The following is a 43,677-nucleotide window of genomic DNA, read 5'->3' as shown; positions in this document are numbered from 1 at the left end:
TCCTGAGCCAGGATCAAACTCTCCAAAGAATTTGATATAGCTCTTTAAAAATGACGAAGCTTGCGCTTCATTCAAAAATTGTAAAACTTATTTTTGCCTCATCGTTCAGTTTTCAAAGTTCGTCTGTCGCTCATTGGCGACTCTTAAAATAATACAAGTCATCGACACAGTTGTCAACCACTTTTTTTATTCTTTTCCGCTGCCATCAGCGGCAACGTTTATTACTTTACCGCATCCCTAAATAGAACGCAAGAGTTTTTGCAAAAGTTTTTCTAAAAAAGTTTTTAGCCTCTTTAAACCGGCAACATTCTCCATAGAAAAACCTCTCGCACGTAAGAGCGAGAGGTTAAAACGATTCTTTACTGTTGGTGTCTCATCGTCGGGAACAATAGAACATCACGAATCGATGGTGCATTCGTCAACAACATGACGAGGCGATCGATTCCGATTCCAAGACCACCCGTTGGTGGCATTCCGTATTCGAGCGCCTCAAGGAAATCGTTGTCCAATTCATGGGCTTCGTCATTCCCTGCTTCTTTCTCAAGAAGTTGAGCTTCGAAACGCTCACGCTGATCAATCGGATCATTCAATTCCGTGAAGGCGTTCGCATGTTCACGACGAACGATGAACAATTCAAATCGATCCGTGAAGCGTGGATCTGTATCGTTCTTTTTCGCCAATGGCGATACTTCGACAGGGTGACCTGTGACAAACGTCGGTTGTAACAATGTTTCTTCGACTTTCTGCTCAAAGAATTCATTGACGATGTGACCGAACGTCATATGGTCTTGAATCTCGACACCGTGCTCTTTTGCAAGCGCACGTGCATCTTCATCAGACATCTGTTGCCAGAAATCGACGCCTGTTTCTTCTTTAACCAAGTCGACCATGTGCGCACGTTTCCAACCGACAGCCAAATGAATCGTATCTTCTCCATATTGAACGTCCGTCGTGCCAAGAACTTCTTGGGCTACGTGAGCTACGAGTTCTTCCGTCAAATCCATGATGTCATTATAGTCCGCATACGCTTCATACAATTCAATCATCGTGAACTCTGGGTTATGACGTGTTGAGATCCCCTCATTACGGAAGACACGGCCAATCTCATACACGCGCTCGAGACCACCGACAATCAAGCGCTTCAAATGAAGCTCGATGGCGATCCGCATATATAATTCCATATCAAGTGCATTATGGTGCGTCAAGAACGGACGGGCCGCCGCTCCACCTGCGATTGTATGCAACATCGGCGTTTCGACTTCCAAGTAACCGCGATGGTTCAAGAAATTCCGAATTTCCGAGATGATGCGGCTACGCAGAATAAACGTTTGACGCGAATCATTATTCGTAATCAAATCCAAGTAGCGCTGGCGATAGCGTTGCTCAACATCTTTTAAGCCATGATATTTATCAGGAAGCGGACGAAGTGCTTTTGTTAAGAGTTCGAACTCTTCAACATGAATCGACAATTCGCCGACGTTCGTCTTGAACAGCTTCCCTTTCACCCCGACGATGTCACCAAGGTCAGATGATTTGAATAAATCGAACGGTTCGTCACCTACATCATTTTTACGCACGTAGATTTGGATTTGTCCTGTGACGTCTTGGATGTGGGCAAAAAAGACTTTCCCTTTTCCACGTTTCGTCATGATTCGTCCGGCAAGCGTCACTTCGACGTCTTGTTCGGCCAAGGCTTCTTTTTCAATCGCCTCATATTGTTCATGTAATTCACCGGCGTGGGCAGAACGTTCGAACCGACGTCCGAACGGGTCAAGCCCTTGTTCACGCATCTCGGTCATTTTTTCAAACCGAACCTGCATTTGGTCATTCATTTCCAACTCGTGACTCACTACTCCATTCACTCCTCTATACGTATTGGGGATGTCTAATAAAAAACTGTCAGCCTCACGGCCAACAGCACAGCCTAAACCGTTTGCTTGTGTGGTTCACTTTTTCGCCAAACAAGCTTACCACAAATCAATTTTTTTCACTAGTTCACACTTCTTGCATTTGTCGCTCGAGCTGTTCCACAAAATGATACAACACGATGCCAAAAGCATCTCGCGATTCCGTTTCGTTGATTTGCTTCCGAACCGGGCCGCTGCCTTTCAACCCTTTCAAGTACCACGCCGCATGTTGACGCATCTCGCGAACGGCCGTCACTTCTCCTTTGATGGCAATCAAGCGATCGAGGTGCAACATACAGATGTCGATTTTTTCACGCGCCGCTGGTTCTGGCGGAAGTTCACCCGTTTCCAAATACTGCACCGTTTGATACAGCATCCATGGGTTACCAAGTGCTGCCCGCCCGATCATGACGGCATCGACACCGTAGTGATCAATCGCATGTTTTGCTTCTTGAGGTGTCGAAATATCGCCGTTACCGATAATCGGAACCGTCGCAATCTTCTTGGCTTCGCCAATCCAATCCCAGTTTGCAGTTCCTTCATATTGTTGAGACCGCGTACGACCATGAATCGCAATCGCCGCCGCTCCTCCAGATTGAGCCGCCCGAACATTGTCGAGAATATAAATATGGTCTTCGTCCCAACCGAGGCGCATTTTGACCGTGACCGGCTTATCGACCGCTTGCGACACGGCGTTCACCATCTCGTAAACTTTGTCCGGGTCAAGCAACCATTTGGCACCCGCCTCACACTTCGTGACTTTCGGGACTGGGCAACCCATATTGATATCGATGATGTCCGCATTCGTGTTTTGATCCACGTACTGGGCCGCTCTGACGAGTGTGTCTTTCGAACCACCAAAAATCTGAAGGCTGAGCGGCTTTTCCCGTTCATCGACGTAGAGCATCCGGAGCGTTCTTGCATTCTCCAATAAAATCCCTTTATCGCTGACCATTTCAGCACAGACGAGTCCCGCGCCAAATTCTTTAGCAATCAAACGAAACGCAGGGTTTGTCACTCCGGCCATCGGGGCAAGGACGGCGCGGTTCTTTATATCGATATTACCAATTTTGAACCCTGACACTTCTCCACTTCCTTTGCTAACGTTAAACCGAGCTGACCAATGATTGTAACGGTCCGAGACGGACGACGTCTTGCCGTTCCGACTCAGGAAGGGCTTCTAGCAACGCCCGCACCGTCATTCCCTTTACCTCGACCGCCGGAGCAATCTCCGCGAACGGGGCAAGGACAAAAGCGCGTTCATGCATCCGTGGATGCGGAACAGTTAACTGCTTCGATTGTATATCTTCGCTGTTATAGACCAAGATGTCAAGGTCGATTGTACGCGGTCCGTTTTTAAATAACCGCTCTCTCCCTAGGTCCCGTTCAATCTGTTGGAGTTGAAGCAAGGCCGCCTCCGCCGAAAGGGACGGCTCGACTTCGACGACCATATTATAGAAAGATGGCTGATCTGTGTATCCGACCGGTGCCGTCTCATATACGGATGACTCTTTCGTCACCTGAAGACCGTTTACCGCCATCGCTTGAATCGCTTCTGCCAGATAGTTGGCACGCTCCCCAATGTTCGATCCCAGCGCTACGTACATCATACGTTCCGTCTCCGTGTCATCTCGATTGCGACTGAGTCATAATGACCCGGGATGGGCGGGTCCGGCTTGATCACTTTGACGGTGACGCTTTGAATCTTGTCGCTGTGGGCCAAGACAGCCGTCGTGATGCGCTCGCCCAGCGCCTCGAGCAAATTGACCGGCTCCCCAGTGACGATGTCTTCCGTCAATTGATAGAGTCCCGCGTAACTGACGCCGTCTGCCAAATCATCCGATTGTCCGGCCGGCGCCAAATCCAACTCACACATTAAATCGATATTAAACCGTTGACCGAGTCGATTCTCTTCTGCAAACACACCGTGATAGCCATAAAAACGCATCCCATTCACAAACATCTTATCCAATTTGTCCGCCTCCCAGCATCGCGTCCATCATGAGTGACGCTCGTTTATTCTCTCGTACGTCATGAACCCGAATCCACGCACAGCCTTTCATAATGCCTAGACACGTCGTCGCCAATGTCCCTTCCAGTCGTTCTTCGGTCGGTAAATCAAGCGCTTGCCCGATAAATGATTTACGTGACGTACCGAGCAACACCGGATAACCAAGGTTCGTGATCACGTCGAGTCGATTCATCAGTTCCATGTTTTGCGCATAGTCTTTCGCAAAGCCGATTCCCGGGTCTAACCAAATCATCTCATCCGGCACACCTGCCGCTTGAGCGATTTCAATCGATTCATACAAGTCACCGACGACCTCCTCGATGAAATGGCCATAATTTCGATTGTCGCGATTGTGCATCAAGATGATGGGAACGTTAAACGCCCGTGCCACTTGTGCCATCGATTGATCGCCCCACTTCGAGCCCCAGACGTCATTGATGATATCGGCCCCGGCTTCTAATGCCGCCTTTGCCACCACCGGTTTGTACGTATCGATCGAGATGAGCACATCAATCTCTTGCTTCAGTTGACGAATGACAGGAATGACTCGCTCGATTTCTTCTTCCGCCGAGACGAACCGGGCTCCCGGCCGTGTCGATTCCCCGCCGATATCAATCGCGTCCGCTCCGTCTTGAACGAGTTGCTTGGCGTGAGCGACCGCCTGTTCAAGCGCCGTATACCGTCCTCCGTCCGAAAACGAGTCCGGCGTCACATTTAAAATTCCCATGATTTTTGTCATCGCGTTTCTTCCCTTTCAATCGCATGCAACAAGACAGACCAACATGCTTTAAATTTTGCCCCGTCTTTTCCTGGATAACTGTTCCCGGCATAGTCTGTGACCGGAGCAATCTGTTGAACCGAATTGGTCAACCAAATCTCGTCTGCCTGTGTAAGTTCCGCAAACGTCACATCACGTTCCTTCACATCAAACGTATCCATCACCCAACGTCGCGTGACCCCAGCCAGAGGTCCCGTCGCGAGCGGCGTCGTCCAAAGTTGGTCAGCTTCGACCCAGAAGATATTCGAGACAAGCCCTTCTACGACATGTCCTGAGTCATCGGCGAACAGTCCTTCCGCCTCCCGATCAACAAGCATGCGCTTCCCTAATATATTGTTCATATAATGATGGGATTTTAAGCGGAATGCCGCTTCGGGCCGACTTCTTGGAAACGGGATGGCTTCCAGCCGTTTTTCCGTGGGCTGGAACGATTCCGGTAACGGCTTGACGAGCAGTGTCACGTTTGGACGAGTGTAGCGTCCGTCGTAGAGTCCAAGTGGCGCCACCCCCGCGGACACGTTCAAGCGCACATACAGGTTCGGGGTCCCGTTTTGACGAACGACGTCTTGAATCGCCTGCTCCATCTCTTGTTTCGTATACGGTAAATCAATCCATAGTTCCGCTAAGCTCTTTTCGAGACGTTCCCAGTGAAGATCAAACAAGAACGGGATGCTATTGAACGTTCGAAACGTCTCGAACAGGCCCATCCCATATAAAAATCCGTGATCTTCCACCGGAATCGTTACTTCAGAGCTGCCCCGCAGTTCGCCGTTATGCCAAAGCCACATGACGATACACCTCGACGAAATTACGAATCATGTCTTTGCCGTGTTCTGTCAAAATCGCTTCCGGATGAAACTGGACCCCTTCAATTGGTAACGTTTCATGTCGAAGCGCCATGACCTCTCCAAGGCTCGTTTCCGCCGTGACTTGCAAGCACGATGGCAGCGAGTCTCGTTCGACTGCGAGCGAATGGTAGCGTGTCACGATTGTCTGTTGCGGGATGCCGTTAAACAGCGTGTTTCCGTCATGTTGAATCGCTGACGTCTTGCCATGCATGAGCCGCTCGGCATGAACGACTTTTCCGCCGAACGCTTGAGCAATCGCTTGATGTCCAAGACAGACGCCAAGAATTGGGATGCGACCGGCAAACGCCTGAATCGCGTCGATACTGATACCTGCCTCGTTAGGTGTACACGGACCAGGCGAAATGACGAGATAACTTGGGGCGAGCGCTTCAATTTCCTCGATCGTGATGTCATCGTTACGACGGGCGACGAGTTGTTCACCGAGCTCCCCAAAGTATTGAACTAAATTGTATGTGAACGAGTCATAGTTATCGATGAGTAAAATCATACCGTCGCCTCCGTCATTTCTTTCGCTGTCCATAGCGCTTTCGCCTTGGAAAGTGATTCGGCGTACTCCGCTTCAGGATCCGAATCGATCACAATCCCGGCACCAGCCTGAACATGGGCGATTCCGTCCTTCACGATCATCGTCCGAATCGTGATGTTGAACACGAGGTCATCATCCCAACTAAGCCAGCCGTATGAGCCGGTGTAAATCCCACGCCGGACCGGTTCGAGTTCCTCGATGATTTCCATCGTCCGGATTTTCGGCGCCCCGGTGATGGTGCCGCCCGGGAACATCGCGCCAAGTGCTTCGGCTCCCGATACGCCGTCCCGCATCAGACCGCGCACGTTCGAGACGATATGTTGGACGTGCGAGTACTTCTCGATGACCATCAGTTCATCGACATGCACTGTCCCGTAAGCCGCGACTTTGCCCAAGTCGTTTCGTTCCAGGTCGACCAGCATGACATGTTCGGCCCGCTCTTTCTCATTGTCGAGTAGCGTCCGAGCCAGTTCCAGATCTTCCGCCTCATCCCGGCCTCGCGGTCTCGTTCCGGCGATCGGGCGGGTCGAGATGGCGGCGCCATGTTTTTCAATCAACAGTTCTGGTGAAGCCGACACCATCGTGAGCGAGTCGTCAACGAAATAACCCATATACGGTGAAGGGTTCACTTTCCGGAGCGTGTCGTAGATGTGACGCGGGTGTGCGAGCAGCGGTTCCGACTGCCGGACGCTCAAATTCACTTGGAACACATCGCCCTCGACGATGTAGTCTTGAATCTTTTGCACGGCCGCAACGAATTCATCCTGTGACAGCGAACGGGATCGCTCGACCGTTCCGCTCGTAAGCGGCGGAAACGCATAATGTGATTCTGTTCGCCAGAGGGCGGCAAAGCGCTCGAGCTTCGCCTCCGCTTGCTCATCGGCCGTGACCATCACGTATAAAAGCGACTCTTCTTCATCGAAGACCGCTACTTCATCGAACAACAAGAATGAAACGTCCGGTGTTGCCAAATCGTCTTCCGCTTGCCGTGGTAAACGTTCGAGGGTACGGGCTACATCATAGCTCACATAACCGATCATCCCGCCGAAAAATGGGGGAGCACCTGCTGGCCGCTCGGTGGCGTACCGGGTCCGAATTGTTTCGACGATGTCGAGCGGGGCACCGTGCATCGTTTCTGTCGCATCAGAGGTGATGAACGTCCCGACCCCATCTTTCACGTGAAGCGTAGCGAACGGCTCAATCCCGGCCATCGTATAGCGGCCGACGCGTCCGCTCTCTAACCACGCATAGTGCTTCTTCCCTTCCGTCAATGTCATATATGTGTCGTACATCTTCTCTTTTGTCATACTCATGGTTTTGAACGCTGTTTGTCTCACGCCACATTCCCCCGTTCCACTGATTCATGCCTTTAATTGTACACAAGAAAAGGCAGTTACCGAAAGAAGTTGTCTCCCGGTAACTGCCGTTTGCTTATGAGCGAACGCTATCTGATTCTTCATCGAATTGATAGAGTGGTGTGCTGAGGTAGCGTTCTCCGTTTGACGGGATGATCGCCAGCACGTTTTTCCCTTTGCCGAGACGTTTGGCCGTATCGACAGCGGCAGCGATGGCTGCACCTGACGAGATGCCTCCGAGCACGCCGTTCGTCTTAGCCGCAAGACGTGCGTATTCGAACGCCTGATCGGTCGTGATTTGAAGGACACCTTCATAAATCTCCGTATCGAGAATCGACGGGATGAACCCGGCGCCGATGCCTTGGATTTTATGCGGGCCTGGTTTACCGCCCGACAAGACCGGTGAATCGACCGGTTCAACCGCTAGGATTTGAACGTTCGGATAGTGGGCTTTCAACACTTTACCCGCTCCCGTAATCGTTCCACCTGTCCCGACGCCGGCGATGAACGCATCGACTTGAAGACCTGACGCATCGAATGCGTCGACGATCTCAGGTCCCGTCGTCATCTCGTGCACGTTCGGGTTGGCTTCATTGTTAAACTGCTGCGGGAGGAAATAACCGTTTTGTTCAGCCTCTTCCGTCGCACGGCGAATCGCTCCGCCCATCCCTTCAGGACCCGGCGTCAAAATAAGTTCGGCGCCGTAGCCACGAAGCAAATTGCGACGTTCCATGCTCATCGTTTCCGGCATGACCAAAATCGCTTTATAGCCTTTGGCCGCACTGACCATGGCGAGACCGATTCCCGTGTTCCCACTGGTCGGTTCGATAATCGTATCTCCTGGTTTCAAGACCCCTTCTCGTTCCGCCGCTTCAATCATAGCGAGCGCAATCCGGTCTTTTACGCTAGACCCCGGGTTCATATACTCCAATTTCAAGTAAACCGTGGCATCTTCAGCGCCAGTCAATCCATTCAATTTCACAATCGGTGTCTTTCCAATCAAGTCTGTTACTGAATCTACGATACGCATTTCATTTCCTCCTCCATAATTCCGACTATTCCGATATTGTAATAATACCCTATCAGATTCAAAATATGCAATTTGGAGCAAAGCGGTCAGCGTGCTTGTTGTTTCATCGTTTCTAATTGTTCCGCCGAGAAGTGGTATTTCTCGCCACAGAAGTGACAAACCGCTTCAGCGCCGCCATCCTCTTCAATCATGTGACGAATCTCTTCGGCACCGAGCCCGATAATCGCGCTTTCCATACGGTCGCGACCACATGTGCAATTGAATTGGACCGGCTTTTGATCCAACACTTCGAGGCTGTCGCCAAGGAGCATATGGAGCATCTCTTCCGGTGTCTTCTCTTCTCCGATGAGGACCGACACTGGCGGGAACGTTTTGAGTGCCTGTTCAAGCGCTTGAATCGTCTCTTCTGACGCATCCGGCATCAATTGAACGATGATGCCGCCTGCCGCAAGAATCGATTCATCTTCCGGGAGGACGAGCACACCCGCACCGACGACTGACGGCACTTGTTCTGACGTCGCGAAGTAGTACGTGAAGTCTTCACTAATCTCACCCGTTTGAATCTCAGACGAGCCGCCGACAAAATCTTTTAAACCGAGGTCTTTAATCACCGAAATCGTCCCGCGTCCGACGGCTTCACCGACTTTCAGCTTCGTCAAACCGTGATCATTCACGAACGTGCCGCCTTCGACACGAGGATGTGACACGTAACCGCGCACGTCTCCCGCCGTATCAGCATCGACGATGATTTTCCCGATTGGTCCATCACCTTCGACTTTGAGCGTCACGCGAGCGGCGCCTTTTTGCATCGCACCGATCATCGTCCCGATCGTCATCGTGCGCCCGAGCGCTGCTGAAGCGACCGGTGTCGTCTGGTGACGGAGTTGCGTTTCAAAGATCGTTTTCGTCGTCCGGACGGCAAACGCGCGGACTTCCCCGTTGAACCCGAGGGCACGGACGAGGTAATCGGCTTTCATTTGGTCAAGTAATGCTTGTTGTTCTGGTTGAATCATATTGAGTAACTCCTTTAAGTTTATTTCTGGTTGCGCTCATAGATGAGACGAAGCCCATCAAGCGTTAAAAATGAATCGACGACATCAATCGTCTCGGCATGCTCGCTAATCAAACGTGCGAGACCGCCTGTGGCGATCACGGTCGCTTCTCCGACTTCACGCTTCATGCGGCCGACAATGCCATCGACTTGTGCGACATAGCCGTAATACGTCCCGGACTGCATCGCTTGAATTGTATTTTTCCCAACGACCGTAGGTGGCGTCGCGAGCTCGATACGAGGTAATTTAGCCGCCCGTTGGTAGAGCGCCTCGACCGAGATCATGATGCCCGGCGAGATAATTCCTCCGTGATAGCGGCGGTTCTCATCGATATAGCAGTATGTCGTCGCCGTACCGAAATCGACGATGATGAGCGGCCCATCATACTTGGCGATTCCAGCGACCGCGTTAACGATGCGGTCCGCTCCGACTTCGCGCGGATTGTCGACATGAATGTCGAGACCGGTTTTCACGCCGGGACCGACGACGATTGGCCGGACGTTGAAATAACGTTGCGACATCTGCTCGAGCGGAAAGATGACCGGTGGGACGACCGAAGATAGAATCACGCCGTCAATCTGATCGAACGAAACGTTCGAATGATCGAACAGCGATTTCACGAGCATGCCGTATTCATCGGTCGTTTTCGTGCGGTCGGTCGAGATGCGCCAATGATGGACGAGCGTCTCGCCGTCATACATCCCAAGGACAATATTTGTATTCCCAACATCAATCACTAAAATCATGATAGCGTTCCTCACTTTGTTGTCAATTACAGTTCGCTCGAATTATAACACGAAAAAAGACGAATGCCTTGTTTAGGGCATTCGTCTCTTACACTTAGCGTGATTCGTTGTTCGGGCGTTCCGTCGGCGTCGCTTCCGGCTTATCACCTTCAGGGACAACGTCCGGCTTCGCTTCTTGAACGACTCCAGGCTGATCGATGACTTGTCCGTGCTTGACGGCCGCCTCATCTTTCTTCGCTTCGTCGCTTGCATCATCTTTCGATGGTTCAGACGGCTCTTCCGGTTCGTGCGGAAGGTATTCGCGCGTCTTGATCAAGTGACGAATCTGTTTCGAATCGAGCGTCTCGACTTCGAGCAACGTCTTCGCGACGAGCTCGAGATCGTCTTTACGATCCGTCAAGATTTGTTTCGCTTTGGCGTAACAACGGTTGATGATATCACGAATCTCGAGGTCGATGTCTTGTGCAATCGCATCCGAGTAGTTCTGTTCCGTTTGGAAGTCACGGCCGAGGAAGACTTGTCCACCATGGTTTGACCCAAGTTGGAGCGGCCCGAGCTTATCGCTCATCCCGTAATCCATGACCATCTTCCGGGCGATACCAGTCGCACGTTGGAAGTCATTACTTGCTCCTGTTGACACTTCACCGAAGATGACGTCTTCCGCCACGCGGCCCCCGAGGAGACCGACAATTTTATCTTCAAGCTCAGGTTTCGTCATGAAGTAGCGATCTTCTTTTGGAAGCATGACGACATAGCCGCCTGCGTTACCGCGAGGAACGATCGTCACTTTATGCACTTCATCTGCATTCTCAAGTTCAATCCCGATAATCGTATGACCCGCTTCATGATAGGCGACGATTTGTCGTTCTTTCTCCGAGATGACACGGCTCTTCTTAGAAGGACCGGCGATGACGCGGTCAATCGCTTCCTCAACATCCACGACTGATACCGCTGAACGGTCAGACCGGGCTGCGACGAGCGCTGCTTCGTTCAATAAGTTTTCAAGGTCAGCACCTGAGAATCCAGGTGTCCGCTGCGCAATCGACTTCAAGTCGACTGTCGAATCAAGTGGCTTGTTGCGCGCATGAACTTTGAGTACCGCTTCACGGCCTTTCACATCCGGACGATCAACCGTGATTTGACGGTCAAAACGGCCTGGACGAAGAAGGGCCGGGTCAAGAATATCCGGACGGTTCGTCGCGGCAATCATGATGATGCCTTCGTTGTCACTGAATCCATCCATCTCGACAAGAAGTTGGTTAAGCGTTTGTTCACGCTCGTCATGGCCACCACCGAGGCCGGCGCCACGTTGACGTCCGACCGCATCGATTTCATCGATAAAGATGATACACGGTGCGTTCTTTTTCGCATTCTCGAACAAGTCACGTACACGTGACGCCCCGACACCGACGAACATTTCGACGAAGTCAGAACCTGAGATTGAGAAGAACGGTACACCGGCTTCTCCTGCAGCTGCACGAGCGAGCAATGTTTTACCTGTTCCCGGAGGACCGACAAGCAAGACACCTTTCGGAATCCGTGCCCCGAGTTTCGAGAACTTACGTGGGTCTTTCAAGAATTCAACGACTTCGATGAGCTCTTGCTTCTCTTCATCCGCTCCGGCAACGTCTTCAAACGTCACACGGCGCTTCTCTTGATCGTATAATTTCGCCTTCGATTTCCCGAAGTTCATCACACGACCACCACCACCGCCACCTTGGGCTTGGTTGAGCAAGAAGAAGAATAAGATGAAGATGATGATGAACGGTAAGATCGCGAATACGATGCTGAACCAGCTACCACTCGACTCTGCTTCTTCGATTTGGATGTCGGTATCCGCGCGAAGTGACGAGAGCACTTCGGCGTATTCGGCCTCGTTGGCCGGGATATTCGTTTCAAAACGCTGATCTTCGTCTCCTGTTAGATCTCCTGTAATTGAGATGGCTCCCGGAATTTCTTGTACGGTTGCCGTTTCAATCCGACCTTCTTCCACATATTCCAAGAACTTCGAATACGTAAGCGTCTCGCTCTGGCTATTCGGGTTTTGTAAATATTGAAGGAACAAGATCAAGGCTAGGAAAATCACACCGAAAACTAAGGTGTTTTTCACTGCACGATTCATTCTCTGCCTCCTATTCCGAGAAACGATGTTCTCGCCCATTCAGTATATGTGTATACTTTGGGTATTTCTTTTATCTTAACACGACGCATTTTCAAAAGAAAAACGTTAGCCCCCGTAAATGCTCGGCTTGAGCACACCGACGTACGGAAGGTTACGATATTTCTCTTCGTAATCGAGACCATAGCCGACAACAAACTCGTGCGGAATAACGAATCCGCTATAATCTGCCGACAATCCGTTCTTGCGGCCCGTCGGTTTATCGAGAAGCGTCACGATTTTAACCGATTTGGCTTTGCGGTACTTGAGCAGGTCGACGAGATAGCCGAGCGTGAGTCCACTATCAATGATATCTTCTACAATCAAGATGTCGCGTCCTTCTACAGATGTATTTAAATCTTTCTCAATTTTAACTTCACCCGTCGATGACGTTCCGCCATGGTACGTCGACACGTCCATGAAATCCATTTCTAAATGGATGTCCATTTCTTTGACGAGGTCTGACATGAATGGCATCGCACCTTTTAACACGCAGACGAGGAGTGGGAACTCTTCTTTATATTCTTCGCTAAGTGTTGTAGCGAGTTCTTTCACTTTACCTTGAATCTCTTCGCTTGAAATCAGTACTTTCTCCATATCGTTCATTAATGACATCTTAAAATCCTCCTCTTTCTTATCCGACACAATCATCATTTTACCATTAATCGTGGGCACATCGCACCCGACTTATCCGGAAAATCGGAAACTCTTACCCCTACTATAGCGATAATTCGTCCCGTTGCGTCAACTACCAATGGGACAAAAGGTCGTTTTTCTCGCGGAATCTTCGCGTCAATGAAGATGCGGGCGACTTTTTTCGTCCCGACGGACAGTTTTATCGCGTCTCCAGCCTCGACAGAGCGGATGATCAACGGCAACTCGATTGCCTCGAGCGGGATGCCATGTGCCTCTTCGACGATTTCAAGTGAAAATCGACTCTCACCGAACGTTACGCATGCTGGGAACGTCGTCACCACTAGTTCAGTCGGGAGAGGCAGCGGTCGATCGGTTGTCTGCAATGACAAGTTTCCACCTTGTTTCCAAAGTTGCCACGGACCTTCTAAATCAAAGTGTCCTGACCCTCGTGGATTCTCAAGAAGACGTTCCATCGCTTCTCCTACCTCTACCCCATATCGAGTAGAGAGCAATCGCCCCACGACGTGTCGCTCAAACCGATCTAAACCGAGCACGTCGTCTAGTTTCACATGAAACGCTTTCATCTCAAAATGAACTGAGGTATCCATCCACATCTCCATCCGTCGATAACGAGCGTCCCATAGTTCGCGCTGACGCCTTGCCGTCTCGCTCACGACGTAAACGAGATCCGGTCGAGAGGCGAGGAGTTGCGGGACGAGCTGATGCCGCAGCTTGTTTCGTAAGTAATCCGCTTCGGCATTGCTCGCATCTTCTCGCCATTCGAGACGATGTCGATTGGCGTAGGCAATCAGTTCTCGTTTCGTTTCCGATAGGAGCGGGCGGACGAGCTCCCCTCCTGCAAACGGACGACACTCGGGAATTCCTGTTACTTCGACGACGTTACGGTGTAGTTGAATGAGAACCGTCTCGAGTTGATCGTCCGCATGATGAGCCGTCATCAGTTGTGTATACCCGAACGCACGCATGACTTCTTCAAAGAATGCATAACGTGCTGTCCGGTAAGCAGCTTGTGAACCACCGTTCGGGAAAGTGAGCCGTTTGCCATGAAACGGCACGTCGTACGAGTCGGCAAGACGTCGCACAAATTCATACTCTTCATCCGACTCGAGACGCAATCCGTGGTGGACGTGGACCACTCCGATCTCAAGGCCGCTCTGGACGGCACGGTCTAACAAGACGACCGAATCGACTCCACCTGACACAGCAATCAATACTTTCGTCATCCGTCGCCCTCCTTGATATAACAAAAGAAGCCATCTCGAGTGAGATGGCTTCTTTTCGCTTAGGTAAGTGACCCGTACGGGATTCGAACCCGTGTTACCGCCGTGAAAGGGCGGTGTCTTAACCGCTTGACCAACGGGCCTAAATAAAATGGTAGCGGCGGAGGGAGTCGAACCCACGACCTCACGGGTATGAACCGTACGCTCTAGCCAGCTGAGCTACACCGCCATGTTATTGTTGTGTCCTAAGCACATTTTCTATAATAACCAGTACCCACGCCAGTGTCAATTCTTTTTTAAAAGTTTTTTCACAAAAAAATCGTGTATAGTGTCGTCTTATCCACTATACACGATTTTCAGTTCGTTGTGCATCACGCTTCTGACGTCGTCAGCCGATATTTTTTCTTCCAGGCAATGTGGAAATAACCCCAAAGCAAGAAGAAACAAATAGCCGATACAAACGCTAGATATACGATGGCTTGTTGCAAATAACTCCAACCGTCCGCTGACAAAATCTCTTTATAACCAGCAACCGTATACGTCATCGGCAACCAGGCGTTGAATGGTTGTAACGCGCTCGGAATGAGTTCAAGCGGGAACGTTCCGGCCGACGTCGTCAGTTGCAGGATCAATAGGACGATGGCCACGAAACGACCTGGGTTCCCGAGTGTCGTGACGAGCAGTTGTACGATCAACAAGAAAGTGATACTGACGAGCCAACTGAATCCGAAGAACTGAAGCGGTGCCTCGACTTCAAGTCCGAGCAGCATGACCATCGCCACATCTAAGACAAGCGCTTGAACAAAGCCGACCACGAGTAGGACACCCGATTTCGAGACGAGCCACGACAGGCTGCGTTTCGGCTTACCAGCCGGATCGTACAGCGGGTAGACGATGGATAACAAGAGCGCCCCGACGAATAGACCGAGTGACATGAAGTACGGTGCAAAGCCCGTTCCGTAGTTCGGTACCTTATGAATCGAGTCGTTGACGACTGTGACCGGTCCGGCCATCATGTCAACGTTATCGTCTCGAATGTCGATCGCGGCTGCTTCGGCCCCATCAGCGAGCGCGTCCCGTAACTTGCTGTTGCCAGCCGCAAGTTCGGACACTCCGTCTGCGAGCTGGTCGCTACCTGACTGAAGGTCTTTACCGCCCTCTGCCAAACGTACAGCGCCGTCCGCAAGTGTGTCCGTTCCGTCACCCGCACTCTTCGCTCCGTCCGCGAGTTTTGAACTTCCTTCTGAAAGAGCTCCTGTCGCTTCGGTCAGACGGTCACTACCGGTCGCAAGTTCGGACGTCCCGTCTTTCAACTCTCCGACCCCGGCATTTATTCGGTTGCTCGCGGCAGCCAGCTCTTTCGAACTCGTAGCGGCCGTTTGAGCCCCTTGTTCCACTTGTGTCGACCCATCCGCCAACGCCTGTGCCCCGCTTGCGAGCTCGGCTTGTCCGTCACGTAACGTCACCAGTCCCGAAGCAAGTTCATTGGCACCGGCCTCTGCTTGCGTCAATCCGTCACCGAGCGCGGCCTGTCCTTCTTTCACACGCGTCGCTCCCGCTGCCAGTTCATCGAACCCGGCTGCGGTCGCTGTTTGACCTTCCGCCAATTGGGCTACGATTGCCTGTAGCATCTCTGGTGAAGCAGGTTGCCCTGCCTCGGCGAGTGCTGCCAGCTGGGTGATCAACTGATCTTGGCTGGCCAACATCTCCGTCTTCATCTGACCGATTCCGGCCATGAGTTCCGCCTCACCTGCCAATAGAGCAGCATTGCCTTCTTTCGCCGCTGTCATCGCGGCCGCCAACTCATTCGAACCGGCGCTTAATTGATCACTGCCGTCCTTCGAACGCTGAATCCCAGCCGCGAGTTGTTGAACGCCTTGATTGAGAGAAGCCGTCCCGCTGTGCAATTCCTCCAACTTCGAAGCGAATGTATCTGTCCCTTCGACGAGTTGGTTCGTCCCGTCTTGAAGGGCGGACGCCCCGTCATTTACTTGACGAGCCCCGTCCGATAAGGCGGCACTGCCATCATGTACTTGTCGGCTTCCGTTCGCCAACTCGGTCGTCCCTGCCTCGAGTTGCGCGACACCTTTATTCAATTGACTCGCTCCGTCGGCCAACTCCTGTTGTTTCGAAGCGAGCAGCGCAGTCCCGTCGGCCAACTCGGTCGCGCCGTTCTCGGCCGTCTTCGAACCGTCTGCTAGTTTCGCGGCCCCGGTTGCGGCGTCATCGAGCCCAGAAGCGGCATCTTGAATTCCGTCACGCATCGCGCTGACGTACTGTTTGGCGACCTCGGTCGATAGTTCGCCTTTCACTTGTTCCATCGCCGAACCTCCGATTTGAGCCGCTAAAAAGTTATACGACTCATTGGCGATGTATTTCAGTTCGAGCTTCTCCGGCTCTTTATCGAGCGCGGTCGTCGCTTTTTCCGAGAAATCCGCCGGGATCTCAATCGCCATGTAATAGTCATGGTCGTCCAATCCTGACTCAGCCTCTCGTTTTGTCGTCTCGACAAATTCGAACGCATCAGATGTCATTAATTTCTCCACGAGTTCATCACCGATAGTCAGTTGTTCCCCATCGAACGTTGCACCCTGGTCCTCGTTCACGAGTGCCACCGGCAAGTCTTCCATTTGTCCATACGGGTCCCAAAACGCCCATAAAAACATCCCGGCATACATGAGCGGCACGAGCGCGACCGCGAGAATCGGAATCCATACCCGTCGATCTTTCCCGATACTGCGCCATTCTGCTGTCCACAGTTTCCATCCATTCATTTCAACTCTCACCTTTCACTTATAAAACATAACTATTTTTTCATGTTCCCTATTGTGCTCGCTTCCTTTCAAAAATGCAACCCTTTTTAGTTATTTTTCATAACAAAAAAATAGACGACAAAAAACCACAGACTGTGACAGTCTGTGGTTCGTCGTCTTTATTGTTACGAGTAGAAGCTGATGGTTTACGAAGGGTTACCCGCGCTTGGCTCCACGTCCACCGCGTTTTGAGTCGGTTTGACGTTTTAACGTTGTCAAGCGCTCGTCGCTATCTTTCAAGAACTTGCTCATCAACGTATCGAACGTTTCTGGTTCACGGCGTACTTCACGACGTCCGCCGCCACCACGTGGACCGCCACCGCGAGGACCGCCGCCACCGCGTGGGCCACCTTGTCCTGGACCACCTGGGCGTGGGCCGCCTTGACCCGGGCCGCCTGGGCGTGGGCCACGAGAGAAACGCTCGCCGGCTGGGCGCTCTGGGCGTTCACTGACAGGACGATCGACGGCCTTTTTGATAGACAACCCGATTTTGCCATCGTTTTCGACGTTCAAGATTTTGACCGTCACTTCTTGACCGACCGTTAGAACCTCGTTGATGTCTTTGACGTAAGAATCTGCCACTTCACTGATGTGCACCAAACCCGTTTTGCCATTTGGAAGCTCTACGAACGCTCCGAAATGCGTAATCCCTGTAACCTTACCTTGTACCTTGCTTCCTACTTCAATTGACATAAAATAATGTACTCCTTTTTTGATTGATTCCCTACAATTATACGAGTCGATTCGTCAACGGTCAACGAACCCACTTATTCCTCTGGTGAGAAGTAAAAAATAATCTCGCCATCTTTCGAGAACAACAACTCGTTGCGCGCTAGATTGGCGATGTATTCTTCGTCTTGTAAACGCTCGACCTGCTCTTTTAGTTCTGACTGTTCATCCTTCGTTTCCCGAAGTTCGACTTGCGCTTCATTTTGTTTCCGTTCTTGCTCGGACACATATCCGACTTTCGAGAAGTAACTCTGACCGATGAAGACAATCATCAACAAAAAGAGAAGCGAGGCTGCAGCCAGGCGGCGTCGAAGATGGATACGTTGCCGGTTCTGTTCTTTTTCCAGCTGTTCTCTTCGTTCATCAAGAGCCCGAATCCGCTGTTTGCGTTCCATCGGGTTACGTCCATTCATCGAATCACCTTCCTCCTGTCCTGTTACGTTCAGTATACCTTTTTTTTACGCTTCCGTACCACTGTTCACCTTTTCTTCTTTGAGCAAGCGGTACATTTCTTTCGCGTCCTCTTTTCGAGCATGCTCGGCAATCGAGTCGATGACAACCGTGACGAGCTTGTTTCCGAAGCGAATTTGCAACTCGTCACCGACTTTGACGTCCGTGCTCGCTTTCGCCACTTGTCCGTTCAACTGAATTCGGCCTTGGTCGGCGACTTCTTTCGCCAATGTGCGCCGTTTAATCAAACGGGATACTTTCAAAAACTTGTCTAATCTCATAATCCCTTCTCCTTCGCTTCATCCCAGAGCCGATCCATCTCGTCGAGCGTCATCTCGTCGAGGGAGCCGTTCGCTTCAATGTATTCGAATCGTCTCTTAAATTTTTGGTTGGTCCGTTCGAGCGCCTGCTCAGCGTTCAACTTGAAATAGCGCGCCACGTTGACGATTGAGAACAGGACATCGCCAAGTTCTCGTTCATCTTCCGGCTGACTTCTCCACTCGCGGAGTTCTTCTTCCAACTTCTCGAACGCACCTTGAACATCGTCCCATTCGAAACCGACTTGTGCAGCTTTTTTCTGCAACTGCTCGGCCCGCATCAACCCGGGTTGAGTCATGAGGACACCATCTAGCTGCGATTTTCTTTTTTCCCCTTTTTCCACTTGTTTAATCGCATTCCAATTCGTCACGACGTCATCGGCATCGTTTACTGTCACGTCACCGAACACGTGGGGGTGACGGCGGACCATTTTCTCGCTGACGGCGCCAATGACGTCCCGGATATCGAAATAGCCTTCGTCCGCCCCGATTTGGGCGTGGAGCATGACTTGGAGCAAAACGTCACCGAGCTCTTCTACAATCGCATCATCGTCTTCCGCGTCGATCGCTTCAATCAATTCGTACGCTTCTTCAAGCAAATATTTGCGGAGCGACTCGTGCGTCTGCTTCCGATCCCATGGGCACCCGTCCGGTCCACGGAGCGTCGCAATAATATGCTTCAACGTCGAAAACTCGCGCGCCAAATGCGTCTCATCCATGAGCGGCGGCACATAGAGCGTCGTCAAGTTGTCGACTTCTGCCACGCGGTCCATCTCGTAGAGCGGGATTTCACTGACCCGCTCGCGTTTCGTCCCGGCGGCCGTCACGAGTTTAACGATGTGCTCATCTGGATAACGTTCCATCAACTGGACTTTCACGTCTCCGGCCACGAACCCATCATACACTTGGCCAATCAACACATGTTGGGTCACTTGAATCCGTTCCACATCGAGCGCGGTTGCATCAAGCAATTGGAAGCCGTTAATCGGATCGATGCGCAGGGCTTGGAACATGGCGTCCAAAAAGCTCTGACCGCCGAGAAACGTGACGTCCGCACCTTGCTCGACGAGCAGTTCGACGGTCCGCTCCGCTACGAACGGATGACCTGGTACAGCATAGGTGATGGCCAACTCCTCACTCTTGTCGAGCAACGTCTCAACGATTTTGGCATACACTTCCTCAAACGTATCGCACGACTCGTAAATCGAGTCGAACGATTCAAAGTGGACCCCTTCCGTCTCCAGCTCTTGAACGACCGGATGTTCTTTCGTACGCAACCAAACGAGAGGTTGCTGTTTCAAATGACGATAGACACCGAGCGGCAATTGCTCGAGTTCGCCGGACCCGAGGCCGACGACCGTAATTCCGTAACTCATATCAGTTCTCCTTTTTCTCTAGCAGATTGATGAGACGACCTCCGAACGGGATCATTTCCCACTCGTCTATCGTCAAGATTTGTTCTTTCCATAACCGCCAGACATAACTGCCAGCCCCGACTACGAGCATAAAGCCGAGCCAAGCGAGAGCATCGAGACGATTTGGCAGCCAGTTCATTATGATGACATTCAAACCGAACAAGACACCCCCCATTGGCGCCACCGTTTTGACGAGACGCCCATAGTGTCGAAATCGGAGCATGCCAAGCGGAATGATTTGATCGAGCCGATTGAAATTGAAGGCGGCCATCGTTAAAAAGGCAAGGGATGTCCCGAGGGCAGCCCCTTCGATGCCATAGGGAGGGACGAGCCACAGATTGCTGACGAGTTTGACACCGATCGCGAGGATCATACCGACAGCGGCCGTCCGTTCCCGGTCAATCGCCTGTAGGCACGTCATACTCGCCACGGCAAGCGAAGCAGCAAACGTACTTGTCGCCAACAGAACGAGTGCCATTGTCCCAGCGGCATTTTCGAATAAGGCAATGTTTAATGGAAGCATGACACCCATCAAGCCGATGGTCGCCGCTGCGGCGACTGTCGTCGTCACACGGATCATCGAGCTGAGTCCGGATGACGTCGCCTCGACACGACCAGCCCGGTAATGGCGCACCAAATTTGGCACGTTCGCCATCCCGAGAGCCGTCGTGAAAAGAATCGCAAATTGAACGAGCGGATAACCTCGGTCAAATACCCCTTTCCCGACTTTCGCGGCGTAGTCCCCACCCATTAGATTGACAATCGTGAACGAGTCGACGAGTTGCATCCATAAAATCCCGAGCGAGGCGAAGCCAACGGCAAAGCCGGTCGTCAGTAAAATCCGAAGGACAGACCGCAACGTCGCACGTTGGACCGGGACGACCCGCAGCTTCTTCGCCCATAACGATAAGATGATAATCGCAACCACACCTCCGACGAGCGTCGCCGCGTACGCGTACCGGCTCAGCGTATAGGCGTCTTGTCCAAAGCGGACGCCAATCAACAGAGCGACGAGCAGAACTGTGACACGGACAAGGTTCTCGAGCACTTGCGAGATGGCGCTTGGCCTTAAGTCATCGACCGATTGGAACGAACCGCGGAGCACCGCCAACGCGGGCATAAGCAAATAGCTGAGGCTGATCACGCGTAACGTCGGTGCGAGCTGCATGTCACCGAGAAGACGGGCAATCGCCGGTGCGAGCATCCACATCGCGACGACAAGGGCGAAGCCGAGGCCGAGTAAGACATAAAAACTCCCCCACAACACCTCGAGCTTGCGTCTCGGCCCTTGGGCCCCGACACCAATTTTCGCAATCACGACCGGCATCGCATACATGCCGAGCGAGGCGACGATCGCAGCAAACGGGTATACCGTCTGATAGGCGTATAAGCCAAAGTCTCCCGCGATGTTTTGGTACGGGACCCGATAAGCGAAGCTGATGAATTTTGAAAGATAGCCCGCAAGCGCAAATAAGATGACCCCGGTCGCAAATTTACTTGGCGACCGCATGGGCCAACCTCTTCACAAGCTCCTCAAGTACCGTATCGGCATCGTTCAACAGTTCGATGACCGGCATCCTGCCGCTAAGCGACAACTTGAGAGCACCGTTGTCTTGACCGACGCCAAGTTTCCGACCGAGCGGCATCGTCCACTCCATGAACGACGGCACGTCGAGCGCTGTCGTCGATTCGAGCGACAATACCATCTCAATGCGACCCGGCGTCTGTTTGATGCGGGCCACTTTCGCCATTTCCCCATAAATGCGCAGACGCGTCAGTTGGATGAGGAGGGCGACAGGCTCCGGGAATTCCCCGAACCGTTCGATCAACTCGTCTTGGAGGGCGAACAGCGCCTCTGGTGTATCGACATATTTGAAGCGTTTGTACATCTCGATTTTCAATTCGCTGTCTGACAAATACTCGTCCGGGATATACGCGTCCGCTTGGAACGCAATCTCCGGTTTGAAGACGACTTGTTTCGCCTGGCCGCGCATCCGGTCTTTCCGTTCTTCGATGGCTTCGGACAACATTTGCGAGTATAAGTCGAATCCGACCGAATCGATGAACCCGGACTGTTGAGCCCCGAGCAGATTGCCGGCACCGCGAATCGATAAGTCGCGCATCGCAATCTTGAACCCGCTCCCGAGCTCCGTGAACTCCTTGATGGCCTGTAGCCGGCTCTCCGCGACCTCGGTTAAGCGTTTATCTTTCCGATACGTGAAGTAGGCGTAGGCGATTCGGTTGGAACGACCGACACGACCGCGCAACTGGTACAACTGTGACAGCCCCATCTTGTCCGCATCGTGGACGATGAGCGTGTTCACGTTCGGAATATCGATGCCGGTCTCGATGATCGTCGTCGAGACGAGCACGTCGGCTTCTCCTTCGAGGAAGCTGATAAGCTGGCTCTCGAGTTCAGTCTCGGTCATCCGACCGTGTGCCGTCGCGATCCGTGCTTCCGGTAACAAAGCGCGAATCTCTTCAGCCTTCCGCTCGATACCTTCGACCCGGTTATAGAGGAAGAACGCCTGCCCGCCTCGCGCGAGTTCACGCTCGAGTGCCTCACGCAAGACGATACCGTCATATTCCATGACGTACGTCTGCACCGGGTAGCGGTTCTCCGGCGGTGTCTCAAGCACTGACAAGTCCCGAATCCCAATCATCGACATGTGGAGCGTCCGCGGGATCGGTGTCGCCGTCAGCGTCAAGACGTCGATATTTGTCTTCAACTGTTTGAGCCGTTCTTTATGCTTAACCCCGAAACGTTGCTCTTCATCGATGATGACGAGTCCGAGGTCGGCGAACGTCACATCTTTCGACAAGACGCGGTGCGTCCCGACGACGACGTCAATCGTCCCTTCTTTCAAGCCTTTTTTCGTCGCCGCCATCTCGCTTTTCGAGCGAAAGCGGCTCATGACCGAGACGTTGATTGGAAACTCACTGAATCGCTCGAGCATCGTCTCGTAGTGCTGTTGTGCGAGTACGGTCGTCGGCACGAGGAACGCGACTTGCTTCCCAGCGAGCACAGCTTTGAACGCGGCTCGAATCGCCACTTCCGTCTTTCCGTAACCGACATCGCCACAAAGGAGACGGTCCATCGGCCGTGATCGTTCCATATCGGCTTTGATTTCGGCGATGGAACGGACCTGGTCTTCTGTCTCCGCATACGGGAACGAACCTTCAAATTGGCTCATCTCTTCGTCATCACCTGGGAACGCATAACCGACGGACGCTTCCCGCGCCGCATACAACTTGATCAGCTCGTCGGCGATATCTTCGACCGATTTGGCGACTTTCGATTTGACCTTCTTCCACTCGGTCCCACCGAGTTTATAAATCTTAGGCTCTTTACCTTCCGCCCCGACGTACTTTTGGACGAGATCGATTTGGTCGACCGGGACGTAGAGCGCATCGTCACCGGCATAGACGAGATGTAAGTAGTCTTGATGAATGCCGCCGACTTCAATCGTTTTGATGCCTAGGTACTTCCCGATCCCGTGATGGATGTGGACGACGTGGTCGTTCGGCTTCAACTCTTGATAACTTTTAATCCGTTCGGCGTTCGTCAAATTCTTCGTCTGTCGTTTCCGCTTCGTGACGCGTTTGAACAGCTCTTCTTCAGAGACGACGACGAGGCGACTCGTCGAGAGCTCGAATCCGCCCTCGATTTGTCCGATCATGACGTGGACATGACGCGGCAACAACTCGCCGTCCACATTTGTGAACGTTGACGAGATGCCATAGTCTTCAAGCAATGCTACCACCTTGTCGGCCCGCGTTTGATCCCCTGCTAAGAAGACGAGACGATGGTCACCTTGTTGCCAACGCTCGACTTCTTGCTTCAGCAAGTGCATCTGCCCGTGAAACGCCGGGAGCGGACGGCAACTGAGGTGGACCGTGTTCGTTTCCGGAATCCCCGACCGTCTCGACGGGAGGAGCGAGAACGCCACTTGCTTCAAATCACGAAACACTTTATGCATCGGAACGGCAAGCGTATAGTTGCTGACGGATTCCCCGCGTTCGATGAGCGACGAGAACCATTCGGCTTCCTCGCGATCTTGCACGTCGGCGGCGTCTTCAATCCGGGCCACTTCATCTAAAATCAAGACAGCATCCGGTCCGACATAGTCGAGGAGTGTCGAGCTATATAGCAGCGGCGTGTACTTTCCAACTTTTTCGGGCGCCTCACCTCGACCGAACTGTTCGATGTCCCGGGCAATCCCGTCCTCAAGTGCTTGACGAATCGTCTCCGTCTCAATCAACGAGAGCGTCCGATCATATTGACGTTCGAGTGCCTGTCCAGCTTTTTTCAATTGTTCTGTCGAAGCGATAAACTCGGTCGCCGGGGGAATGACCGCTTCGGCGACGACCCCTAGTGAGCGTTGTGTCTCAGCATCAAACGTAAAAATCGAATCGACCTCGGTGTCGAACAAATCGATGCGATACGGACGCGCCTCCGTGAGCGGATAGACATCTAAAATGCTGCCGCGGACGGAGAATTCACCCGGTGCGGTGACGGTAGCCGTTCGTTCATATCCGAGCGTGATCAGCGTCTCAGCAAACGGCTTCAAATCAAGCTCTTGACCTGGTTTGATGACTCGATGGCTTGTCCGCCAGTCCGTCGGGCTCGGGATAAAGCGACGTAACCCACCGAGTGGCACGACAAGGACGCCTCCCGTTTCGTCAAGGAGACGTGTTCGAGCTTCAATCCGTGCGGCAAGAAGTTCTGGGCTCGATGTGAGTGACAGTTCTCCAGCGAGCGTCTCATCGATCGGATAAAGCAATGTTTGACTCGGGCCGACGAGCGACTCGAGCTGATCGTACATTTTTTGGGCTTGGTACATGTTATGTGTGACGACCACGAGACGTCGGGGCGAATTTTTCGCCAAACCTGCCAACACGAGCGCTTTGGCACTCGTCGTCAATCCGGTGACGAGTTGACGATCAACTTTTGGCAACCGCTCCCGAATCACATTCGTCTCAGGCAATGCCAACATGAATTTCTCTAAAGCATTCATTTTGATTTCCTCCACCTCATACGACAAAAAAGGGTACGTTGACCCTTTAGTTATATCGATTCATGAGCGCGATCCATTCCGTGTCCACAAAATCAGTCGCGGCGGACACCGCTTGATCGAGCGTATCATTCAATTCTGGCATATCTTCTTTCCGGTAGTTCATGAGCACCCAATCGACGACTTTAATCGGATGCGGCGGACGACCGATGCCGAGTTTCAGACGTTTGAAATCTTGGGTTCCCAGGTGTTGAATCAGCGACTTGATGCCGTTATGTCCACCGGCACTGCCTTTCGGACGGAATCGCAGTTTCCCTGGCACCATGTCCAAGTCGTCATAAATGACGAGCAAGTCATCAATCTCAATCTTATAATAATCTAAAATCGGACGTACCGACTCCCCTGATAGATTCATGTAGGTGAGCGGTTTGACGAGGACGACACGTTCTCCATTGATTCTTCCCGTTCCGATCAATGCTTTAAACTTGGCTTCATCAAGTTGAATCCCATGTTTGTCAGCTAAGCGATCAATCGCTAAAAAACCGACGTTGTGACGGGTCATCTCATACTTTTTGCCTGGATTCCCGAGGCCGACGATACATTTCATCTTATTCCTCCTGAACAAAAAAGCCCAAAGGCGAACGCCTTCGGGCCTCGTTTTTTTAATCGAACAGCGTGCTCACCGATTTGTGCTCGTGGACACGCATGATCGCTTCCCCAAGCAAACGGGCAACCGACATCTGCTTGATTTTGCTCGAACATTCGCGACCTTCTAAATCGATCGTGTTCAAAACGACGAGTTCTTTGATTGACGAGTTGTCGATCCGTTCCATCGCCGGTCCAGATAAGACTGGGTGTGTACACGAGGCGTACACTTCTTTTGCACCAGCTTGGACGATGGCATCGGCCGCGAGCGTGATTGTTCCAGCTGTATCGATGATGTCATCGATCAAGATGGCCGTCTTGCCTTCAACGCTGCCGACGATGTTCATGACTTCAGCCACGTTCGCTTCAGGACGACGCTTGTCGATGATGGCGATTGGAGCCTTCAAGCGTTCGGCAAGCTTACGGGCACGCGTGACGCCACCGTGGTCCGGTGAGACGACGACAATGTCTTTCGCTTTAAATTCATCTGTCTCAAAATACGTCGAGATGAGTGGAACACCTAATAATTGGTCTACTGGGATATTGAAGAAACCTTGGATTTGAGCAGCATGCAAGTCCATCGTGATTAAACGAGTGGCACCTGCAACCGTCAATAAATCAGCGACAAGTTTCGCTGTGATCGGCTCACGTGAGCGCGCCTTGCGGTCTTGGCGAGCGTAACCGTAGTATGGCATGACCACGTTAATCGTCCGAACCGATGCTCGTTTCAACGCATCGATCATGACGAGTAACTCCATGAGCGTTTCGTTCACCGGTGAGCTCGTCGATTGAATGATGTACACATCATCGCCTCGCACGCTCTCCTCGATGTTGATGTAAAGTTCTCCGTCGCTAAACCGCTTCACTTGGCAATCGCTGAGCGGGATGCCAATTTCCTTGGCAATCTCTTCGGCGAGTGGGCGGTTTGAGTTTAAGCTAAATAGGCGAATTTCACGTTCATATACAGTAGACATGTTTAGGATTCTCCTCCATCGTTTTCCATAATAATAGGCAGCAACTTATCGTTTCGTGTAACCTTCTTTATTCGTTTGGCGTTCGCGTGCAATCGCAAGCGCCTCTTCAGGAACGTCATCCGTGATCGTCGAACCGGCTGCTACGATTGAGCCTTTTCCGACTTTCACCGGAGCAATCAAGTTCACATTGCAGCCGACGAAGGCATCGGCTTCGACGATCGTTTCGAACTTGTTCTTGCCGTCATAGTTGACCGTGATCGAGCCACAGCCGAGGTTGACGCGTTCCCCGATCGAAGCATCTCCGATATAGCTGAGATGTGATGCTTTCGCACCGTCTCCGAACGTTGATTTTTTGATTTCCACGAAGTTACCGACGCGCGTATTGGCGCCGAGGACTGCTTGTTGACGAAGGTGGGCGAACGGCCCGACCTGTGCTTCAGTTCCGACACGGCTGTCACTCACGACCGATTGACGAACCGTCGCACCGTCTTCGATGACGCTATTGCGGATATCTGAATTAGGACCAATCACGCACTCTGAACCGATAATCGTTTTCCCGAGAATGACCGTCCCTGGATAGATGATCGTATCCGAACCGATGACGGCATCTGGTGAGATGTATGTCGAAGCTGCATCCATGAATGTGACACCTTCACGCATGAGGCGTTCGTTCGTCCGCTTGCGCATGACCGCTTCAGCTTGTGAAAGAGCGACACGGTCGTTGACGCCGATCGTTTCATCGAATGTCGGCGCCGTGTGTGCTGCCACGACTTCGCCTGCTTCTTTCGCAATCGAGATGACGTCCGGCAAGTAGTACTCACCTTGAGCGTTGTTGTTCCCGACTTGCTTCAATGCATCAAACAAGAGCTCGTTATCGAACACGTACGTGCCTGTGTTGATTTCACGGATTTCTAGTTCAGTGTCAGACGCATCTTTATGCTCGACGACTTTTGTGACGTTTCCGTCTTCCCCACGGATGACGCGACCATATCCTGTCGCATCGTCAGCGATGGCTGTCAGTACTGTCACTTTCGCTTGCTGGGCTTCATGATGAGCCAACAGCGCCTCGAGCGTTTCCGCTGTCAACAGTGGTGTGTCGCCGCAAACGACGAGCGTTGCGCCCGGTTTGCCTGCGAGTTCGCTTTCTGCCATCTGCACTGCATGACCTGTCCCGAGCTGTTCTTCTTGGACCGCATATTCCACGCGTGAGCCCAACGTCTCTTGTACCGCTTCAGCCCCATGGCCGACGATGACGATTTGACGACTGACCCCGATTTTGTCGAGTTGATCGACGACGTGTTCGACCATCGGTTTTCCGAGGACCGGATGAAGCACTTTATATAGCTTCGACTTCATGCGCGTCCCTTTACCTGCTGCCAAAATGACTGCAAAACGATCCATTCTTGATTCGCTCCTATCTCATATCGACTGTAATGTACTCAATTGTTCGGTTTTTTTCTACATTCAAATCTTATTTACACCGTATCTACTATATCGAAACCGTGACGTGGTTTCAACCGTTGTAACCATTCGTAACCAATGAAACGTAAAAAGGCAGCGGAAGGGTCCCCATCCGCTGTCAAAGATTACTCATTCATGGCATTGTATCGTGCTTGCGTCTCGGCAATAGCGACGTCCTCTTGGCCGTACGCCTCTAGAACAGCCGCCTCGACTTTTTGACGCATATCTCCATTAATCGGGTGAGCGATATCGCGGAAAATCCCTTCTGGCGTCCGCTTGCTCGGCATCGCTACGAAAAGACCGGTACTCCCTTCAATGATTCGAAGATCGTGTACCACAAATTCATGGTCGAGTGTAATGGAGGCCAGTGCCTTCATTCTACCTTCCGTCGCGACTTTGCGAATTTTTACGTCTGTGATCTGCATGTTTCGCATCCCCTTTTCATCGTTGTCTAGACCGTGGTGTACCTTCTAAAAGGTTGAGATGATTCCAAGCGAACCGATTGACTTCGTACGAATCTTATACCCTTTCATCATAAAACGAAATCAAATTTTTGCCAATCACTTTAAGAACTGTTCGACGTTTCCTCGCGAAATGGTGACGAGCCCTTCATCCGAATCGACGTTCGTCAATTTCATCAAACTGACGTATTCGCTTACCATCTTCTTCTCGGCGCCTTCCGCTTCCATGAGGACACCGACACCCGCGAGGTTCGCTTCGAACTCATTCAAGAGACTCATCATCCCGCGAATCGTACCGCCCGCTTTCATGAAATCGTCAATCAACAAGACGTTCGCGCCACGCGGCAAGCTGCGACGAGCGAGCGCCATCGTGCGAATCGCCTTTGACGAGCCTGATACGTAGTTGATGCTGACCGTCGAACCTTCGGTGACACGACTGTCAGAACGAACGATGACGAACGGGACACCAAGTTGCTCGGCGACAGCGTACGCGAGCGGAATCCCTTTTGTCGCGATTGTCATGACGACGTCAACTTTACGATCGGCGAACACAGAGGCGAAGACTTGCCCCATCGGCTTCACTTGACGCGGGTTCCCGAGGACATCTGTCAAATAGAGATAGCCTCCCGGAAGCAACCGTTCCGGTTTCGACAATTGCTCACATAGGCCGTCGATCATCGAGAGCGACTTTTCCTTGCTCCAGCCTGGAATGAACATGACACCGCCGGCTGCCCCTGGCACTGTGACGAGTTTTCCCGTGCCATCATGCGAAAGCATTTCACTGACGATGACCAAATCTTCACTGATGGATGATTTGGCTGCTTTATAACGACTCGAAAACATCGATAATGAGACGAGCTGGTGTGGATGGTCCAGCAAATAACGGGTCATATCGACAAGACGACCACTTCTACGAATTTTCATACGGATTCCCCTTCACTTCTTCAATAATAGACGAATGTTCTAAACAGAATATATCATTCTCATTCGTCTTTGTTCAATGTTTTTTGCCGAGAATCCGAACGACGAACACTTCAGGACAAAATCCCTTCAGTCCATTATAGACACGATGTGCTTTTTGCTCGTGCTCAATCAATGCGAATACCGTTGGACCGCTGCCGCTCATGAGGACACCATCCGCTCCGCAGTGCAGCATCGTCTCTTTGATTTGGCGAACTTCCGGATGAAGTTCGAGCGTGACCGCCTCGAGGGCGTTTCCGAGATGTGAGCAGATGCCAGCGAAATTTCGATCCCGAATCGCCGTGACCATCGCCTCGGTGTTCGGATGCACAATCTTCTCCATCTGCACAGCACGATAGACGTCAGCCGTCGACACTCCGATTTTCGGCTTCGCCAATACGACGTAGCACGGCGGCGGTGACGGAATCGTCTCCAGCTGTTCGCCGCGTCCGCGCGCGATGGCAGTTCCTCCCATGACACAAAACGATACGTCCGATCCGACGGCGGCTCCGAGTTCGGCCAACTCTTCTAACGAGAGGCCAAGGTCGAACAATTCGTTCATACCCCGAAGTGTAGCCGCCGCATCGCTCGAGCCGCCAGCTAACCCTGCCGCCACTGGGATTTGCTTATCTAATACAATTTCGACACCCTGTTTGATATTGAATCGCTTCCGTAACAGCTCAGCCGCACGATAAGCCAAATTTCGATGGTCGTTCGGCACGTAGGCATGCTCGGACTGAATCCGAATCTCATCTGTATCGAGCACAGTCAATTCTAACCGGTCCGATAAGTCTACTGTCGTCATTACCATTTCCACTTCATGATAGCCATCTGTCCGCTTCCCAAGGACATCGAGCGTCAAGTTGATTTTTGCCGGCGCTTTCACACTGATCGTGCGCATATCGTTCACCCTTCCCATGTATCTCCTGTTCGCCATTGTACCGTAAACGAGCGCACAAAAAAAGAAGCAGCTGCCAATGCATCCGCCTCTCATTTATCGTTCAATTGCTGAATTCAATTTTAACTGTATCCGTTAGGACATCAGCGTAGCTATATGAGACACGTTCCACGTTATGATGGTCTTCATCCAATTTGACGACGAACACCGCGGGATACGTCTCAACGAGCGTTCCAAACCGAGTAACGACTTTCTTACGACCGCCGTTTGCTTTCAACGTCAATCGTTCTCCAACATGCGATTCGAGTTTCTGTCTGATTTCTTGCAACGTCTTTGGCATACGCTTCACCTCACTGTTACAAGTATAACACATTCAAAAACAAAAATAAAGATTAATATTATATCGATTCGTTATCCGGTCGTCAACTGTTTTTAAGTGGTAAAATTGTGTCAGCTAACCGTGCAAACTCCTCAAGCGAAAGCGTTTCGCCTCGCCGTTTCGGGTCGATTCCGGCTTCACCTAAAAACTGTTCGATTTCCATTTTTTTGTCTTTCCCGAGGTGATTCGTCAAGTTATTTAAGATCGTTTTTCGACGTTGTGCGAAACTGGCCCGGGCAAGCTCGAAGAAGAAGGCTTCATCTTTCACGTCGACCGCCGGTTTGGGACGCATCTTCAACGTGATGACCGCTGAATCGACGTTCGGGGCCGGCATGAACACGCTTTTTGGAACAATAAAGCTCACGTTCGCCTCCGCGTAATATTGGATCGCAATCGAGAGAGAGCCGTATGCTTTCGTCCCAGGCTTCGCTCCAATGCGCTCGGCAACTTCTTTTTGAATCATCATGACGAGTGAACGGAACTTGATTTGGCTTTCCAGTAAGCGCATGATAATCGGCGTCGTCACATAATACGGCAAGTTCGCCACAACCGAGATGTCTTCGATTCCCTGACTGAAAAACTCACGCTCGACGATGTCTTGAATATCGAGCTCAAGGGCATCGCCGTGGATGACATGCACATGTGGATAAGGAGACATCGTATCTTCCAGAATTGGAAGCAGACGTTGGTCGATTTCGAGGGCGACGACCTTTTTAGCCCGCTTGGCAGACTGTTCCGTCAATGACCCGATGCCGGGACCGATTTCAAGAACCCCGCTCGCTTCGCCCAACTCAGCTGCATCCACAATCTTGTTCAAAATATTTAAATCAATTAAAAAGTTTTGCCCAAGCGACTTTTTGAAAGAGAAGCCGTGACGTTCTAGAATTGATTTCGTGCGTTGGATTGTTGCAATGTCTTTCAATGATTTTCCTCCTCTAACTGAGCCAGTGCCCGTTCCCATTCCTCAATCGTGACCCGTAACGCTTCCACGCGCTTTACAAACTGTTTGGCGTTCGGTTCACCGATTCGGAGTAACACGCCGAGCCGTTTACGACGGCGCGCAGCGTCCGCTCCGCCAATCAAATCGGCTTCGAGCACCATCTGGCGGGTGACGAGCGGCATGTCAGTCTCAACTCGCTGTTCATACACCGCTTCGAGCACACGGCGAATCGTTGCCGGTGAAGCATGCTCGACCCCAATCTTGCCACGTTTATCTTTCGCTTCGGCCCGAGGTAAATAGGCATGCTTACATCCTTTAACCTGCTCCTCGACGATGGCCCGGATTCGGTCACCCGGGTAGTCTGGGTCCGTCAAAATGATAACGCCGCGCGTTTCTTGGGCGCGTTTGATTCGTTCGATCGTCTGTTTCGAGACGGCAGATCCGTTCGTTTCAATCGTATCGACGTCATATACTTCTTGAAGCCGCGTCGTGTCATCTCGACCTTCGACGACAATCACCTCTTGTATTTTTTCACGCATCATCGTTTCCTTCTTTCTCTTCTTGCTTCGGGATAACCCAAATCGTGAGCGGCTGACGCCCAAACGTTACCGCTTCTTCTTTCGTGTCCATCATCAAGTCAATTTTATGACCTTTGATCGCACTGCCTGTATCTAAAGCAATCGCCATGCCAAACCCTTCAACGTACACACGTGTGCCAAGAGGAATAATAGCGGGGTCGACAGCAATGATTCGCATCCCTTCATACAAAATCGTATCCGTCACATCATAACCACTACGGGTCAGAACCCTGTCATCAAATGTGACCGTGTCTTCTGCATTGTTCGTATACGCGGTCGCTTCGACGAGAAGTTGTTTCGCGGAAGTGAAGTCCAGCGCATCCTCGGCACGAGGTGTCTCTTCAATCTTAATCTCCGCCTCGTCTCGAAACGGACTCGACGGTTCGGTCGTGGCGGTCGTTTCTTGATTCGTTGCCGGTTCGATCTCCGGTTCGGCCACGACTTTCGTCCCACGTTTAATGATTTGAGGGCGTACGCTTTGTAGCGTTTCCACGCTCGTTTCGGTCCGATTTGTAATTGTACCATTTTCCACTGTCAGTGCATACCGCGTCCGTTCGAGTCCCGGGATGCCGACTTGCACGACTTCGGTCTCTCCAAGTTCGAGCGTATCGTCCTCTTTCATGACGATTTCAAACGGGATGAGACGACTCTCATATTGTACGACGTCTCGACTCACATTGACGCTGATGGTCATTCCATCCCGTACCGGTGTCGTGAGAGCCGGGACGACCGTATCTTGGTCAGAAACCGTCACATTCGCCTCCCGTAACGCCTGTTCGACAGTTTGAGCCATCGTATACAAGGTCTTCGCCTCGTCCCCGACGATGACATCGAGGGCGACGACAGGCTGGTAGCGAATCGTCATCCCTGATGTGACCGGTGCACGTACGCCCGGGTACACGTCGTCCCCTTCGCGTACACTCACTCCATAACGAAGCAACACGTCTTTGACGGTCCGTTCACGCGTCTCGATCGTCTCGACCTGGCCATAACCGATTTGAAGCGAGACGGTACGAGCTCGTTCGATATGAATCACTCGATCCGTCGGGACGTCGGCACTTAAAGCGGGAGTCACCATATCCGCCTCGTCGATCACGATACCGGTCTCGTCAAGCACTTCTAGCACCGAATCGCCGCGGCTTTCATGCACGGTTGTCACGCCGTCGTCGACGATGGTGATCGGTTCAGGCTGCATCGCCATATAGGCGAACACTGCCGTCGCTACGACACCAATACTCAAGATGATGCGCCTGAACATCATGGGAGACGGAATAGGCGCTTCGCATTGGCTGTCGTTGCTTCAGCGAGCGCGTCGTAGGACATGTCACGTAGCGATGCAATCTCTTCGGCGACGTACGTGACGTAAGCGGGTTCGTTCCGTTTACCACGGAACGGCGTCGGCGTTAAATACGGGCAGTCCGTCTCGACAAGGAGCCGATCGAGCGGGACTTGTTGCGCCACCGCCTTCGGGACTTTAGCGTTTTTGAACGTCACTGGTCCTCCGAGAGAGATGTAGAAGTTCAAGCGCAGACAGCGTTCCAACAATTCGACGGACATGCTGTAACTATGGAACACGCCGCCTACCTCTTCGGCATGTTCTTCCTCTAAAATATCGAGCACGTCGGCTGTCGCTTCCCGATTATGAATCACGATGGGCATGTTCGTCCGCTTCGCGATAGCGATTTGCTGCCGGAACACGCGTTGTTGGACATCTTTCTCCGACTTGTCCCAATGGTAATCGAGACCGATTTCCCCGAGCGCCATCACTTTCGGATGAGCCATTAGCGTCTCGATTCTCTTCAAATCAGCATCCGTACAATCGACGGCATCAACCGGATGCCACCCAACGATGGCATAGATATCCTCATACGTTTCCGCGAGCTCGATTGCCCGCGTGATTGTCGGGTTATCGAATCCGACGACGAGCATCGGGGAAACGCCCGCGGCACGAGCCCGCTCGATCGTCGCCTCGACATCCTCATTGAACTGCTCGGCATTGATATGGGTATGCGTATCAATCAACATGGTGCTTCCTCCTTATATAGACAAAGAGGGAGACCGAAGTCTCCCCCAAACGATTATTTGACGACGGCCCCGTTCGGCATATTCTCAGATACGGTCGCAAGCTCAAGCTTGCCGTCTTTATCAGCCGCTAAAATCATCCCTTGTGACAACTCGCCACGTAGTTTGACCGGCTTCAAATTGGCGACGACGATGACTTTCTTCCCGACCAAGTCTTCTGGCGCATACCATTCGGCAATGCCTGAGACGATTTGACGTGTCTCGCTACCAAGGTCGACTTGAAGCTTCAACAGCTTCTTCGCCTTCTTGATTTTATCGGCCTCGACGATTTGACCGACACGGAACTCGACTTGGTCAAAGACGTCGATTGTGATTTCTGGACGGACGTCCTCATCCTCAGCATCGCTCGCCTCCACTTCGGCTTCCTCGACACGTGCTTTCGATGCTTGACGCATCATTTCCTGAATTGCATCGATCTCTTCTTTTACATCACGACGTGGGAAAATCGGTGTCCCGTCGGTGACGACCGCTCCATCGAAGGCCGCAAACGTATCGAGCGCTTCCCATGACATGTCTTTCCCTTCAAGACCGAGCTGGCGGAACATTTCTTTTGGTGCCCGTGTCATGAACGGTTGAATCATGACCGCCACATGGCGAAGTACGCCGGCCAGATGCGTCATCACGGATGCGAGTTCACCACGCTTCGCTTCGTCCTTCGCAAGGACCCACGGTTGCGTCTCATCGATATATTTATTGGCACGGCTCACGAGTTGCCAAATGCTTGTGAGCGCGACGGAAAACTCCATGTGTTCCATGGCCGCTTCCGTCTTCTCTGTCGTCTCATTGACAACTTGAAGCAACGAGGCATCGAACTCCGTCACGTTGCCCGCGTAGGCAGGGATCTCGCCATCGAAATACTTCTTAATCATGGCCACGGTCCGGTTGAGCAGGTTACCGAGGTCATTGGCAAGGTCAAAATTCAAGCGATCTACAAACGCCTCCGGTGTGAACGTGCCGTCCGCTCCAAATGGAACTTCACGGAGCAAGTAGTATCGGAGCGAATCGAGTCCGTAGCGGTCGATGAGTGGAATCGGATCGACGACATTGCCTTTCGATTTCGACATTTTGCCGTCTTTCATGAGCAACCAACCATGGGCGAAAACTTGTTTCGGTAATGGAAGGTCAAGCGCCATGAGCAACGCCGGCCAAATGATCGTATGGAACCGGACGATTTCTTTTCCGACCAAGTGCACGTCGGCTGGCCAATAGCGGTTGAACAACTCGTCGTTGTCCGACCCATAGCCGAGGGCAGAGATGTAATTCGTGAGAGCATCGACCCATACGTACACGACGTGTTTCGGGTTCGATGGCACTTGGACACCCCAGTCAAACGTCGTCCGTGAGACGGCCAAGTCTTGGAGGCCCGGCTTCAAGAAGTTGTTGATCATCTCGGTTTTGCGCGATTCTGGCAAGATGAAGTCAGGGTGCGACTCGAAGTACTCGATTAAACGATCGGCGTACTTGCTGAGACGGAAGAAATAGCACTCTTCGCGTACAAGCTCGACCGGGTGACCGCTGTCAGGGCTCTTCCCATCAACGAGCTGTGACTCCGTGTAATACGTTTCATCAGGGATCGAATACCACCCTTCGTATTCACCGAGATAGATGTCATCGTTTTTCAGAAGCGTCTCGAATACGTGCTCGACGACGGCCTTGTGGCGGGCATCGGTCGTACGAATATAATCATCGTACGAGATTTCAAGACGGTCCCATAACACCTTGATGTCTTTAACGACTTCATCGACAAACGCTTGCGGCGTCACGCCAGCTTCTTTCGCTTTTTCCTGAATCTTTTGACCGTGCTCGTCTGTCCCCGTCAAATAACGGACGTCAAATCCTTTCAGACGCTTATAACGCGCGATCGCATCGCCAGCCACCGTCGTATAGGCGTGACCGATGTGTAGTTTGGCACTCGGATAGTAAATCGGAGTCGTAATATAAAAAGTAGGCTTCGCCATTGTATGTTCTCCATCCTTTCGACATTTGCAATTTCCATTATACACGGTTCGACAAAAGAATTTCCAAACCAATTGTTTGGAATTATTTTGTTATTACCTCATAAAAAATGTTCCAAAAAAACCCTTTCTTTGTTTCATGTCCTAACTTTCGGGGAATTTTAGGTATATATCGTTCTCATATCGCCAATTTTCGAAAATGTAGATTTCCAATAGTAAGCAGTTGACTGCAATTGGAAAGTTTAGTATGCTTTTTGCTGTAGTAACATTGTCGAATTTTGACGACTCATGTCACCAAGAGATTTCGACACCATTGGAGGAGGAAACACAAAATGAAATCTACAGGTATCGTACGGAAAGTTGATGAGCTCGGTCGTGTCGTCATTCCAATCGAATTGCGCCGCACACTCGGGATCGCTGAGAAAGACGCTCTTGAAATCTACGTCGACAACGATCAAATCGTGTTGAAAAAATACAAACCGAACATGACTTGCCAAGTGACGGGCGAAGTATCGGATGACAACTTCAAGTTGGCTGACGGTAAATTGATCCTTTCACCAGAAGGCGCACAACGCGTTCTCGTCGAGTTGAAAAACATGCTCGAAAACTACTACAGCGAAGAGTAAGCAAGGAATTCCTTGCTTACTCTTTTTTGTCGACTTGATGATAAGCGTCGTACACCTCGCCACGTGATAAACCGCGCTCTTTAGCGACTTGTTTGATAGCGGCGTTCGGCTTCAATCCGTCTTCGATATAACGATCGACGTGTTCGAGCGGCGATAACGCCTCCCACCAATCGTGTGTCGGTGCTATTTCCGTCGAACCAGCCACCATGACGACGAACTCACCACGTACCTCACCTTCACACCAAACAAGCGCTTCTTCTACCGTCCCGCGTAAAAACTCTTCAAACGTTTTCGTCAACTCTCGTCCGAGAACGAGTTGCCGATTGCCGAACGCGTCCTGAATCCCGGTCAGCATCTCTTTTAACCGATGTGGCGCTTCATAAAAAATGATGGTGCCCGGTTCATATTGCAAAGAAGATAACACATCGAGCCGCTCTTTCTTTTTACGTGGCAAGAATCCGTAATACAAAAACCGCTCGGTCGCAAGACCAGAGGCGACAAGAGCCGTCAACGCCGCGTTCGCTCCAGGGAGCACGACGACAGGGAGCTTCGCTTCAATGGCCAATCGCACGAGGTCACTCCCCGGGTCCGAGATCCCCGGCATGCCCGCGTCTGAGACGACGGCGACTGATTTGCCGGCCTCGATATCTTCGATTAAACGCGGGCCACTCACGTGCTTATTGTGCTCATGGTAGCTGACTAGTTTCGTCTCAATGCCGAAATGGCGACAGAGCTTCATCGTTTGGCGTGTGTCTTCGGCCGCAATCAAATCAACTTCTCCTAGAATTCGAACCGCTCGATACGTCATGTCTTCTAGATTTCCAATCGGCGTCGGCACAACATAGAGCGTGGGCCCATCAGTCTGATAACTTTTCTGTGAGTTCATTACTCGTTCCCTCCATCAATTGCTGTTTTTGAGCCCGCGTGAGTTGTTTGATGGACCATTCGTACTGCATGGCTTCACGTTTGGTCGCAAACGACCTGACATATCGTAACGTCACCGGGAGACGCGCTCGCGTATATTTCGCACCTTTACCGCTGTTGTGCACGTCCATCCGCTTATCTACATCCGTCGTATATCCGGTATAGTATGTGCCATCGCTACACTCGAGAATATAGGCAAAGTGCTTACGCATCGAGGATGGCCCGCATGTCGCTCGTATACGTGTCATCTTCCTCATAAACGACAAACGGAGGTAAGATTGTGAGCCCTGCTTTTCCATCTTTTGACCCCTCTATTAAAAGTGTATTTGCGTCTCGGCCTTGTTTCGGGTAAACGAGTTGCATTCGTTTCGGTTCAATCCGATACGCCCGCATGAGCGTTAGAATATCGAGTAATCGCTCCGGTCGATGGACGAAGGCTACCTTCCCACCCGGTTTGACGAGTTGACTGGCTGAGCGGATACAGTCTTCTAACGTGCAAAGCACTTCATGACGTGCAATCGTATGATGTTCATTTTGATTACGGAGCGAAGTTTCGTTTGCTAAAAAATAAGGTGGGTTGCACGTGACAACGTCATAACGAGCATGCCCTAGTACGCTGGTCGCATGTTTCACATCGCCTTCAAGGATGTGCAGTCTGTCACTTAAATCGTTAACGGCAATGCTTCGATTCGCCATATCAACGAGACGGGGCTGGATTTCAAGTCCTGTCACCGTTCCTTTCGTCCGATACGATAAAAAGAGCGGAATAGCCCCCGTACCGGCGCATAAATCAACGAGTCTTCCTTTTTGAATCGGGACCCACACAAATTCAGCCAGCAACACCGCATCCAATGAAAACGAAAATACATCATCACTTTGAATGATTTTTCCGGGACGTCCTAACAAATCATCAAGACGTTCACCTTGTTTTACAGTCACGCCATTTCCCTCCTACATAACGTACAAAGGCGACGGACGAGTATATACCCGTCTATCGCCCCTTATTAATGTTTATTTAGCATTGACATACAGAAGAGACAATCCCCGTCTTTTCTGACTTGTCCATAGTGCAAATTGCAGATATGAAACCCTTCTTGGTATAACGCCGCCAAGTTATTTTGTCCTTTTCCAGACAAGGCAATTTGAGGATCTCCGTTAGGTGTCTCGACTTCTGCGAGTTGTTCTACTTTTTCGCGCAGATGATGGTTCTCGAGATACATGTGTTGGTTTTCTTCGAGCAAATAGGCGAGTTGCTCTTTGAGCACCCCTAAATGCTCCGTCAACAATTGCATCTGTTGCTCGATCGCATCGACCCGCATCATGACTTCCTTTTTATCCATTCTTTCCACTGCTCAGCACCCCATCACTGTTTCGACGGTTTTCGTTTGACTGCACCGACTTCGACGAGTTCGTCGATTGTATACGTCACAACACGGGTCCGATCATTCAACTCGACTTGAATCAATTGATCCAAGATGTTGAGACCGATGACACGTCCGTCACCTTCTGGAATTTTGATTCGTTTTCCGACGTCTGGCAAATCCCGCTTTAATTCTTCATACGTATCGTTCTCGTATTTTAGACAGCACATGAGACGACCGCATACACCGGAGATCTTGTTCGGGTTCAAGGATAGGTTCTGATCCTTGGCCATCTTAATGGATACCGGTTCAAATTCCCCTAAGAACGAGGAGCAACACAACACACGGCCACAAGGTCCGATTCCGCTCAGCAATTTCGCTTCATCTCGAACCCCGATTTGGCGAAGCTCGATTCGAGTCCGAAACACACTCGCTAAATCTTTAACGAGCTCACGGAAATCAACACGGCCTTCTGCCGTGAAATAAAAGATGACTTTATTACGATCGAATGTATACTCAACATCTACTAACTTCATCTCAAGTCGATGTTCACGAATTTTTTCTTCACAGACGGCGTGAGCGTCAAAAGCGGCCAATCGATTATCTTGTACGATTTCGGCATCTTTTTGATCAGCGACACGAAGGATTGTCTTTAGCGGTAAAACCACTTCGTCTTCACCTAGTTGTTTACCAACTTGGACGATTTCACCGTACTCGATGCCTCGTACCGTCTCTACGATGACATGGTCCCCACGTTCAAGCGTTGCTTCGCCTGGTGAAAAGTAATAGATTTTTCCCGCTTCTTTAAAACGGACTCCGACTACTTCAAGCACGCTCTCCTATCCTTTCTGCAAATCGAACGTTAACCGTTCGAACGTTAATTGAGGATTGACGTTTGCCTCTAGTCGTCGAATCGCCTCATGGACAGATTCAATAGCATGGACGATTTTATGAACCGGACGATCTTTTACAAACGCGGTATATAGCGCTTGTTCTCTCGTAAACAACTCCGGGACATAGTCTGTTCGCACTTTGAAGTGGAGCGCTTGCTCCAACCAATTTCCGAACAGCTCGAGACCGACTCGCAATTCATTCCGCCCTTTAAAATGACCGAGCCATTTTTCTTGGGCGAATAAAAGCAATTCTTGCGGGCGTTTTGTCAATACTTCAACTAATTGTACCACTAGCCCATACGCCTGTACAAACCAGTCGTTGTGAAGCGCCTCACGCGCGTCTTCGAATTTCGGATATGTCTCTAAAGCAAGACGCGCTAAATCGCTCGTACATTGCACGTCTGCGACCAACGTTTCCACAAGCCGTTCTCGATCAATCGGTCGGAATACTAAATGCTGAGCTCGCGAACGAATCGTCGGTAAGAGAAGTTGTGGCTGAGTTGTTACCAAGATGGCTAGTTTCCCTACACCTGGCTCTTCAAAGAACTTCAATAGGCTGTTGGCGGCTTGTGGCGTCATCTTATGGGCTTGGTGAATCACATACACTTGACGGTCACCTTCTGCACCACGTAAAGACAAGTCACTCAATAACTGTTGCACCTGTTCTTTCTTAATGCTGGCTCCATCCGGTTCGACTTCCATGTAGTCGACAAGGTTTCCCGAATCCATTCGTCTACAGTTTCGACAGTTACCGCAGGGTTCTACCCCGTCAGGCGACTCGCAAAAAAGGGATTTCGCAAACAGCTGTGCCGTTTCAATCAAGTACGGTTCATAGTCACCTGAAAAGATATATGCATGACCGACCTTTTGAGCAACGATCGAGTTTTCAATCACTTTCGCAATAACCGTTTGAGATTTTGATAACTCCTGAAAACTCATGTTCGTGACCGTCCCCATTAAAACTGATGAAATCCTTCAATCGGCAAGACAAACACAGTCGCTCCGCCAACTTGGACTTCTACAGGATAAGGAATGTATGAATCAGCGTGTCCACCCATCGGTGAAATCGGCGTGATCATTTGATCCCTGCTCGAGCAGTTTGATTTGATTAACGCAAGTAGGTCATCTAACCGCTCTTTCGGTACACCAATCATAAACGTGGTGTTTCCTTCTTTCAAAAAACCTCCCGTTGTGGCTAATTTCGTTGCACGGAAGTCCTCTTCAATCAAAGCATCTGATAAGCGGGCACTGTCCTTATCATGTACAATCGCGATTACCATCTTCATCATTGCATCACTCCTCTTTCTTTTAATCGTTCTAACGTAATATCTAACACTTCATCCTGAATGGTTTCAATCGAGGCGTTCGCATCAATACGTACCATTCGTTCTGGATGTTGCTCTAATAATAATTGAAATCCTTCGTATACGCGTTGATGGAAAGACTCATCACGGCTCTCGATTCGATCTAATTGGCCTCTATCTTTCATGCGATGGCTCGCTTGATCCGGGGTCAAGTCAAAGAGAAACGTCAAATCTGGTTTGATCCCAGCAGTCGCCCAGTCGTTTAACGACAAAATTTGTGACAAATCATATTGGAGCCCATAGCCTTGATACGCAATCGAGGCATCCACAAATCGATCACATACGACAACTGCTCCACGGTGGAGAGCCGGTCGAATCACTTGATCAATGTTTTGAGCTCGGGATGCGGCATAGAGCATCATTTCGACTCGAGGCGTCATCTCATCATGTTCTGGCGAGAGCAAGACTTCTCGAATACTGTTTCCGACCTTCGTTCCCCCCGGCTCTCGGGTGACGACCACTTCATACCCTTGTTCAGTCAATGACTGAACTAACAATTGTAGCTGTGTTGTTTTCCCAGAACCATCTGGTCCTTCCACAGTAATAAACATACCTTTCACGCTTAAAACTCCTCTACGATAACATCAATTTGTTTCATCATAACATGTCTACTTGCCTGCAGGTTCCGTCCTAATGAAATCCATTCATTCAAAACTCGGATTTTCTCGTCTGTGATGACTTCTCCTCTTAGAATCCAAGGAATCCCCGGCGGATACGGAATAACGGTCTCTGCCGCAACAGAACCAATCGCTTGCTCAAACGGTAGACGTTCAATATCAGCGTCGTCCGATATAGAACGCAACAACGAAACGCGTTCAGTCATCGGGTAAGGATAGATTGTCTCATCTTCAACAATGAGCGGGACGTGCTGCGATGCATTTTTAATCAGTTTGACCCAATGTTGAATCTCTTGGCTTTTTAATTCCCTTAACGGCAAGCAGAATAACACGTGATCTTCTGCAGCTAGTTCCACGTCAATACCGATTGACGCTAAATGCTGGCTAAAGATCAGACCATTTTTAGGGTATGTTAACACAGTCATCTTGGTGAAGTCATCGCCCACTTTGATTGAAAACCCAGCACGTCTCATTTCCATGATGAATGAAAAATGACTCGTTTGAATATGAGTCCAATCTCGGTCACTCAAGTTTTCGAGGTACTCTCGGGCGTAATCAAGCGAGGCCATAATCAAGTAAGATGGGCTAGATGTTTGGAAAGATGAAAGCGCATGAAAGAGACGTTTTTCATCGATTTCTTCTTTATAATGAATCCATGCCCCCATCGTGAGAGCGGGCAATGTTTTGTGGGCTGATTGTACGACTGCGCTAGCCCCCTCGAAGATAGCTGATCGCTTTGGAAATGTAGGATGAATCAAATGAGCGCCGTGTGCTTCATCTACTAATAGGGGAATATTTAACGGACGCAAGTAAGCACTGATTTGCTGAATGTTTGCCATGTCTCCGTAATAAGTGGGAGACGTTAGGAGAAGCGCTTTTCCTCCTGGATACTGCAAGACAGCATCCTGAATTGTTTCTAGTGAAATGACAGTAGGCAAACTACTTCCTCTGTCTAATTCCGGTGTGAGTAAAATCGGTTCTAGACCAAGCCACTCAATGGCGTTCCAAACCGATTTGTGGGAATTACGTTGTACATACACTCGTTCTCCCCGTTTTACGGTTGCTGCTAATAGACTCCAATTCCCTGCAGTAGAGCCATTTACCAACCATTTGCTTTTACTCTGGTAAAGGGATCCTAATGCCTTTTCACCTTCTAAAATAATACCTTCCGCATGGTGTAAATCATCCAAGTGACCAAGCTCTGTTAAGTCATATGGCATAATTTTTTGGAAGGCCGTCGGAAGCTTTTCATCTCTCACCGTTCCATTGTGATGGCCAGGTACATGAAAAGAAACCCGTCCTTCTCGCACATGTTGCTCAAGCGTCTCCATAAATGTAAAAGGATTATGTTTAGGTTTTCGAGTCATTTAGACACCTTCCCATCCGAATTAAATACGACATATATATACAAAAAGAGACGACCAAGCGGATGCTTGATCGTCTTTCGCGTTGGCCTGGCAACGTCCTATCCTCACAGGGGGAGACCCCCAACTACTTTCGGCGCTGAAGCG

General features: G+C 51.0%; 43 protein-coding genes and 2 tRNA genes. 1 reads left to right on the top strand and 44 read right to left on the bottom strand.

Annotation, left to right across the window (positions count from 1 at the left end):
• Window positions 1-359 precede the first annotated feature (359 nt).
• From lysS to metG, 35 genes are all read right to left on the bottom strand, one after another.
• Window positions 360-1,850, bottom strand: coding sequence for a lysine--tRNA ligase (gene lysS, locus KNP60_RS15240; protein ID WP_021068200.1), 1,491 nt, complete (start codon window positions 1,848-1,850; stop codon window positions 360-362).
• Window positions 1,851-1,995: 145 nt separating this feature from the next.
• Entirely contained in the window at window positions 1,996-2,934 is a 939-nt protein-coding gene (gene dusB / locus KNP60_RS15235) for a tRNA dihydrouridine synthase DusB (protein ID WP_233005531.1), read from the bottom strand.
• A 79-nt stretch (window positions 2,935-3,013) separates the two neighbouring features.
• A complete protein-coding gene (gene folK / locus KNP60_RS15230) occupies window positions 3,014-3,517 on the bottom strand; it encodes a 2-amino-4-hydroxy-6-hydroxymethyldihydropteridine diphosphokinase (RefSeq protein ID WP_214797806.1) in 504 nt (167 codons plus the stop codon).
• Entirely contained in the window at window positions 3,514-3,879 is a 366-nt protein-coding gene (gene folB / locus KNP60_RS15225; RefSeq protein ID WP_214797805.1) for a dihydroneopterin aldolase, read from the bottom strand. The genes folK and folB overlap by 4 nt, the downstream gene beginning before the upstream one ends.
• Window positions 3,872-4,657: a dihydropteroate synthase gene (folP, locus tag KNP60_RS15220; protein WP_214797804.1), complete on the bottom strand. Its 786-nt coding sequence runs from the start codon at window positions 4,655-4,657 to the stop codon at window positions 3,872-3,874. Before folP ends, folB begins: the two co-directional genes overlap by 8 nt.
• Complete coding sequence (locus tag KNP60_RS15215) at window positions 4,654-5,484, bottom strand: aminotransferase class IV (RefSeq protein ID WP_214797803.1); 831 nt, start codon at window positions 5,482-5,484, stop codon at window positions 4,654-4,656. Before KNP60_RS15215 ends, folP begins: the two co-directional genes overlap by 4 nt.
• Window positions 5,468-6,052: an aminodeoxychorismate/anthranilate synthase component II gene (gene pabA, locus KNP60_RS15210; RefSeq protein WP_214797802.1), complete on the bottom strand. Its 585-nt coding sequence runs from the start codon at window positions 6,050-6,052 to the stop codon at window positions 5,468-5,470. The genes KNP60_RS15215 and pabA overlap by 17 nt, the downstream gene beginning before the upstream one ends.
• Window positions 6,049-7,428: an anthranilate synthase component I family protein gene (locus tag KNP60_RS15205; RefSeq protein ID WP_214797801.1), complete on the bottom strand. Its 1,380-nt coding sequence runs from the start codon at window positions 7,426-7,428 to the stop codon at window positions 6,049-6,051. Before KNP60_RS15205 ends, pabA begins: the two co-directional genes overlap by 4 nt.
• A gap of 94 nt (window positions 7,429-7,522) precedes the next feature.
• Window positions 7,523-8,476, bottom strand: a complete 954-nt coding sequence (cysK, locus tag KNP60_RS15200) for a cysteine synthase A (protein ID WP_021068192.1) — start codon at window positions 8,474-8,476, stop codon at window positions 7,523-7,525.
• 86 nt (window positions 8,477-8,562) lie between these two features.
• Window positions 8,563-9,489 (bottom strand): Hsp33 family molecular chaperone HslO, encoded by a 927-nt coding sequence (gene hslO, locus KNP60_RS15195; protein ID WP_051627654.1) that lies wholly within the window; start codon window positions 9,487-9,489, stop codon window positions 8,563-8,565.
• Between the two features lie 20 nt (window positions 9,490-9,509).
• The gene (locus KNP60_RS15190) at window positions 9,510-10,274 is read right to left on the bottom strand and encodes a type III pantothenate kinase (protein WP_021068190.1); all 765 of its coding nucleotides are present in this window, start codon (window positions 10,272-10,274) and stop codon (window positions 9,510-9,512) included.
• A gap of 94 nt (window positions 10,275-10,368) precedes the next feature.
• On the bottom strand, window positions 10,369-12,396 hold the full coding sequence (ftsH, locus tag KNP60_RS15185; RefSeq protein ID WP_034781808.1) for an ATP-dependent zinc metalloprotease FtsH: 2,028 nt from the start codon (window positions 12,394-12,396) through the stop codon (window positions 10,369-10,371).
• A 105-nt stretch (window positions 12,397-12,501) separates the two neighbouring features.
• On the bottom strand, window positions 12,502-13,047 hold the full coding sequence (gene hpt / locus KNP60_RS15180; RefSeq protein WP_021068188.1) for a hypoxanthine phosphoribosyltransferase: 546 nt from the start codon (window positions 13,045-13,047) through the stop codon (window positions 12,502-12,504).
• 35 nt (window positions 13,048-13,082) lie between these two features.
• Window positions 13,083-14,312 carry a tRNA lysidine(34) synthetase TilS gene (gene tilS, locus KNP60_RS15175; RefSeq protein WP_214797800.1) on the bottom strand — a complete coding sequence of 410 codons (1,230 nt, stop codon included), beginning with the start codon at window positions 14,310-14,312 and terminating at the stop codon, window positions 13,083-13,085.
• Window positions 14,313-14,380: 68 nt separating this feature from the next.
• Window positions 14,381-14,452: transfer RNA gene (locus KNP60_RS15170), tRNA-Glu, on the bottom strand.
• A 9-nt stretch (window positions 14,453-14,461) separates the two neighbouring features.
• Window positions 14,462-14,538, bottom strand: a tRNA-Met gene (locus tag KNP60_RS15165).
• Window positions 14,539-14,680: 142 nt separating this feature from the next.
• Window positions 14,681-17,083 carry a YhgE/Pip domain-containing protein gene (locus tag KNP60_RS15160; RefSeq protein WP_214797799.1) on the bottom strand — a complete coding sequence of 801 codons (2,403 nt, stop codon included), beginning with the start codon at window positions 17,081-17,083 and terminating at the stop codon, window positions 14,681-14,683.
• A gap of 195 nt (window positions 17,084-17,278) precedes the next feature.
• The gene (locus KNP60_RS15155; RefSeq protein ID WP_034781804.1) at window positions 17,279-17,815 is read right to left on the bottom strand and encodes a S1 domain-containing RNA-binding protein; all 537 of its coding nucleotides are present in this window, start codon (window positions 17,813-17,815) and stop codon (window positions 17,279-17,281) included.
• Between the two features lie 74 nt (window positions 17,816-17,889).
• A complete protein-coding gene (locus KNP60_RS15150; protein WP_034781803.1) occupies window positions 17,890-18,264 on the bottom strand; it encodes an FtsB family cell division protein in 375 nt (124 codons plus the stop codon).
• A 45-nt stretch (window positions 18,265-18,309) separates the two neighbouring features.
• Entirely contained in the window at window positions 18,310-18,582 is a 273-nt protein-coding gene (locus KNP60_RS15145) for an RNA-binding S4 domain-containing protein (protein ID WP_021065741.1), read from the bottom strand.
• Window positions 18,579-19,994: a bifunctional methyltransferase/pyrophosphohydrolase YabN gene (gene yabN, locus KNP60_RS15140; RefSeq protein WP_214755094.1), complete on the bottom strand. Its 1,416-nt coding sequence runs from the start codon at window positions 19,992-19,994 to the stop codon at window positions 18,579-18,581. Before yabN ends, KNP60_RS15145 begins: the two co-directional genes overlap by 4 nt.
• A 1-nt stretch (window position 19,995) precedes the next feature.
• Window positions 19,996-21,543, bottom strand: a complete 1,548-nt coding sequence (locus KNP60_RS15135) for a polysaccharide biosynthesis protein (protein ID WP_214797798.1) — start codon at window positions 21,541-21,543, stop codon at window positions 19,996-19,998.
• Window positions 21,527-25,051: a transcription-repair coupling factor gene (gene mfd / locus KNP60_RS15130; protein ID WP_214797797.1), complete on the bottom strand. Its 3,525-nt coding sequence runs from the start codon at window positions 25,049-25,051 to the stop codon at window positions 21,527-21,529. Before mfd ends, KNP60_RS15135 begins: the two co-directional genes overlap by 17 nt.
• Before the next feature lie 46 nt (window positions 25,052-25,097).
• Window positions 25,098-25,655, bottom strand: coding sequence for an aminoacyl-tRNA hydrolase (gene pth / locus KNP60_RS15125; RefSeq protein WP_034781796.1), 558 nt, complete (start codon window positions 25,653-25,655; stop codon window positions 25,098-25,100).
• Window positions 25,656-25,710: 55 nt separating this feature from the next.
• On the bottom strand, window positions 25,711-26,667 hold the full coding sequence (locus KNP60_RS15120) for a ribose-phosphate diphosphokinase (protein ID WP_021065746.1): 957 nt from the start codon (window positions 26,665-26,667) through the stop codon (window positions 25,711-25,713).
• Between the two features lie 45 nt (window positions 26,668-26,712).
• Window positions 26,713-28,068, bottom strand: coding sequence for a bifunctional UDP-N-acetylglucosamine diphosphorylase/glucosamine-1-phosphate N-acetyltransferase GlmU (glmU, locus tag KNP60_RS15115; protein WP_214797796.1), 1,356 nt, complete (start codon window positions 28,066-28,068; stop codon window positions 26,713-26,715).
• Between the two features lie 185 nt (window positions 28,069-28,253).
• Entirely contained in the window at window positions 28,254-28,553 is a 300-nt protein-coding gene (spoVG, locus tag KNP60_RS15110; protein WP_034781793.1) for a septation regulator SpoVG, read from the bottom strand.
• Window positions 28,554-28,688: 135 nt separating this feature from the next.
• A complete protein-coding gene (gene purR / locus KNP60_RS15105; protein ID WP_114165389.1) occupies window positions 28,689-29,513 on the bottom strand; it encodes a pur operon repressor in 825 nt (274 codons plus the stop codon).
• Window positions 29,514-29,586: 73 nt separating this feature from the next.
• Window positions 29,587-30,450, bottom strand: coding sequence for a 4-(cytidine 5'-diphospho)-2-C-methyl-D-erythritol kinase (ispE, locus tag KNP60_RS15100; RefSeq protein WP_034781824.1), 864 nt, complete (start codon window positions 30,448-30,450; stop codon window positions 29,587-29,589).
• A gap of 100 nt (window positions 30,451-30,550) precedes the next feature.
• A complete protein-coding gene (locus KNP60_RS15095) occupies window positions 30,551-30,787 on the bottom strand; it encodes a Veg family protein (RefSeq protein ID WP_021065751.1) in 237 nt (78 codons plus the stop codon).
• 82 nt (window positions 30,788-30,869) lie between these two features.
• Window positions 30,870-31,748, bottom strand: a complete 879-nt coding sequence (rsmA, locus tag KNP60_RS15090; RefSeq protein WP_214764672.1) for a 16S rRNA (adenine(1518)-N(6)/adenine(1519)-N(6))-dimethyltransferase RsmA — start codon at window positions 31,746-31,748, stop codon at window positions 30,870-30,872.
• Window positions 31,745-32,305, bottom strand: a complete 561-nt coding sequence (gene rnmV / locus KNP60_RS15085) for a ribonuclease M5 (protein ID WP_034781784.1) — start codon at window positions 32,303-32,305, stop codon at window positions 31,745-31,747. The genes rsmA and rnmV overlap by 4 nt, the downstream gene beginning before the upstream one ends.
• Complete coding sequence (locus tag KNP60_RS15080) at window positions 32,298-33,584, bottom strand: 3D domain-containing protein (RefSeq protein WP_251131415.1); 1,287 nt, start codon at window positions 33,582-33,584, stop codon at window positions 32,298-32,300. The genes rnmV and KNP60_RS15080 overlap by 8 nt, the downstream gene beginning before the upstream one ends.
• A 17-nt stretch (window positions 33,585-33,601) precedes the next feature.
• Window positions 33,602-34,369: a TatD family hydrolase gene (locus KNP60_RS15075; protein ID WP_034781781.1), complete on the bottom strand. Its 768-nt coding sequence runs from the start codon at window positions 34,367-34,369 to the stop codon at window positions 33,602-33,604.
• 53 nt (window positions 34,370-34,422) lie between these two features.
• Window positions 34,423-36,384, bottom strand: a complete 1,962-nt coding sequence (gene metG, locus KNP60_RS15070) for a methionine--tRNA ligase (protein ID WP_034781779.1) — start codon at window positions 36,382-36,384, stop codon at window positions 34,423-34,425.
• Between the two features lie 329 nt (window positions 36,385-36,713).
• Here metG and KNP60_RS15065 point away from each other — a divergent pair, with 329 nt between their 5' ends.
• The gene (locus KNP60_RS15065) at window positions 36,714-37,007 is read left to right on the top strand and encodes a transition state genes transcriptional regulator AbrB (protein WP_012727742.1); all 294 of its coding nucleotides are present in this window, start codon (window positions 36,714-36,716) and stop codon (window positions 37,005-37,007) included.
• Between the two features lie 16 nt (window positions 37,008-37,023).
• Here KNP60_RS15065 and rsmI read toward each other — a convergent pair whose 3' ends face one another.
• The 9 genes from rsmI to KNP60_RS15020 form a co-directional block, all read right to left on the bottom strand.
• Window positions 37,024-37,893 (bottom strand): 16S rRNA (cytidine(1402)-2'-O)-methyltransferase, encoded by an 870-nt coding sequence (gene rsmI / locus KNP60_RS15060; protein ID WP_214709874.1) that lies wholly within the window; start codon window positions 37,891-37,893, stop codon window positions 37,024-37,026.
• Complete coding sequence (locus tag KNP60_RS15055) at window positions 37,865-38,143, bottom strand: GIY-YIG nuclease family protein (RefSeq protein WP_034781773.1); 279 nt, start codon at window positions 38,141-38,143, stop codon at window positions 37,865-37,867. Before KNP60_RS15055 ends, rsmI begins: the two co-directional genes overlap by 29 nt.
• Complete coding sequence (locus KNP60_RS15050; RefSeq protein ID WP_034781771.1) at window positions 38,136-38,870, bottom strand: tRNA1(Val) (adenine(37)-N6)-methyltransferase; 735 nt, start codon at window positions 38,868-38,870, stop codon at window positions 38,136-38,138. Before KNP60_RS15050 ends, KNP60_RS15055 begins: the two co-directional genes overlap by 8 nt.
• 65 nt (window positions 38,871-38,935) lie before the next feature.
• Window positions 38,936-39,271, bottom strand: coding sequence for a DNA replication initiation control protein YabA (gene yabA / locus KNP60_RS15045; RefSeq protein WP_034781768.1), 336 nt, complete (start codon window positions 39,269-39,271; stop codon window positions 38,936-38,938).
• A gap of 23 nt (window positions 39,272-39,294) precedes the next feature.
• The gene (locus KNP60_RS15040; protein ID WP_034781766.1) at window positions 39,295-40,125 is read right to left on the bottom strand and encodes a PSP1 domain-containing protein; all 831 of its coding nucleotides are present in this window, start codon (window positions 40,123-40,125) and stop codon (window positions 39,295-39,297) included.
• A gap of 6 nt (window positions 40,126-40,131) precedes the next feature.
• Entirely contained in the window at window positions 40,132-41,124 is a 993-nt protein-coding gene (locus KNP60_RS15035; RefSeq protein ID WP_214712705.1) for a DNA polymerase III subunit delta', read from the bottom strand.
• A gap of 17 nt (window positions 41,125-41,141) precedes the next feature.
• Window positions 41,142-41,471, bottom strand: coding sequence for a cyclic-di-AMP receptor (locus tag KNP60_RS15030; RefSeq protein WP_029594397.1), 330 nt, complete (start codon window positions 41,469-41,471; stop codon window positions 41,142-41,144).
• Complete coding sequence (tmk, locus tag KNP60_RS15025; RefSeq protein WP_214797794.1) at window positions 41,471-42,109, bottom strand: dTMP kinase; 639 nt, start codon at window positions 42,107-42,109, stop codon at window positions 41,471-41,473. Before tmk ends, KNP60_RS15030 begins: the two co-directional genes overlap by 1 nt.
• A 2-nt stretch (window positions 42,110-42,111) precedes the next feature.
• Window positions 42,112-43,533, bottom strand: a complete 1,422-nt coding sequence (locus KNP60_RS15020) for an aminotransferase class I/II-fold pyridoxal phosphate-dependent enzyme (RefSeq protein WP_233005511.1) — start codon at window positions 43,531-43,533, stop codon at window positions 42,112-42,114.
• Between the last annotated feature and the right edge of the window lie 144 nt (window positions 43,534-43,677).

This window comes from Exiguobacterium sp. s5 (assembly GCF_018618075.1).
Classification (GTDB): domain Bacteria; phylum Bacillota; class Bacilli; order Exiguobacteriales; family Exiguobacteriaceae; genus Exiguobacterium; species Exiguobacterium mexicanum_A.
This window is presented reverse-complemented; position numbering and strand designations above follow the sequence as displayed.

What these genes read in the sequence shown, in the direction of transcription:
- purR (WP_114165389.1), bottom strand. Translation starts at nt 29,513, where the DNA reads ATGAAAATTCGTAGAAGTGGTCGTCTTGTCGATATGACCCGTTATTTG.
- KNP60_RS15035 (WP_214712705.1), bottom strand. Translation starts at nt 41,124, where the DNA reads ATGAGTTTTCAGGAGTTATCAAAATCTCAAACGGTTATTGCGAAAGTG.
- spoVG (WP_034781793.1), bottom strand. Translation starts at nt 28,553, where the DNA reads ATGCAGATCACAGACGTAAAAATTCGCAAAGTCGCGACGGAAGGTAGA.
- KNP60_RS15215 (WP_214797803.1), bottom strand. Translation starts at nt 5,484, where the DNA reads ATGTGGCTTTGGCATAACGGCGAACTGCGGGGCAGCTCTGAAGTAACG.
- KNP60_RS15135 (WP_214797798.1), bottom strand. Translation starts at nt 21,543, where the DNA reads ATGCGGTCGCCAAGTAAATTTGCGACCGGGGTCATCTTATTTGCGCTT.
- pth (WP_034781796.1), bottom strand. Translation starts at nt 25,655, where the DNA reads ATGAAATGTATCGTCGGCCTCGGGAATCCAGGCAAAAAGTATGAGATG.
- metG (WP_034781779.1), bottom strand. Translation starts at nt 36,384, where the DNA reads ATGGCGAAGCCTACTTTTTATATTACGACTCCGATTTACTATCCGAGT.
- KNP60_RS15160 (WP_214797799.1), bottom strand. Translation starts at nt 17,083, where the DNA reads ATGAATGGATGGAAACTGTGGACAGCAGAATGGCGCAGTATCGGGAAA.
- KNP60_RS15020 (WP_233005511.1), bottom strand. Translation starts at nt 43,533, where the DNA reads ATGACTCGAAAACCTAAACATAATCCTTTTACATTTATGGAGACGCTT.
- mfd (WP_214797797.1), bottom strand. Translation starts at nt 25,051, where the DNA reads ATGAATGCTTTAGAGAAATTCATGTTGGCATTGCCTGAGACGAATGTG.
- KNP60_RS15065 (WP_012727742.1), top strand. Translation starts at nt 36,714, where the DNA reads ATGAAATCTACAGGTATCGTACGGAAAGTTGATGAGCTCGGTCGTGTC.
- KNP60_RS15155 (WP_034781804.1), bottom strand. Translation starts at nt 17,815, where the DNA reads ATGTCAATTGAAGTAGGAAGCAAGGTACAAGGTAAGGTTACAGGGATT.
- pabA (WP_214797802.1), bottom strand. Translation starts at nt 6,052, where the DNA reads ATGATTTTACTCATCGATAACTATGACTCGTTCACATACAATTTAGTT.
- yabN (WP_214755094.1), bottom strand. Translation starts at nt 19,994, where the DNA reads ATGAGTTACGGAATTACGGTCGTCGGCCTCGGGTCCGGCGAACTCGAG.
- KNP60_RS15075 (WP_034781781.1), bottom strand. Translation starts at nt 34,369, where the DNA reads ATGTTGATTGATACGCATACCCATATCAATGCCGAGCAGTTCAATGAG.
- KNP60_RS15145 (WP_021065741.1), bottom strand. Translation starts at nt 18,582, where the DNA reads ATGAGATTAGACAAGTTTTTGAAAGTATCCCGTTTGATTAAACGGCGC.
- KNP60_RS15055 (WP_034781773.1), bottom strand. Translation starts at nt 38,143, where the DNA reads ATGCGTAAGCACTTTGCCTATATTCTCGAGTGTAGCGATGGCACATAC.
- hpt (WP_021068188.1), bottom strand. Translation starts at nt 13,047, where the DNA reads ATGTCATTAATGAACGATATGGAGAAAGTACTGATTTCAAGCGAAGAG.
- cysK (WP_021068192.1), bottom strand. Translation starts at nt 8,476, where the DNA reads ATGCGTATCGTAGATTCAGTAACAGACTTGATTGGAAAGACACCGATT.
- KNP60_RS15030 (WP_029594397.1), bottom strand. Translation starts at nt 41,471, where the DNA reads ATGAAGATGGTAATCGCGATTGTACATGATAAGGACAGTGCCCGCTTA.
- KNP60_RS15150 (WP_034781803.1), bottom strand. Translation starts at nt 18,264, where the DNA reads ATGAATGGACGTAACCCGATGGAACGCAAACAGCGGATTCGGGCTCTT.
- dusB (WP_233005531.1), bottom strand. Translation starts at nt 2,934, where the DNA reads ATGGCCGGAGTGACAAACCCTGCGTTTCGTTTGATTGCTAAAGAATTT.
- hslO (WP_051627654.1), bottom strand. Translation starts at nt 9,489, where the DNA reads ATGATTCAACCAGAACAACAAGCATTACTTGACCAAATGAAAGCCGAT.
- glmU (WP_214797796.1), bottom strand. Translation starts at nt 28,068, where the DNA reads ATGGATCGTTTTGCAGTCATTTTGGCAGCAGGTAAAGGGACGCGCATG.
- folK (WP_214797806.1), bottom strand. Translation starts at nt 3,517, where the DNA reads ATGATGTACGTAGCGCTGGGATCGAACATTGGGGAGCGTGCCAACTAT.
- ftsH (WP_034781808.1), bottom strand. Translation starts at nt 12,396, where the DNA reads ATGAATCGTGCAGTGAAAAACACCTTAGTTTTCGGTGTGATTTTCCTA.
- rsmI (WP_214709874.1), bottom strand. Translation starts at nt 37,893, where the DNA reads ATGAACTCACAGAAAAGTTATCAGACTGATGGGCCCACGCTCTATGTT.
- KNP60_RS15095 (WP_021065751.1), bottom strand. Translation starts at nt 30,787, where the DNA reads ATGCCAAAGACGTTGCAAGAAATCAGACAGAAACTCGAATCGCATGTT.
- folP (WP_214797804.1), bottom strand. Translation starts at nt 4,657, where the DNA reads ATGACAAAAATCATGGGAATTTTAAATGTGACGCCGGACTCGTTTTCG.
- rnmV (WP_034781784.1), bottom strand. Translation starts at nt 32,305, where the DNA reads ATGCGTGAAAAAATACAAGAGGTGATTGTCGTCGAAGGTCGAGATGAC.
- KNP60_RS15190 (WP_021068190.1), bottom strand. Translation starts at nt 10,274, where the DNA reads ATGATTTTAGTGATTGATGTTGGGAATACAAATATTGTCCTTGGGATG.
- yabA (WP_034781768.1), bottom strand. Translation starts at nt 39,271, where the DNA reads ATGGATAAAAAGGAAGTCATGATGCGGGTCGATGCGATCGAGCAACAG.
- ispE (WP_034781824.1), bottom strand. Translation starts at nt 30,450, where the DNA reads ATGCGCACGATCAGTGTGAAAGCGCCGGCAAAAATCAACTTGACGCTC.
- tilS (WP_214797800.1), bottom strand. Translation starts at nt 14,312, where the DNA reads ATGACGAAAGTATTGATTGCTGTGTCAGGTGGAGTCGATTCGGTCGTC.
- KNP60_RS15120 (WP_021065746.1), bottom strand. Translation starts at nt 26,667, where the DNA reads ATGTCTACTGTATATGAACGTGAAATTCGCCTATTTAGCTTAAACTCA.